The organism is Psychrobacter sp. AOP7-C1-14 (assembly GCF_052376135.1).
Classification (GTDB): domain Bacteria; phylum Pseudomonadota; class Gammaproteobacteria; order Pseudomonadales; family Moraxellaceae; genus Psychrobacter.
Genome location: NZ_JBQSVH010000017.1, coordinates 1 through 57671, shown reverse-complemented (window position 1 = coordinate 57671; position 57671 = coordinate 1). Strand labels below are relative to the sequence as shown.

General features: G+C 43.6%; 47 protein-coding genes (1 of these 47 running past the window's edge). 27 read left to right on the top strand and 20 right to left on the bottom strand.

All coding sequences use genetic code 11. From position 1 onward, the window contains the following. The 3 genes from ACT3QN_RS10965 to ACT3QN_RS10955 all read left to right on the top strand — a co-directional run. Nucleotides 1-1114: the 3' portion of an anhydro-N-acetylmuramic acid kinase gene (locus ACT3QN_RS10965; RefSeq protein WP_444523404.1), read on the top strand. It extends 245 nt beyond the left edge of the window; 1114 of the gene's 1359 nt are visible here — the last part of the coding sequence; its start codon lies off the left edge, out of view; the stop codon is at nucleotides 1112-1114. Between the two features lie 153 nt (nucleotides 1115-1267). Further along, nucleotides 1268-2602, top strand: a complete 1335-nt coding sequence (gene fabF, locus ACT3QN_RS10960) for a beta-ketoacyl-ACP synthase II (RefSeq protein ID WP_444523412.1) — start codon at nucleotides 1268-1270, stop codon at nucleotides 2600-2602. A gap of 127 nt (nucleotides 2603-2729) precedes the next feature. Next, nucleotides 2730-3542, top strand: a complete 813-nt coding sequence (locus ACT3QN_RS10955) for a hypothetical protein (protein ID WP_444523403.1) — start codon at nucleotides 2730-2732, stop codon at nucleotides 3540-3542. 141 nt (nucleotides 3543-3683) lie between these two features. Here ACT3QN_RS10955 and ACT3QN_RS10950 read toward each other — a convergent pair whose 3' ends face one another. The 5 genes from ACT3QN_RS10950 to ACT3QN_RS10930 all read right to left on the bottom strand — a co-directional run bounded on the left by ACT3QN_RS10950 (nucleotide 3684) and on the right by ACT3QN_RS10930 (nucleotide 11158). Continuing rightward, a complete protein-coding gene (locus ACT3QN_RS10950) occupies nucleotides 3684-5501 on the bottom strand; it encodes an aminopeptidase P family protein (RefSeq protein ID WP_444523402.1) in 1818 nt (605 codons plus the stop codon). Between the two features lie 390 nt (nucleotides 5502-5891). Next, nucleotides 5892-7460, bottom strand: a complete 1569-nt coding sequence (locus ACT3QN_RS10945; protein ID WP_444523401.1) for a peptide MFS transporter — start codon at nucleotides 7458-7460, stop codon at nucleotides 5892-5894. A 300-nt stretch (nucleotides 7461-7760) separates the two neighbouring features. Then, a complete protein-coding gene (locus tag ACT3QN_RS10940; RefSeq protein WP_444523400.1) occupies nucleotides 7761-8201 on the bottom strand; it encodes a hypothetical protein in 441 nt (146 codons plus the stop codon). Between the two features lie 192 nt (nucleotides 8202-8393). After that, nucleotides 8394-9968 (bottom strand): apolipoprotein N-acyltransferase, encoded by a 1575-nt coding sequence (lnt, locus tag ACT3QN_RS10935; RefSeq protein WP_444523399.1) that lies wholly within the window; start codon nucleotides 9966-9968, stop codon nucleotides 8394-8396. Nucleotides 9969-10258: 290 nt separating this feature from the next. Continuing rightward, nucleotides 10259-11158: a CBS domain-containing protein gene (locus ACT3QN_RS10930; protein ID WP_444521560.1), complete on the bottom strand. Its 900-nt coding sequence runs from the start codon at nucleotides 11156-11158 to the stop codon at nucleotides 10259-10261. Nucleotides 11159-11444: 286 nt separating this feature from the next. Between ACT3QN_RS10930 and ACT3QN_RS10925 the strand changes: the two genes are divergently transcribed. Beyond that, entirely contained in the window at nucleotides 11445-12779 is a 1335-nt protein-coding gene (locus ACT3QN_RS10925) for an Lnb N-terminal periplasmic domain-containing protein (protein ID WP_444529211.1), read from the top strand. 51 nt (nucleotides 12780-12830) lie between these two features. Here the strand turns inward: ACT3QN_RS10925 and ACT3QN_RS10920 are convergent, their stop codons facing one another. Next, nucleotides 12831-13352: a YcgN family cysteine cluster protein gene (locus tag ACT3QN_RS10920; protein WP_444523411.1), complete on the bottom strand. Its 522-nt coding sequence runs from the start codon at nucleotides 13350-13352 to the stop codon at nucleotides 12831-12833. Between the two features lie 235 nt (nucleotides 13353-13587). Between ACT3QN_RS10920 and ACT3QN_RS10915 the strand changes: the two genes are divergently transcribed. The 5 genes from ACT3QN_RS10915 to mutY all read left to right on the top strand — a co-directional run bounded on the left by ACT3QN_RS10915 (nucleotide 13588) and on the right by mutY (nucleotide 21186). Then, nucleotides 13588-14325, top strand: a complete 738-nt coding sequence (locus ACT3QN_RS10915; protein WP_444523397.1) for a dienelactone hydrolase family protein — start codon at nucleotides 13588-13590, stop codon at nucleotides 14323-14325. A 266-nt stretch (nucleotides 14326-14591) separates the two neighbouring features. Then, entirely contained in the window at nucleotides 14592-17744 is a 3153-nt protein-coding gene (locus ACT3QN_RS10910) for a DUF2339 domain-containing protein (protein WP_444523396.1), read from the top strand. 125 nt (nucleotides 17745-17869) lie between these two features. Then, entirely contained in the window at nucleotides 17870-18826 is a 957-nt protein-coding gene (ylqF, locus tag ACT3QN_RS10905; protein ID WP_444523395.1) for a ribosome biogenesis GTPase YlqF, read from the top strand. Nucleotides 18827-18849: 23 nt separating this feature from the next. Next, nucleotides 18850-19788, top strand: a complete 939-nt coding sequence (locus tag ACT3QN_RS10900) for a GIY-YIG nuclease family protein (RefSeq protein WP_444523394.1) — start codon at nucleotides 18850-18852, stop codon at nucleotides 19786-19788. Nucleotides 19789-19935: 147 nt separating this feature from the next. Continuing rightward, nucleotides 19936-21186 carry an A/G-specific adenine glycosylase gene (mutY, locus tag ACT3QN_RS10895; protein WP_444523393.1) on the top strand — a complete coding sequence of 417 codons (1251 nt, stop codon included), beginning with the start codon at nucleotides 19936-19938 and terminating at the stop codon, nucleotides 21184-21186. A 75-nt stretch (nucleotides 21187-21261) separates the two neighbouring features. Here the strand turns inward: mutY and ACT3QN_RS10890 are convergent, their stop codons facing one another. Together ACT3QN_RS10890 and rapA are read right to left on the bottom strand one after the other, a co-directional pair. Beyond that, a complete protein-coding gene (locus tag ACT3QN_RS10890) occupies nucleotides 21262-22164 on the bottom strand; it encodes an acyl-CoA thioesterase (RefSeq protein WP_444521569.1) in 903 nt (300 codons plus the stop codon). Between the two features lie 371 nt (nucleotides 22165-22535). Continuing rightward, entirely contained in the window at nucleotides 22536-25424 is a 2889-nt protein-coding gene (gene rapA / locus ACT3QN_RS10885; protein ID WP_444523392.1) for an RNA polymerase-associated protein RapA, read from the bottom strand. 438 nt (nucleotides 25425-25862) lie between these two features. Here rapA and ACT3QN_RS10880 point away from each other — a divergent pair, with 438 nt between their 5' ends. Next, complete coding sequence (locus tag ACT3QN_RS10880) at nucleotides 25863-26810, top strand: D-2-hydroxyacid dehydrogenase (protein WP_444523391.1); 948 nt, start codon at nucleotides 25863-25865, stop codon at nucleotides 26808-26810. Between the two features lie 8 nt (nucleotides 26811-26818). On the opposite strand, the gene ACT3QN_RS10875 is transcribed toward ACT3QN_RS10880, so the two are convergent. Continuing rightward, the gene (locus ACT3QN_RS10875) at nucleotides 26819-28444 is read right to left on the bottom strand and encodes a flavin-containing monooxygenase (protein WP_444523390.1); all 1626 of its coding nucleotides are present in this window, start codon (nucleotides 28442-28444) and stop codon (nucleotides 26819-26821) included. Between the two features lie 94 nt (nucleotides 28445-28538). Further along, nucleotides 28539-29252 (bottom strand): RluA family pseudouridine synthase, encoded by a 714-nt coding sequence (locus ACT3QN_RS10870; RefSeq protein ID WP_444523389.1) that lies wholly within the window; start codon nucleotides 29250-29252, stop codon nucleotides 28539-28541. Nucleotides 29253-29692: 440 nt separating this feature from the next. On the opposite strand from ACT3QN_RS10870, the gene trxA reads away from it, so the two are divergent. From trxA to ACT3QN_RS10855, 3 genes are all read left to right on the top strand, one after another. Then, on the top strand, nucleotides 29693-30019 hold the full coding sequence (gene trxA, locus ACT3QN_RS10865) for a thioredoxin (RefSeq protein WP_025651527.1): 327 nt from the start codon (nucleotides 29693-29695) through the stop codon (nucleotides 30017-30019). A gap of 525 nt (nucleotides 30020-30544) precedes the next feature. Beyond that, entirely contained in the window at nucleotides 30545-31813 is a 1269-nt protein-coding gene (rho, locus tag ACT3QN_RS10860) for a transcription termination factor Rho (protein WP_444521574.1), read from the top strand. Between the two features lie 319 nt (nucleotides 31814-32132). Continuing rightward, on the top strand, nucleotides 32133-32360 hold the full coding sequence (locus ACT3QN_RS10855) for a hypothetical protein (protein WP_444523388.1): 228 nt from the start codon (nucleotides 32133-32135) through the stop codon (nucleotides 32358-32360). A 164-nt stretch (nucleotides 32361-32524) separates the two neighbouring features. Here ACT3QN_RS10855 and ypfJ read toward each other — a convergent pair whose 3' ends face one another. Then, nucleotides 32525-33412 carry a KPN_02809 family neutral zinc metallopeptidase gene (ypfJ, locus tag ACT3QN_RS10850; protein WP_444523387.1) on the bottom strand — a complete coding sequence of 296 codons (888 nt, stop codon included), beginning with the start codon at nucleotides 33410-33412 and terminating at the stop codon, nucleotides 32525-32527. Between the two features lie 527 nt (nucleotides 33413-33939). Between ypfJ and ACT3QN_RS10845 the strand changes: the two genes are divergently transcribed. After that, the gene (locus ACT3QN_RS10845) at nucleotides 33940-34299 is read left to right on the top strand and encodes a hypothetical protein (protein WP_444523386.1); all 360 of its coding nucleotides are present in this window, start codon (nucleotides 33940-33942) and stop codon (nucleotides 34297-34299) included. A gap of 246 nt (nucleotides 34300-34545) precedes the next feature. Here the strand turns inward: ACT3QN_RS10845 and ACT3QN_RS10840 are convergent, their stop codons facing one another. The 5 genes from ACT3QN_RS10840 to rpmI form a co-directional block, all read right to left on the bottom strand. Next, entirely contained in the window at nucleotides 34546-34845 is a 300-nt protein-coding gene (locus ACT3QN_RS10840) for an integration host factor subunit alpha (protein ID WP_444521578.1), read from the bottom strand. 215 nt (nucleotides 34846-35060) lie between these two features. Beyond that, nucleotides 35061-37460: a phenylalanine--tRNA ligase subunit beta gene (pheT, locus tag ACT3QN_RS10835; protein ID WP_444523385.1), complete on the bottom strand. Its 2400-nt coding sequence runs from the start codon at nucleotides 37458-37460 to the stop codon at nucleotides 35061-35063. Nucleotides 37461-37564: 104 nt separating this feature from the next. Continuing rightward, entirely contained in the window at nucleotides 37565-38620 is a 1056-nt protein-coding gene (gene pheS, locus ACT3QN_RS10830; RefSeq protein WP_444529210.1) for a phenylalanine--tRNA ligase subunit alpha, read from the bottom strand. A 328-nt stretch (nucleotides 38621-38948) separates the two neighbouring features. Then, entirely contained in the window at nucleotides 38949-39305 is a 357-nt protein-coding gene (gene rplT / locus ACT3QN_RS10825) for a 50S ribosomal protein L20 (protein WP_011281252.1), read from the bottom strand. Between the two features lie 116 nt (nucleotides 39306-39421). Next, the gene (gene rpmI, locus ACT3QN_RS10820; protein WP_444521581.1) at nucleotides 39422-39619 is read right to left on the bottom strand and encodes a 50S ribosomal protein L35; all 198 of its coding nucleotides are present in this window, start codon (nucleotides 39617-39619) and stop codon (nucleotides 39422-39424) included. 435 nt (nucleotides 39620-40054) lie between these two features. Here rpmI and ACT3QN_RS10815 point away from each other — a divergent pair, with 435 nt between their 5' ends. The 7 genes from ACT3QN_RS10815 (at nucleotide 40055) to ACT3QN_RS10785 (ending at nucleotide 46452) form a co-directional block, all read left to right on the top strand. After that, entirely contained in the window at nucleotides 40055-40498 is a 444-nt protein-coding gene (locus tag ACT3QN_RS10815; protein WP_444521582.1) for an acyl-CoA thioesterase, read from the top strand. Between the two features lie 213 nt (nucleotides 40499-40711). After that, nucleotides 40712-41569, top strand: coding sequence for a phosphoribosyl-AMP cyclohydrolase (gene hisI, locus ACT3QN_RS10810; protein ID WP_444523383.1), 858 nt, complete (start codon nucleotides 40712-40714; stop codon nucleotides 41567-41569). Between the two features lie 205 nt (nucleotides 41570-41774). Beyond that, complete coding sequence (gene tatA, locus ACT3QN_RS10805) at nucleotides 41775-42017, top strand: Sec-independent protein translocase subunit TatA (protein ID WP_444523382.1); 243 nt, start codon at nucleotides 41775-41777, stop codon at nucleotides 42015-42017. A 26-nt stretch (nucleotides 42018-42043) separates the two neighbouring features. Continuing rightward, nucleotides 42044-42739, top strand: a complete 696-nt coding sequence (gene tatB / locus ACT3QN_RS10800) for a Sec-independent protein translocase protein TatB (RefSeq protein ID WP_444523381.1) — start codon at nucleotides 42044-42046, stop codon at nucleotides 42737-42739. A gap of 149 nt (nucleotides 42740-42888) precedes the next feature. Then, entirely contained in the window at nucleotides 42889-43626 is a 738-nt protein-coding gene (tatC, locus tag ACT3QN_RS10795; RefSeq protein WP_444523410.1) for a twin-arginine translocase subunit TatC, read from the top strand. 216 nt (nucleotides 43627-43842) lie between these two features. Continuing rightward, complete coding sequence (locus ACT3QN_RS10790; protein WP_057761950.1) at nucleotides 43843-45342, top strand: UvrD-helicase domain-containing protein; 1500 nt, start codon at nucleotides 43843-43845, stop codon at nucleotides 45340-45342. Nucleotides 45343-45417: 75 nt separating this feature from the next. Beyond that, on the top strand, nucleotides 45418-46452 hold the full coding sequence (locus tag ACT3QN_RS10785; RefSeq protein ID WP_444523380.1) for a tRNA dihydrouridine synthase: 1035 nt from the start codon (nucleotides 45418-45420) through the stop codon (nucleotides 46450-46452). A gap of 45 nt (nucleotides 46453-46497) precedes the next feature. Here ACT3QN_RS10785 and ACT3QN_RS10780 read toward each other — a convergent pair whose 3' ends face one another. Both ACT3QN_RS10780 and ACT3QN_RS10775 read right to left on the bottom strand, forming a co-directional pair. Next, complete coding sequence (locus ACT3QN_RS10780) at nucleotides 46498-46926, bottom strand: MAPEG family protein (protein ID WP_444523379.1); 429 nt, start codon at nucleotides 46924-46926, stop codon at nucleotides 46498-46500. A gap of 11 nt (nucleotides 46927-46937) precedes the next feature. Continuing rightward, nucleotides 46938-47351, bottom strand: coding sequence for an OsmC family protein (locus ACT3QN_RS10775; RefSeq protein ID WP_444523378.1), 414 nt, complete (start codon nucleotides 47349-47351; stop codon nucleotides 46938-46940). A gap of 475 nt (nucleotides 47352-47826) precedes the next feature. On the opposite strand from ACT3QN_RS10775, the gene ACT3QN_RS10770 reads away from it, so the two are divergent. Then, on the top strand, nucleotides 47827-48345 hold the full coding sequence (locus tag ACT3QN_RS10770; protein ID WP_444521590.1) for an RNA pyrophosphohydrolase: 519 nt from the start codon (nucleotides 47827-47829) through the stop codon (nucleotides 48343-48345). A gap of 97 nt (nucleotides 48346-48442) precedes the next feature. On the opposite strand, the gene ACT3QN_RS10765 is transcribed toward ACT3QN_RS10770, so the two are convergent. Continuing rightward, on the bottom strand, nucleotides 48443-49264 hold the full coding sequence (locus tag ACT3QN_RS10765; protein ID WP_444523377.1) for an NRDE family protein: 822 nt from the start codon (nucleotides 49262-49264) through the stop codon (nucleotides 48443-48445). 108 nt (nucleotides 49265-49372) lie between these two features. After that, on the bottom strand, nucleotides 49373-51025 hold the full coding sequence (locus ACT3QN_RS10760; protein ID WP_444523376.1) for a DUF4139 domain-containing protein: 1653 nt from the start codon (nucleotides 51023-51025) through the stop codon (nucleotides 49373-49375). A gap of 411 nt (nucleotides 51026-51436) precedes the next feature. On the opposite strand from ACT3QN_RS10760, the gene urtA reads away from it, so the two are divergent. The 5 genes from urtA to urtE all read left to right on the top strand — a co-directional run bounded on the left by urtA (nucleotide 51437) and on the right by urtE (nucleotide 57576). After that, entirely contained in the window at nucleotides 51437-52789 is a 1353-nt protein-coding gene (gene urtA / locus ACT3QN_RS10755) for an urea ABC transporter substrate-binding protein (RefSeq protein ID WP_444523375.1), read from the top strand. A 227-nt stretch (nucleotides 52790-53016) separates the two neighbouring features. Next, the gene (gene urtB, locus ACT3QN_RS10750) at nucleotides 53017-54840 is read left to right on the top strand and encodes an urea ABC transporter permease subunit UrtB (protein WP_444523374.1); all 1824 of its coding nucleotides are present in this window, start codon (nucleotides 53017-53019) and stop codon (nucleotides 54838-54840) included. Nucleotides 54841-54850: 10 nt separating this feature from the next. Further along, on the top strand, nucleotides 54851-55921 hold the full coding sequence (urtC, locus tag ACT3QN_RS10745) for an urea ABC transporter permease subunit UrtC (protein ID WP_444523373.1): 1071 nt from the start codon (nucleotides 54851-54853) through the stop codon (nucleotides 55919-55921). After that, entirely contained in the window at nucleotides 55921-56766 is an 846-nt protein-coding gene (gene urtD / locus ACT3QN_RS10740) for an urea ABC transporter ATP-binding protein UrtD (protein ID WP_444523372.1), read from the top strand. Before urtC ends, urtD begins: the two co-directional genes overlap by 1 nt. Nucleotides 56767-56877: 111 nt before the next feature. Beyond that, nucleotides 56878-57576, top strand: coding sequence for an urea ABC transporter ATP-binding subunit UrtE (gene urtE, locus ACT3QN_RS10735; protein WP_444523371.1), 699 nt, complete (start codon nucleotides 56878-56880; stop codon nucleotides 57574-57576). The last annotated feature ends 95 nt before the right edge of the window (nucleotides 57577-57671 follow it).

The window sequence follows — 57671 nt, the reverse complement described above, 5'->3', positions numbered from 1 at the left end:
TGAGATAAGTAACGAAGACAACACCCAACCACCAATGCGACTGCTTACGACTTATAGCCAAGACTTTCCGCTACGTCTGCGCGAAGTACTATTAGCATTATGCCAACCTAATGGTGTGAATCAACTTGTACCAGAGGCCGATGAACCAAACAGTGAATTAGATTGGTTCGGCTGGGCAAGCCGTGCGTACGCTGAATTCACGAGCGAAGTGGTCAATACTTTATTGCAGCAATCAAATACCGATCCTGAGTCAGTACTAGCGATTGGCTGTCATGGACAAACCGTACGCCATCGTCCGCAGATGGGTTTTAGCTTGCAACTGGTCGATGCTAATATCATTGCTGAGCGCACAGGCATCAGCGTGGTCAGTGATTTCCGTCGTCGTGACATGGCAGTTGGCGGTCAAGGTGCGCCTTTAGTACCTGCGTTTCATCAGGCATTGTTTACCAACCCTGATAGCACGCGTGTGCTATTAAACTTAGGCGGTATTGCTAATATAACCGTCTTGCCAGCTAATGAGGAAGATCAAGTTGTTGGCTACGATACTGGACCTGCCAACTTATTATTGGATGCGTGGACCTCGTTGCATACTGACAATGCTTATGACGCAGGTGGCGCTTGGGCGCAGTCTGGAACCATCATTGAACCATTATTACAGCAACTTTTGACACATCCATTTTTTGCTCAGTCTCACCCAAAAAGTACAGGCCGTGAAGACTTTAACTTAATTTGGTTGCAAGGTGAGCTACAAGCTTTTGAGCAGGCCAATGCTAACATCAGTTATTCAGCAGCCGATGTGCAAGCAACCTTGACGGAGTTAACGGCCATCAGTGCCAGTACGCAAATCAATATGTTTATCAGTGATTCCAAAAACAGCTCGGTCTATGTTTGCGGTGGCGGCGCATTGAATGACTATTTAATGAAACGTCTGCAAGCACACTTACCTCATTACACCGTACAAACCACTGAACATTTGGGGCTTGCGCCAACGTGGGTAGAAGCTGTTGCATTTGCATGGTTAGCCAGACAAACACTAATGGGTGAAACTGGCAATTTACCCGCTGTCACAGGGGCAAATAAAGGTGTGGTATTGGGTCAAGTATGTTTCGCCTGACCAGTTAAATTTTAGTTTACATACGTGCACCTATGTGTTTTATAATGACTTTTGAAACGCCATTCTCTTAGGACCTGTAAGTATAGGATATATCGCATGAGCCAGAATAGTAGTTCACCTGTCGACCAAGCCACCACTGATGACAAAAATAATATGACTGCAGCACCTGTACACAAATCGCGTCAAAAACCACCTCACTATGAGCGCTCTGATGATACTCGCGTCGTAGTTACTGGCATGGGTGCTATTACGCCGCTCGGTTTAGACGTCGATAGCTCATGGGCCAAATTGCTCAATGGCGAGAGTGGTATCTCACCAATTACGCATTTCGACGCCACAGGCTATCGTGCACAAATCGCAGGCGTGATCAAGGATTTTGATGCCAAGCAATATATGAATGCCAAAGATGCGCGTCGCTATGATGAGTTTATGCATTATGGGGTCGCCGCTTCTGCCATGGCACTGAAGCAAGCTGGTTTCATCGATGAAGTTAGTGCTGCTGATGCACCTGTACAAGGCGTTGACCAAGATCGCTTTGGCATTATCTTAGGTTCAGGTATTGGCGGTATCCAAACGATTGAAAACAGCCGTGATACCCTACACGAAAAAGGTGCAAGCAAAGTCTCACCTTTTATTATCCCAGGCTCTATCGTCAATATGGCAGCAGGACTGATAGCGATTAAGCATAAGCTAAAGGGCCCAAACCTTGCGACATCAACTGCTTGTACCACGGCGACTCACGCTATGGGTCTTGCCGCTCGTTTGATCGCTTATGGTGATGCTGATGTTATGTTGGCTGGTGGTAGTGAAAAAGGCTCTAGCCCACTTGGTATAGCAGGCTTCAGTGCGATGCACGCACTCTCTACCCGCAACGATGAACCCACCAAAGCCTCACGTCCATTTGATAAAGGTCGTGACGGGTTTGTCCTTGGTGATGGTGCTGGTGTCGTGGTACTAGAAAGCCTTGCCCATGCCAAAGCACGCGGTGCAACGATATTAGCAGAGCTAGTCGGTTTTGGTATGAGCGATGATGCTGGCCATATTACTGCACCACCAGAAGACGGTAGCGGTGCAGCAAAAGCGATGAAAAATGCACTAAACGATGCTGGTATCGAATCATCAAGCGTAGGTTATGTCAATGCGCATGGCACTAGCACCCCTGCTGGTGACGTGGCTGAGTCTATTGCGATCGAAACTGTGTTCTCACCTGTGAAAGACAGTATTTTAGTCAGCTCAACTAAATCAATGACGGGACATTTACTTGGTGCCGCTGGCGGGGTTGAAGCCATCTTCACCGTACTCGCTCTACAGAACCAGCATGTGCCACCGACGATTAATCTAGACGATGTCGAAGACAACTGTAACCTCGATTATGTGGCTAATAAATCACGCAAAGTCGATAACTTACAGTATGCAGTGTCTAACAGCTTTGGCTTTGGTGGTACTAATGGTTCCTTGGTATTTGCTCGCTGGCCTGTCAATAAATAGCCATCTATCTACATCTCAGCGCATAGTAATGAATGCGTTGTAACGTTGGTGTCAGATTTGCTACGTTTGTCCACTTGCAGCCCCTTATCGTACTTGCGTATGATAAGGGGTAAATTTTGGAACATTTATGGAAGATACCATGTCAAGCTACTCATTTTCCCATCAGTTTTATCAACGCTGGACGTGTGCACCTGAGCCAGTACGTGCAGCTATTACCCAAGAACTAAAAGACATCACTACTCTGCTGCAATCTGACACCTCATTTGAAGACTTTACTTTTAACACCCATGATTTAGATACTCATGTAAACGAGCTATATGATAACTACAATGCAGAGCAAGCCATTGCTAAAGCGATCACGGATAAACAAGAACAAGAAGAAGCCGCTGCAAAACAAAAACTAGAAGAAGAGCAAAAGAAAAAAGAGGCAGAAGAAGCCACACGTAAAGCAGAAAAAGCTCAAGAAGAACAAGAAAAGAATGAGCAGGCAGCGTTAGAGAAAGACAACGATAAAGAGCTGCCTGCTAATGATGTAGAGAAATCAAACACAGATAAAGTCGTGACAGATAGCGCTGTTGCTGACGCATCTAGTGCAAAGACTGAAAAGTTAGCATCAGAAACAACTAATACTAAGGACAACGCTAGCGATAATAAAACTATTAGTGAACAAACACAGGCGCTTAGTGATAATCACATTAAAGATATCAACAACAAAGCCAGTGCAGCGATTAACTTGGCATTAAAAGACGCGAAGCTAGATGCGACACATCAACAGCTAATCCGTGAGCTGGAAACACAGATTGATGACTATTTAAGTGAACAAATGATGCTAATGTCTGAAAATCTAAAGTCTTGGCTACGTGCTGAGGTCAACCAACACTTTAGCGAACAGAATGACTCAACTGCTAACAACAAAGCTGCTAAGAAAAGCATTCACTAACAACAGTGTATATTTTTCAATATTAGACTTACCGTTAGAAATAACCGCTCAGTAGTAAGTATTAGACAACAAACAATAAAAAGCCCCGTAAATCATTTACGGGGCTTTTTATTGCTTTTGTTTAATGTTTTGAGCTTGGTATTAGATGGCTTTGGTACGTTCAGTCAACCACTCAAGCGCTGCGCCTTCAACACGATCTTTTAGCTCTGCGAAGACTTGGCTATGATAGTCATTTAACCAATCTATCTCAGTTTGATCCAACAACGACGGCTCAATCAGACGCGTATCGATTGGGCAGTAAGTGATGGTCTCAAAGTTTAAAAAATCACCAAACTCGGTCTCAGTAGGTTTAGTAACTGGCGTATTCACTACCAAGTTCTCGATACGGATACCCCATTTGCCTTCGCGGTATAGACCTGGTTCATTACTAGAAATCATACCGACTTTCATCGCGCGCTCTTTTGGTGTGCTAGCGCTATAAGCGATGACTTGCGGGCCTTCGTGTACGTTTAAGAAATAGCCAACGCCGTGACCCGTACCATGACCATAATCCATCTGTGCTTGCCACAACGGCGCACGGCAAATGGCATCGATCAACGGTGAGGCAATACCATCAGGAAAATGCGCTTTCGCCAAGGCAATATGGGCCTTCAAGACAGTAGTAAAATCGCGTTTATGCTCAGAGCTTACTTGCCCGATACCAACTACGCGGGTGATATCTGTTGTACCATTTTGATATTGTGCGCCTGAGTCAATCAGTAGTAATCCGCCTTCGCCCTCGGCCACATCAAGGTAGCTAAAGTTTTCTGGCGTAGCGCGGTAATGTGGCAATGCACCGTTTTCATTGAAACCTGCGATAGTCGGGAAACTTGGTGAGACATAATGTGGCTGTTGACTACGTACATCTATTAGCATGCTATCCACATCTAGCTCACTTAAACGCTCACCGTCTGCTAGACGCTGTTCAAATGTAGCAAAAAACTCAGCCAAAGCAGCACCATCTTGACGCATAGCTTCACGCACATGATCAATATCTGCATCTGACTTCACAGATTTAAGCAATGTACTAGGCGCCATTTGCTCGATAAAACCAACATCATCCGCCATTTTTGAGAGTGTACCTACTGCAACTTTGCTCGGATCTAACAATAGTAAGTCGTCTGGCGTTAATGCACTCAATGCATCCTGTACAGCGGAATAGCCTGCCAGTGTGATACCACTGTCTTTTAGACTCTGTGCGATATCTTCGCTCACTTTATCGTTATCAACGAACAGCGTTGCATTGTCTGCGTCAATCAACATATGTGACAAGAATACCGGATTATAATCAACATCAGCGCCGCGCAAGTTCGTCAACCAAGCAATATCGTCTAGACTTGAAAGTAAATGATGGGTCGCACCTGCTTCTGCCATACCTTCGCGTACTGCAGCAAGTTTCGAGGTAGCCGACTGAGCAAGGAACTGCTCATCATGGGCATATAACTTGGCCGCTGGTAGTGCTGGGCGATCTGTCCAAATCTCTGTCAGCACATCACGCTCAGTGATCAAAGTAATATCATTGGCATCAAAAGCATTTAACAGGCGATCTTGCTCAGCGATAGACAGCACATTACCATCCACTGCCACACTATCTCCTTCTTGCAAATGCTCGGCTAACCAATCGATATGATTTGGCTGACCTGGCGCAAGCTTTTCTAAGGTAATACCTGTACCTTCTAACTGATCAGCAGCATGTACCCAATAACGGCTATCCGTCCATAAACCTGCAAAGTCAGCAGTCACGACTAGCGTACCGACAGAACCGGTAAAGCCTGACAGCCATAAGCGTGCTTGCCAGTACTCTGGTAGGTATTCAGATAAATGTGGATCAGCAGAGGGTACGATGATTGCGGTGAGATCTTGCGCTGCTAAGGTGCTACGTAAATTAGCAATACGTTCGTGAATGGCTTGTTTATTCATTAAATGTGTCCTTATAGATGTTATGAAATATGATGATGACGCGATTGCTGATAATCGTCTTGTTCTAATAGTTGTCTTGTTTGAGTTATTGATACTGCTTTAGTTTTAATAAGACATTTGTTATCGATAGTAATTACTTATCTACCTATATCTATTTGAATAATTTTTTAAATATTGAGAATAGAAAACTAATTTAATATAGCCTTATAAGAGACTGTACTGATGCTTGTAGTGAGCTATTATTAGATGTTTGGGCGGATAGTAAGCTTTCAATAGCTTGTGCCAAATATATCACTAACTAAAACAATAAAACGTGCTACCAGTCATGGTAACACGTCTCGTCATGCGTCATTTGTGCTGTTGTTATTCACAAATGTACATCAGACTATCTTATTGCTTGGCCAGTTGTTTCTCACGCTCACTTTCTTTGAGCATTTTATTGATAGGTTTTGCTAGTATCAATAATATTACAGCGGTAACTACCAAGAAGACGGTCATGGTGGTAAATAGGCCTGGAAGCCCTTCGATTTTGTCAGCAGATACATGTCCACCGAAGAATGCGGCGACCAAGTTACCCATAGCAATAGAGGCAAAGAACAGCCCCATCATTTGCCCTTGCATACCCTCTGGTGCCAGCTTTGTCATGGCAGATAAACCAACTGGGCTCAATGCTAGCTCACCTAGCGTCAATAATAATAAACTACCAACCAACCATAATGGCGATGCCAAGCCAGCACCAGGCGCTAAAATACTTTTTGAAGCAAAAATCATCAAAGCAAAACCTGCGGCTGCAAGTAGCATACCGAGTGCAAACTTAGCCATACTGCTGGGCTCAAGACCTCGGTTGCCAAGCTTGACCCAAATAATACTGACGATAGGCGCCAACATTAGAATAAATAGCGGGTTCAATGACTGAAACCAAATACTTGGTATCTCAAATCCTAAAACATTTAGATCGGTATAACGATCGGCAAATAAGTTAAAAGACGTTGGCTGCTGTTCAAAACTTGACCAAAACAGCGTCGAACCGATGATTAAGACAAAGCAAATCAACAAGCGTAGTTTGTCAGTCTTATCCAATCGCGGGGAGATAAACATAATAGCAAAATACAAGATGACCACCGCAGCAATGATATACGTCATATACTCTGCAACCATCTCAGGGTTGAACGATATCATACCGGTAGACACTAGTAGCACTGCAGCTACTAGCAACGCGACGAAGCCACCAACCCAGCGACCGATGTTTTTGTAATGGTCATTGGACTTTTCCCATTCGGCAGAGATGCCTTTGGCGCGTGCATAACGCGTTAAGTTCTTTTGTGCCACAAAACGATAGATCAATAATGAAACCAGCATACCCAAACCACCAACGCCAAAGCCGACATGCCACATGCCTTTTTCTTTGAATACACCAACGATAAGTGCCGCCAGTAACGCACCGATGTTAATACCCATATAAAACAAGGTAAAACCGCCATCACGGCGAGAGTCGCCCTTAGGATACAAGGCGCCAACCATCACTGAGATACAAGTCTTAAATAACCCTGAACCTAAGACAATACAGATTAAACCAACAAAGAACAGCGTCATACCAAACATCGCTGAAAGCGCGATACACAAGTGACCAAGGGCAATAATGATACTACCCCACCACAATGCACGCTCTTGACCTAGCCAGTTATCTGCTAGCCAACCACCTGGTACTGCTGCTAAGTATAACGAACCCGCAAAAATACCATAAATAGCAGAAGCGGTGACTTCACTGAAGCCAAAACCGCCACTGCTCACTGTTGCCACCATAAATAAAACTAATAGTGGACGAATACTATAATAGGAGAATCGCTCCCACATTTCGGTAAAAAACAATGAGCGTAAGGGCGCAGGATGTCCCATAAAGCCATTGTCTAGTGCTTCTAGCTCTGCTGCACTAGCCCCCGATTTTGTTTCTGTGCCCATAACTTTATTCCTTTAAAGATCATATTTGTAATGACCAAAACCCTGACTATTCAGGTGGACGGTCATATAGGCGGAACATTGTTTCACTTGGTTATAGGCAAGTAAAGAAAAAGTTGGTTAAAAATTACACAAATACTCATAAAAAAGAACCCGCTCTCAATGGTTGAGAACGGGATCTTTTTCTGACCATATAGGCCAGTAATATTATACTTACAGCACTGTTGATATAGACTTCATAATACAGCTTATTTTATCATTGAGTAGTACTACTTTGAATCAGTGACATACTTATAATATAGACTACTGTGCTGCGTTCTCTTCAGTAGCTTCGCCAGTATCCCCAGCCTCTAAGTCACCGTCCGCTTGCTCAGCTGTCAACTCAGCATCGGCAACAGCGGCTTGGCTCACAGTGCCAGAGGCAGTTGCTGTGCCAGCTTCTGCAGTAACAACTGCACTGTCTGCATCTGTCGCTGGTGTCACGGTTGCATCTGCTGCAGTATCAGGTGCTGCAGCATCTGACGGTTCTTCTGTTGTTGCAGCTGCTGGAGCCGCTTCTTCTTCGGTAGCAGTGGCTTCTGCCGCAGCTGACGCTTCAGTTGTCTCAGCAGTGATATGCTCGCCTGCTGGACGCAAAAATGCAGAAATACCAATAAGTAAGACAATACCTAAGAACATGGCAATGCCACCTAAAGCGAATAACAGCTCTTTTTTTGGATTGTTATTGACGATACCTTCTGACATACCTTATCCACCTTGCACAAAATATTTGAAATATTGACCTATTATATCGCAATTTATACTGATTTGTGAAAACCCTTAAGTATTTAAAGGGTTTATTATTCACAATTCTAACATTCGTTTTTGGCACTTGTGACAGCCAACTGCTTAACAAGCTGTCCATCACTCGAAACCCATACTTCTCACATCACAATATTACTTAGCCAAACGTACTGGAGTCTTTGGTCTTTTACCCAAATAGCTAAGTATCAGCAACAGTGCCATGATAAACAAAATAGGATACTGACCAAAGCGCATGAATGGCGTGTTGCCAACTCGTGCCTGAATATCACCGCGCAAGACAGTACGTTCAAACTGCGGTGCACGCTCTACGATACGACCTTTATGGTCAATAATAGCCGTTACCCCTGTATTGGTCGCACGCATAAACCAGCGGCCATTTTCTAACGCACGCATCTGTACCATCTGTAGATGCTGTAATGGGCCTGCTGACGTACCAAACCAAGCATCGTTTGAGATGGTTAATAAGAAGTCTGTGCCAATCGCGTTTTTGCGCGTGGTATCTGGATACGCCACTTCGTAACAAATAGCTGCACCTAAATTATGCCCTCGCACACGTAGCGGTGACTGCTGATCACTACCGCGACTATAGCTCATGATATCTTGGCTACCTGCTAGATTAGGCAAAATATCAAGCACGCCTTCAAATGGGATGTATTCACCAAATGGGACTAGGCGCTGCTTTTTATACAAACCCTCCGCCTCTGCCCCTAGCGCGACCACACTATTATAAAATGGCGGATATTTATCTGTACTGGCATCAAATGCTGCTTCATCCTTATATGGAATACCTGTCACCCATGTTGTGTCAGTCTCTTTGGCCATTTCTACCATTTCACTGATAAAACCAACGGCTTCTGTCTGAAACATAGGAATCGAAGACTCAGGCCACAGCACAATGTCACGCCCCCACTCGTCACGAGTCAATGTTGCATAGATTTTTAGCGTCTCAATCTGATATTCGGTAAGCCATTTTAGGTCTTGCGGGATATTACCCTGAATCAAAGACACTGATAAATCAGGGGTACCTTTTGGTTTGGTCCACTGCGGATTGATCAGCCATAGCGCGCTACTAATGATTAACAATGCTATCGATGGAATCATATAACCAGCGCGTCGACGTAGTAGCTCAACGATACTAGCAGCCAATAGTACCGCTACAAAGGAAACCGCAAAGACGCCAGCCACAGGTGCTAGCGAGGACAGCCAGTACTGTTCAGTAAATGCATAACCGACAAACAGCCATGGAAAACCTGTAAATAGCCAAGTTTTCATCCACTCTTGAAGTATCCAAAGGGCAGCAAAAGATAATGGCTGCTTGCCAACCACGCGATTAAATATTAGCGCCAAAAATCCATGGAACAAGCCCATACCCAGACCCATAAGCGCAATCATAATCAGCGCAAGCCATGCGGGTGTATCACCATAGACATGAATAGATGTGTACAACCAAAACGCACCAACACACCACAGCCCCGTACCGTAGGCGTGACCAATTAGAAAGGCGCGGCGACCCGTCATCGCTGGCACCAATAACGCATATAAAATAGCAGGTGATACCAAAGCAACTGGCCAAATACCATAAGGCGCGAGCGCGAATATAAAAGCTGCCCCTGCCAGCCAAGCTATTAGTACCGTCAATCCCATATGTAAACCTTTTGGTTTATCGGGGTTCAGACGTTTTTGCAAATCAACAGTAGACAGACGCATAGCAGTTATCCAAAACCATATTTTCTAAAATTTCTCAGCTAAGCTGTGAGATAAAACTCACGCAAAACCTGACTGCATAATGCTTTATGCAGAGCCACAAATAAAACCCACCCATGATACCAGTCAAAATCTACAAGTGGGTAAATTTGCGTAGCTAAAACCTCATTCTAAAAAGTAAAAGGCGGAAAGCAAAAAACACGATTTTTCATCGTGTTTTTTATTGAATTTGCTAGAAACGAGATGGTCAGGAACTGTATTCATTGGTCATTTGCTATAACCAGATGAGCACATTAGTGGCTACCTATCAATATCTGTTGCTCGTCATTGATTTTAGTCAGTTCTAAATTTTGGATAAATCGCCCTTCTACATCAGTAATGGTAATTTGCCAGTCATCTATCATGACGCTTTCACCTTCTAAATCACCCACGAAGCCAAGCGCTTGCATGACCAAACCACCCATCGTATCGACATCGGTATCGTCAAAACGGCTACCAAGCTCATCGTTACAGTCTTCAATCACTGTAGACGCTTGGACGCGCCATGTATTTGGCTTTTCTGGATCAGGAACGATATTATTAATATCGCTGTCTTCATCAAAGTCATCATGCTCATCGACGATGTCACCGACGATCTCTTCTAACAAATCTTCCATGGTGACGACACCACCAAAGTTACCAAACTCATCAACGACAATCGCCATATGCACTTGGGTGCGCTGCAATGAGCGTAGCAAAGTATCAGAGCGCGCCGTTTCACTGATGTACAATGGTTGGCGCACCAAATCTCTAAGACGCTTACTGTCAATTTTGTCTTCTTGGTTGCGGACCATATGTACCAGAATCGGAATCAAGTCTTTTGCCAATAAGATGCCGATAACTGCATCATCATCTTGACTGTCAAAAACGGGGTAGCGCGAGTGAGTGGTATCAAGAATGATGTCCATCACTTCGGCAAGACTGGTGCTCTCATGCAGGCCAACCACTTGTGGTCGCGGTGTCATGATTTCGCGAACTTGTGTCGCAGGCAAATCTAGCACGCCTTCTAACATATCGACCGTATCAGGCTCTAAAAACTGGCGCGAGTCTTGTACCAGACGAATCAATTCATCACGGGTTTCGGGGGCGGTCGATAGCCAGCGTTTTAAGCCGCGCATCGACCAACTACTCGGGCTGGGAGTGTCGTCAGACATGATGGTGTGATTTAACCTCTTTAGTTAATAAAAATTGGAGTTATATTCGATAAAAAACGAACAATACTCAATAAAAAACAAGTAGAGCCTAGATGGGGATAAAAGTAATAAATAAAATAGCTGGTTTATTATTAATTAATGGATAAATAATAAATTTGCTAATACAAATTAGCTTCACTTTATCTCAAGGCTCACCGACATTCAACGACAAATTCACTCAAATTATATTGTCAGCGTGTTATAAACTTTGCTATGGTCAAAGCCTTTATTTATCAAAACAAACCTTATGTCGCTACGTTCCGTTTTTTCTCGCTTGCTTTCGTCGCGTTCACGCAGTCGACTTATAGACAGTCGCGACTCAGAGAGCCAAAAATTAGAAAGTAAAATATCAGGAAGCCACACACCAGAAAGTAGGCAGCCAAAGTCTAAATGGCGACAGCATCTTGTGACTTTTTTGATTACCGTTACGTTGTTGTTATCAGCAATTTGGTTGCTATTAGCGATTTGGTATCAGTACGGCATCAGCTCAGTATTAACTTGGCTTGCGACAATAGCGATTGCAAGTATATTAGCCGCATTGTTGAGCACACGTTATTGGGAGGCTGTCACAAGAGTATTGCAAAATAACTCATGGTCTAATAAAAAATCAATTAGCAAAGGCGCAGCAACCAAGGTACTTATCGGAATATATAGCGCTGTTTGGCTGGTGGGTCTAGGTTGGTTTTTTTCTATCGAGCCTAAACAAGATCGAGAATGGATGGCTGAGGTCGACCGGCAAGTTTCCTATGAGCGCGATGCGACCAATCCTGATTTGATTACTTTAACCAATGTACGTAACTTTGATTGGCAGACCAAAGCAAACGCTAATGAGCATTGGGATACCCGTACGATTGATTTGTCTAAACTCTCAGGTGTCGATGTGACCAACTCTTACTGGATGGGGCCGCTAATTGCTCATACCTTGGTTAGCTTTCGATTTGAAGATGATAGACCGCTTGCCTTCTCATTTGAAATTCGTAAAGAAGACGGCGAGTCTTTTTCGGCGCTAGCTGGGTTTTTTCGACGCTATGAGCTGAGCCTAATTGCCGCAGAAGAGCGTGATATTATCTATACCCGCAGCAATGCGCGCGGTGAGCAGGTTTATATGTTTCCTATCAGTAATTTGCAACAGCATGAAGTGAGGTCTCTGTTTGAGCCTTACCTAACGGCGGCTGATGATTTGAATGCCGAACCTGCTTGGTACAATACATTGGTCAGTAACTGTACCAATATTATCTTTTATATGGCGCGTATCGTGAGTGGCGATCGCTTGCCATGGGATTATCGTATTTGGGTGTCTGGTTGGCTACCAAACTATCTATACGATGTGGGCATGTTGGATGCAGCCCCCGAAAAAGACAACCAGCCTTGGTCAATGAACACATGGTACGAACGTACTCATATCAATCCAAAAGCAAGGGGCTTTGATAATCAAGCTGACTCACAGTCTAGCGCTGGTAGAGATAAAAATAGTAGCGAATTTTCGCAACAGATTCGTCAAGATATACCGATACCATCATTGGCAAACTCACAAACCAGTGCTGAAGCAAAAGCCAAATCTACGGCTCAAGCATCTGACTAACACTGGTAGAAATGCTTTCTTGTAATTAAATCAACTTGAGACAACGCTGAACTAAGGGTTAACCCAATTAATTACTCGCGTTTCCATCTCTTCATCAGACATGCCGATTTCAGTGACACAGCGACCAGCGACACCTACGTTGGCCGCTCGCATTTGCTGCTGTGTCACTACTGCATCCCCGGTCAATAACAAATGCCAACTTGGTAACCCCTGCCCCTTATACAGGCGCTTATAAGCACAGTGTGACGGTAGCCACATCATATTTGGCAAGTTTTCCATAGTCAGCTGAATACAATCGGGTACGTACTCTTGACGCGTTGCATAGTGACTGCAATATCCGGTTGAGCAGTCCATCAGTTGGCACGTGACATCGGTGTATTCAACCAATTCTTCATCGGCATCATTATCGATGTATTTGATCAAGCAGCAACTGCCGCAACCATCACACAATGCTTCCCACTCGCTATGATTTAACTCGTTTAACGCAAATCGCGACCAAAACTGCGGGCGTAGTGGCTCAGACCTAGAATCAGAATCAGCACTAGAATCGACATCAGCACTATCAGGAGACAAACTTACCGATTGCACAGGCGTGACTGCTGAATCGAGACCTGAGTTCAAGTCTAATTGGTCATGATTTTTGTTTAATAAGCTTATAGTCATAAAGTCGCAGTAGCATTTTGATAAAGAGCGTTACAGTATTATAGCTGTTTTTGCTAGACATGGGCGTTAAGGTAGTACGAGTTAGGAAAACGAACCATCACAATGACAAATAATTAAAACTCACAACATAAAAAAGGACAATAATATGTCAATTAAGACTTTCGAATTAATCAGTACTACCGAGAATGGCGTTGAACTTATCAGCTATGCGGCACTACCAGAGGACGCATCAGATGAAAAACCAGCAGCAGGCATCTTAGTTGCACCAGAATGGTGGGGCGTAGTCGACCATCCAAAATCAGTGGTTGAGCGTTTGGCAGAAGCAGGCTATGCGGCTGTGGCAATGGACGTATACGGCGAAGGTAAATTAACCACTGATGCGGCAATGGCAAATATGTGGATGGAGCAAGTACTTGCCGATCAAGACATGCTAATGTCTCGCTGCCGCTTAATCCTCAATGACTTCAGTGACCAGCTATCAGTCGACGGTGACAATTTGGGTGCAATTGGTTACTGCTTCGGCGGTAAAGTAGTACTAGACATGGCCCGTGAAGGTATGCCACTAAAAGCAGTCGCAACTTTCCACGGTAACCCATCGGCAAAACAGCCAGCGGACAAAAACTTTGCCGCAAAAGTGTTAGTCGCTCATGGTCGTGATGATTCAATGGTATCAATGGATGCTATCGAAGGTCTAAAATCAGAGCTAGATGCAGCTGATGTTGATTACACTATTGATGTCTATGACAATGCTAAGCATGGCTTTACCAATCCGCAAGCCGATGAGCGTGCTGCCAAAAACGAAGTAGATCTTGGCTATAATGAAGCGGCTGCTAAACAAAGCTGGGAAAACATGCTTGAGTTTATGAAAGCCAACTTGGCATAAGAATCATCGTTTATAAGATTTTGTTTTAAACAACAAGCCATTTGACGAGCCTATTAAAAGTCTTTTTTTAAAATAGATTTATACGACAAGTAAGAAAATAGTCATTACCAAAAGGGTAGCTTAATTATTAAGCTGCCCTTTTATTGTGAGTGTCATTCAGCACTTGTCTTTTAGCCCAGTAATCAGAGTAGTCTTGTGCTTCTTATCAAATCACGTCATTATCACTTTACTATAAACTGGATTGAGCGACGAGGATGTTATATCTAATGGTGACCCAGTTAGGTTGGCTGGCTTTTACGATTTTATTGATCGTGGTGGTCGCGTTATATACTAGGATAGCTCGAAAAATCGAGCATCTACGCCGTGATGTGACGACGCTGCAAGCTGAGCTTGAGCAGCAAAGATATCGTAGTATGACGCTTCCGTCTGCACCTTCGGCCGATGAAAGCGATTATGTACGCACAACTGCTAATGACGACTATGACGTTAAAGACAATGATGCTAAAGCTACAGCTTTTGACTCACAAAAACTTTCTCCAGATAATCGTCCGCTTGTATCGCCACCACCGCTTCCTACCGTTACTTCAGACTCGACCATACACGCAGCATCAAACATTTATGATGATAAATCTACAGACAATCATGCTTCTATAAATACGAAAAATCCAACGTCTACCCCACCTATTGAGCCTGACGAACGCTCATTACCTATCGTTACCTCACTAATTCACTCAATAAAAAACTGGTTCTTCGGCGGTAATTTAGTTGTGCGGGTCGGCGTACTGGTACTGCTGGTAGGTGTGGTGCTCCTGCTTCGCTTATTAAGCGAATATATCGAGATTTCGATTGCAACAAAGCTGATAGCAGTTGGTGTTACAGGGTTGGCATTGGCAGCACTTGGATTAAAGTTAACCGCAAAACGTTTTTCTTACGGTATCACGTTACAAGGCGCAGGCTTAGCAATTACGTATCTAAGCACCTTTTTTGCTTATAGTGTTTATGAAATCTTTCCTAGTATCCCAAGCTTTATCGGGCTTGGGTTATTATCTGCTATTACCGTTGCCCTCGCCGTACGTCAAAATGCCTTCCCATTAGCATTATTGGCGTTATCTGGTGGGTTTTTTGCACCGATTTTGACAAGTGAGGATACTGGTAGCTTGACCACGTTATTCAGCTACTACCTATTATTAAACGTCACGATTACCATTATTGCTCATTATCGACCGTGGAAAATACTCAATATATTTGGTGTGACGGTGACATTTGGTTTGGCATACTATTGGGGAATAAGCGAGAACCTGAGCGCCGTCATTGAAACGCAGCGCTGGTCATTGGTAGCATTGGTTACCTTACACTGGCTGCTGTACTTATTCGTCGTCATTCGTTATGCGCAGCAAATCATCACCTATAATGCGCTAAATGAAAAAGACCTCAGTCATGCTGTTAATACGAAGCACTTGAACAAGGCCTATGTCGGCAGCCCCTACGTATTCCCTATTGATACTGGCTTATTGTTTTCAGTACCACTACTGGCTTTTGGTTTGTTTTCTGCCTTGCTAAACGACATCTCCAACGCTCTAACGGTTACCAGTGCCATCTTGGCGGTAGTTTATCTTGGGATAGGCTGGTTGTTCATCCAGCGCAGTAGACGCTATGCTTTAATCACCGAAGGGATGCTGGCGTTAGGATTAGTATTTTTTGCACTCGTTATTCCGCTAGCGCTAAATGCTGAATGGATTGCTTTCGGTTGGTCTGTACAAGGATTGGCGCTAGTATGGTTTGGACGACGCTCTCTGCGATCATGGTCTGTGTTATTTGGCTTACTATTACAGCTAGTCAGTATTGGTATGCTAGTGACAACAGCGACATTCTCTAGCAAAGACTACCCCGTTTTAGCCTTTAGTATTTCAGCGCTCAGTTATCTAGCATCCATCTTTATCTTACGTGCTAGTAACTCTCCTACTGCGCTGATTAGTACGTTAGACGGCAGTAATAACACTTATAACAACAACTCTATAACATCCTCAGTCATACAAACACAAAAACTGAACGTCACATCAGATGCATTAACCAGCTATGCCCGTGCGCTAGGTGTCAGTACGCAAGCTGCACAGCAATGGCTGACTTCTATCAATAGTCAGAGCCGCATATTCAAATTCGTTTGGCACAGCCCTAGATTCATCAAACTTTTAACATTGACGGCAATGGCTTGGATGCTACAAGTATTGATGCTTGATTTGCATCATTGGTTTGATATCTGGCAATCAAGCACGACGGTAATTGCACTGGCAGCACTCATCAGTTTAATCGCTTATTGGGTCATCAACCGCTATCGTTCGTGGACGGAGATTAGACAGCTTAATCATGGCTTATTAGCTCTATTTTACTTTATGCTAATACTGCAACTGCCACAAAAGTTTGAGCAGAATTTGACGTGGGTAACGGCGGAATGGTTGGTGTTCATAGGGTTAGTAATTGGCTGGTTAGTTATGGGTCAGCTATGGCTAAAAACATGGTCTGATACATGGTCTGAGAATAACAACACCTCACGCTATACTGCTGCAAGCTGGCTAGGGAAGGGTATCTTACTGATTGCTGCCGCTGCACATTATGGACTGCCAGACTCTGATGGCGTGATGGCCTTCTTGTTTTCAGCAGCTCTCATATTATTTGGGTTATGGTTCAATCATCGTTATATTGGTCAAAATAAAGAAAATACATCAACTAATAAAACATCAAAACAAGGTCTGCTGTATTGGTTTGATTGGCAACAGGCACTATTAGGATGTGCTGCCACCTTTGCTCCCATTGCCTTACTATGGGTCGTTCTCACCAATTGGTCTTACGATGGTGTAATTTGGGGAATATCTTATTTTCCGTTATTCAACCTATATGACATCACATCTTGGCTGACGCTATCGGTTGGTTTTAGTCTGTATTACATCAGACAACGCCGTCACTATGAAACTCTTATCAAGCCAAGTGGAGCTGCCAAAACTAAGCGCGTATTCACCGCTGAGAATTTGCTAATTATATTGGGACTGATCAGTTTTTGGTTAATCTCTAGTATGTTGGTTCGAACACTACACGCCTTTATCAGCACGCCACTTTGGAATGACTATCAAGGCGGCGCATGGCAAAGCGAGCAAGTACAAACAGGACTGACGATTTTATGGACGCTCTTGGCATTGGTCGCCACCATCATGGCGAGTCGCTATTGGCAGCGCGCGCTTTGGTTTATGGGTATTGGATTATTAGGTATTGTCGTACTTAAGCTGGTCTTGGTAGATTTATCACAGACCGAAGCAATTTGGCGAGTGATATCATTCCTTGGCGCAGGCAGTTTAATACTTTTGATTGGTTACCTTGCCCCATTACCACCCGCGCACAAGCACACAGAAAGCCAAAATCATAAGTAATGACAAGTCGGGTTAGGTGAAATTATGGCGTGAGCACTGTGGTTCTGTAGTAAACTGGGCACCATTAGAAAGTAAACGTTGATTGTTTTACTTTTAGCATTTTTTATAAAAGGTTATGAAAGCAGATGGATAAGAGAGCAAGCATTCAGTGGTTCCCTGGGCATATGAACAAAGCTCGTAATGAAATCAAAGAAACCATGCCGCAGATGGATGTGGTCATCGAAGTCATCGATGCGCGTATCCCTTATAGTAGTGAAAACCCAATGGTTGCGGCACTACGCGGCGAAAAACCTGTTATCAAAATCCTCAATAAAGCCGACCTTGCCGATCCTGAATTGACCCAAATATGGATGGATTATCTCGAGCAACAAAGCGGTGTGAAAGCCATCGCTTGCGATACTGAGAAAGCCAATGATGTCAAACGCATCATCGCGATATGTAAGCATCTCGTGCCTAATAAAGTCGGTACAGGTCGCCAGATTAAAGCCATGATTATGGGTATTCCAAACGTTGGTAAATCAACGCTGATTAATACCTTAGCAGGGCGTGCGGTAGCAAGAACCGGTGATGAGCCTGCCGTGACCAAATCGCAGCAGCTGATTAAGCTAGATGATGACATCATGCTCTATGACACGCCTGGTATGCTATGGCCAAAGGTTGAAAACGAAAACTCGGGTTATCGTTTGGCAGCGACGGGCGGTATCCGTGATACAGCTTTTGACTTCGCTGATGTGGCAAGTTACACCGCTGAGTACCTAATGCAAGCTTATCCTGAGCTGCTAAAAACTCGTTATAAAATTGCAGAGCTGCCAAAGACCGATTGGGAGTTTTTTGAAGTCGCTGGACGTAATCGCGGCTGTGTACGTGCGGGCAATCAAGTCGATACCTACCGTATGTCTGAGATTCTCATCAATGAGCTTCGTAGCGCGAAGATTGGTCGTATTACCCTTGAGACACCAGCAATGACTGAAGCTGAAGAAATCGTAGTTGCTGAACAACGACTCGCTGCTGAAGAAAAGAAAAAAGCCCGTGAGGAAGAAAAACGCCTACGTCGTCTAAAAACGCGGAAGAATCGTAAGTAGATTCACCAATAATATAAGCGACTATGAATCCATTAATACCATCAGCTAAAACCATTCAAATTTATCTGCCAAAAGGTAACCCTCGTGGGTTGCGTTTGGCAGAGATGACTACGCGCACAGTAAGATTGATTGAGATCCCACGTATCCACATTGAAGACTTTTTTGCGATGCCCGATGCAAATCAAGTTGGTTTATATTTTTTGATTGGTGACACCGATAGTGTAGAGAAGCCGTTACTCTATGTGGGACAAACTGGCGATCTTAAAAGACGTCTTAACCAACATGATGACAAAGACTTTTGGACACGAGCTTTTGTCATGCTCTCTACCAACAACTCTATGACGCAAACCCATGCGCTATATATGGAACATAAGGCTATCGCAACTGCTATTGAGGTAGGTCGTTACGAACTAAAAAATGGAAATAATGGTAATAAACCGTATACCCCTGACCCGTTGAAAGCTGATTGCGAGGAATTATTCCACACCCTTGACGTTTTACTATCCACCCTAGGACAGCCTATTTTCGAGTCCTTAGCGATTCATGATAGCCTTTATAGTAACGAGACTCATAGAAATAAACCGACTGGCTCGACCATTGCTAAAATCGCACAGATAATCGATGAAACACCAACGAAACCTATTCTAGCCTTATTTTACTACAAGGTAAAAGATGGTGATGCTAAAGGATACTATGACGATGATGGCTTTGTAATATTAGCAGGTTCTCTAATTAGACAAACACAAACGTCATCAGCTCCGCCATTTGTGACTAAACTAAAAGATAGCTTGCTTAGTAGTGGAAAACTCATAGCCATAAACGATAAAAGCTATAAACTTACTGAAAACCATTTATTCAAGACACCCAGTGGAGCCAGTGCTTTAGTATCAGGACGTTCAACCAACGGATGGATCGAATGGAAAAATGAGTCGGGCGAAACTTTAGACAATATTTATCGATAAGCCTTTACTTCTCTATAGCGACCCTATCTATCCCCTTTATTTATAAACAATTAAGCCTCATATACTGGTAAATAGTTTTATCTATTTACCTTCTCGCTTGTCAGCTATAAATCTAAATCCTATATATCCCTGTTCAATTTACAAGGAATGCTTTTGCCTACTCAATTTTCTCAATCATCTACTGCACTGAACGCCTTCGCCCCACGCCTACTCGATTGGTTTGCCGAAAATGGTCGCCATGACTTACCTTGGCAACAACATAAGACCGATACGCCCAATCCTTATATCGTTTGGTTATCAGAAGTCATGCTCCAGCAAACACAAGTGACCACTGTACTACCCTATTTTGCGCGTTTTATGGAGACGTTTCCAACCGTACAAGATTTAGCCGCTGCTGACTGGGATTTGGTCGCCGAGCATTGGGCGGGGCTGGGCTATTATGCACGCGCGCGTAATTTGCATAAAGGTGCTAAGCAGTTGGTTGCGGTAATTAATGAGACAGGCGAGTTTCCGCAGACACTAGCAGGATGGGAGGCTATTTCAGGCGTTGGGCCATCAACGGCTGGTGCGATTATGGCGATGGGCTTGCACCATTATGGCGTCATCTGTGATGGCAATGTCAAACGAGTCATCACACGTTGGGCAGCTATCGATGGCGATATTACCAAGTCTGCTACGAATAAAGAACTATGGGCACTGGCAGAGCGCTTAACACCTACAGCAAACTCAGGATTATTCGCGCAAGCGATGATGGATATGGGCGCGACATTATGTACCCGTAGCAAACCTGCCTGCCTCTTATGTCCACTCAAAAAAGACTGCCTAGCCCATGCACAAGGGCGCGAGACTGACTATCCCGTCAAAGCAAAGAAACAACCCAAACCCAGTAAATTCAGTGATGCACTGCTAATCGAGAGTGCAGACGGTGAGATATTGTGGCTACAACGCCCTGACAATGGAATCTGGGGGGGATTATGGAGTTTGCCCTTAAAGTTCGTAGAAAAAATTGATGGTAAAACGAATAGTAAGGCTACTGTTAAACAGCCGCTAGCTGATGATGATAAGTCATCAAACGTAGCAAATGATGTACGCAGTAATGAAAAAGTATACGAAGCAGAGTTTACCACTGCTGAGCAAATCATTAATGAGTGGCTCATAAAAAACAAACTGGTCGCCAAATCAGTTAGTAAGTCATTGCTAGATGATGCTCCTATTAAGCATTCTCTGACGCACTTTCACTGGTATTTGACCCCACGCAAATTGACAGTCGATACGACGCAGGTAACTGAGCTAAATAAGAAATTAATAGCGGCTGAGATTGACTTCAAGTGGTTAACCAAACAAAAAGCGCAAGATAGTCTAGGGCTACCCCGTGCGATGGTTAAGATATTAGAATAAAAAAAGCGACTCACTATTAATAATGAGTCGCTTTTTTTATGATGACAATATAAAGATAGCGGAGTCTACAGCACCCTAAGACTTTGGCACACGTAAGCGCATGAGTCCTTCTTGTTGCACAGTAGCGACCAGTTTGCCATCTTGCCAAAACTGGCCATGGTTTAACCCTTTCGCATTAGATGTAGTATCACTCCACATGTCATAAAGCATCCATTTATTCAAATCAAAGTCACGATGAAAATGCATTGAATGATCAATACTGGCAGCTTGTAATCCACTGGTCATAAAACTAACACCGTGTGACATCAGCCCTGTGCCAACCAAATAAAAATCAGACGAGAACGCTAATAGTGCCTGCTGAACAGCCGTTGGCTGACTGCCCAACTCACGAATACGTAGCCAGTTTGCTTGTTTAGGTTTCATAGGTTCTGGGCTAATCGGGTTACGCGGCTTAACTGGCTTAATCTCGACATGACGGCGGCGCATAAATCTCGCTTTCAGTGCTTCTGGCACTTTTCCGACATTCTCTTCTTTTAACTCTTGTTCTGTTAGTAAGTCTTCTGGCGGTGGATAGGCAGGCATGTCTTCTTGATACTCAAGCCCTTCTTCCATCGGTGAAAACGAAGCGATCATTGAAAATATTACTTGCTCAACAGGCGGCTTACCACGTACTTCTTTGTACTGAATAGCGGTGACTTCACGTGCAGATAAGCTGCGACCATCACGCAATCGACGTACTTGGTATATCACGGGTTGATTGATATCACCACCACGCAAAAAATACCCATGCAGCGAGTGACAAGGTTTGTCTTTATCTAATGTATGCGCTGCTGCCATAATCGCTTGGGCGAGTACTTGCCCACCAAATATACGACTGCCCACATAGTCATGGCTTTTACCCTCAAACACATCAGGGGTAACTTCAATAAGTGCGATAGTAGCTAGCAGCTCATCGATCAGTTGTAGATTATGGGACATGACGACATGTTTCCTTATTTTTATCAAAAACGCTCAGCATCTAAAAATCAACACCTGACAATATCGATGCTATATAGCCGCTGCGCTTGAATTTAAAATAATATGGGATCACTTGCTAAAATAAGCAAAGAGACTTTAGAACAAAAATACAGTTGTAGCTATGTTCGCTAACGCTACACATTTATTTTCAATAGAAAAGGTAAACATCTTACCCAATATTGATGGTTTTGACTAGTTACTGTCGACTTACTCGTAAGTATTGCTTGTCCGTGCTTGCCAGACGAATCGTAACTAATTAGTGGATCAGGCAGTCTGAACCATAAAAAACGAGATGTATAACAACACCCCGTCTTTTATAAATACGTCGATGTTTATGGCTTAACTGCTACGAGTACGCGAATAGAATCCGGCACTAGCGATAAGTTACCAAGCGCTTGTTCGCCTTGAGCTTTGAGCTGCTCTAAACGCTCAATCTCTTCAGGACGTACGTTCGGATTGATCGTCTGTAGATGTTTTAGACGCTTGATTTCGCGTGACCACTGGTGGCTAAAGCGGCTACTTGCTTGCTCGCCAATCTCAGCTATCTGCTGACGAGCAATATCTTCGGCTTCGTAATAACGCTGCTCAATCACATCGCCACGCACTTTGATGACTTGGCGGGCACGATTTTTATCCAAGCGTTCAATATGAGGCATAATCATCTCAGCACTGATACGAGCCGATAAATCACTACCCTGCTCACTGATAAAGACACGGATATTTTGCGTGGACAAAGTCGCTGGTAGATTAAGCACTTTTGGCGCAATCGCTTCAACACGGAAATTCACTTCTAGCAGTACCATACCTTGAGGAACAGCAGCACTTTTAAGCATGGCAACTGTGGTATTACCAAAGGTGCTTGTACTAGCTAACTCGTAGATAGCACGCATCAATGGATGCTCATGTGTGACAAAGTCGATCTCTTCACGCTGCAGTGCTTGCTCGCGCTCAAAGGTCAACGTCATACCATCTTCATCACCAAGTGGTAAGCCATCAATATAGTCGCTAATCTCGGTACTATCGATAGGTGCGATGACCCACGAGCCATCACGTTGAATACTATGGTCAATGTTAGCAGACGCAAAGAAACGCTCAATAAAATGCGGTAGCAAGTTATTGCCATCAAAATCACGCATGGCATCAGCGATACGACCTGCGACACGCGGACGGCATGAGTTGTACTCTAGCAGGCGATCGCGACCAGCCTGTAGCTGTGCCTCAAGTCCCATTCGGGTCTGTGACGCTTCTGAAATGACCTCTTGTAGAGTCACATTGTTTTCAGCGGTATCAGCACCCTCAAGCACTGGTTTGAGCTCTTGGATATACTGCTCTTGTACGCTTTGAGCGGTTGGCGATATCTGATTGAACATGTTCAACGCATCGTTATACCACTGATACAGACGCTCTTGTGCAGTACCCTGCACATAAGGCACATGCAGCATGATTTGCTGAGTCTGACCGATACGATCTAGACGACCGATACGCTGCTCTAAGGTATCTGGATTAGCAGGTAAATCCCATAGTATTAACTGGCTTGCAAACTGGAAGTTACGACCTTCTGAGCCAATCTCTGAACATAACAATATCTGTGCGCCTTCGCTATCTGCAAAGAAAGCAGCCGCTTGGTCACGTTCAAGTAGTGTCATTTGCTCAGTAAAGATAGCCGTCTTGATACCAGCATGCAGACGCAATACTGCTTCTAGACTCTCTACCGTCGCGCCACTACGAGCGATTAATAGCACTTTTTGATGCTTGAGCTCACCGCGTAAGATATCAATCAACCAAGAAACGCGTGGGTCATCTTCTAGCCAGCCACCGTCTGGTTGGTTTTCTTCGCCCCATAGCTGCTCACGCAACTTGCCATTGGTTTGATAGCTGTCTTTCCATGCCTCAGGAAGTGGCAATGGATATGGTTGGCTACTACGACCATAAAAGCCTTTAACACTCTCACGGGTATTACGGAACAAAATACGGCCGGTACCATGACGATCTAATAGTTCATTTAGCGCATGTGTCCGCAGTTTTTCATCTTCATTGATTGAGGATAGCTCATCAATACTAATGTCTAGTAAGCTACTCAAAGCAGCGATTTGACCTTCATTTAATGGCTTTTCTTCTATCAAAACGCCAGCAACTGCTGCTGTCTCTGCAAAAGCCTCTTGACCATCAATAAATTCATCTAAATCATCAAAGCGATCTGGATCAAGCAGACGCAGACGAGCAAAGTGACTTTGCGCACCAAGCTGCTCTGGCGTTGCTGTCAATAGCATTACACCTGGCGTTTCTTCAGCGAAATCTGCAATCAAGTCATACTTATCGTTGCCGCCTTGCGCTTCATCCCAATGCAAATGATGCGCTTCATCGACAACCAATAAATCAAAGCCTGCATCCATCGCTTGGTCATATAAGTCTGGGTGGTCGAGCAACAGATCCATACCACCAATAATACATTGTTCAGTAGCAAAGACGTTTTGCTCAGGATCATGTTCTTTAATAGCCGCTGTACGTACCAAATCAAACAAAGCAAAGTTTAGGTTAAAGCGGCGACGCAGCTCAATCATCCACTGATACTGCAGACTATCTGGCACTAAAATCAATACACGTTCAGCTTTACCCGTTAGCAATTGCTGATGAATAATCATGCCCGCCTCGATGGTTTTACCAAGGCCAACCTCATCAGCCAGCAGTACACGTGGCGCGATACGTTTGCCAACTTCATGCGCGATATACAGCTGATGCTCGATGATATCGACACGTGCACCCATCAAGCCTTTTAGTGGATGACCTGCCAGTGCTGACTGCATGCGTAAGATGTCTTGACGCAGCTCATACCAATCACCGCGCTCAATACGTCCAGCAAGCAAGCGTTCAAGCGGTTTGGCCAATGTGATATTGGCAGCAAGACGAGTTTCCATGATACCGCGCTCATGCTCATCGACGCCATATTTGAGTACACCCATGACTTCATCGACAGCATTGACTGTATAGCTTTTGCCATCTTGATCGTAGATGCTATCACCGACCTTAAACACCACGCGCGACAATGGTGCAGAGTTTTTTGCATAGACGCGTGTCTCTTCACTTTGCGGGAATAAAATATGCACACATCGGTCGTCAACATCGATGACCACACCTAAGCCAAGCTCAGATTCCGTATCAGATAAATAACGTTGACCAACGGCGAATTCAGTACTGTGCAATGAAGCAATAGAGATAGTCATAAGGCGATGTCTTTTGTACTCAGGTAGTAAGAAATTAGATAGATAACAATGGTGACTGGCGATAGCGAGAGAATGACAAGGCGCAAACCGTAACAAACCTACCAACGCAGCATCGTAACCTCAACAAAGCCAGCATCCAAGTTGCACCATTATATAACGTTAGCGTGTAGATGAGTGCGTTAAGTTACATTTTCAAGAGCCATCTGATGTTACTTTTCTATTTATAAAGCCTATGACCAACACTGTATCAGGGCCATATTTAGGACAATGTATTTTGCGAGTTATTGACGTGCTGCATTGTGAGGTTGTCAGAAGGCCACTCTAGTCATTTTATTTTTAATTAATAATGACAACGTGCTACATTAAACCGATAAGTATTCATGCGATAGCCAGTTATTCGCCAACTATCTATAAGACAACAATAAATAAGGACTCGACATGCAAGCCGTTTTTTTAGATAAAGGTACATTTTCTGAAGGTATTGACTTGCCTGCACCCGTAAGTGTGAGCGACTACATCACTTACAACGATACGCCAAAAGATACAGATGTCATCGTTGAGCGTTGTAAAGATGCTGATATTATTATCACCAACAAAGTCCAGATTAGTGCTGAAGTGATAGAGCAACTACCAAAGCTTAAGCTTATCCAACTCACCGCGACGGGTATGAATAACGTCGATCAAGAGGCTTGCGATAAGCATGGCGTGACACTTTATAACGTTGCAGGCTATGCCGTAAAAAGCGTCCCCGAGCATACCTTTATGTTAATGCTGACCGCAATGCGCGCTGGTATTCACTACCATCAAAAAGTCGCTGATGGCACGTGGCAAGCAAAGGGGGATTTTTGTCTGCTTGATATTCCATTGATAGATTTGGAAGATAAGACGCTCGGCATCATCGGTATTGGTACCATCGGAAAGCGCGTGACTGAGATTGCTCGTGCCTTTGGTATGACCGTATTGTGGGCGGAGCATCAAGGACGCGAACCGCGCAGCGACGACTATACCGCGTTTGAAGACGTACTCGCACAATCTGACGTGATTAGCCTACATTGTCCACTAACTGAACAAACCAAGCATCTTATCAATACAGATACCTTGGAAAAAATGGCCAAACAACCGCTCATCGTTAACGTCGCGCGTGGTGGTATTGTCGATAGCCAAGCATTGACTGACGCGATTAATAATGAGCAAATCATCGGTTATGCGAGCGATGTGTTTGAACAAGAACCTATCGCTGATAATGACCCATTGCTCAGTCTCAGCGACCATCCGCGTGTTATCTTTAGTCCGCACAACGCATGGGGCAGCAAAAGCGCCCAAGAAAAGTTATGGCAAATATTAAGCACACAAGTCACTGACTTCATCGATAACCACCATCAATAATCAAGATGCTAACGACCAAACCGTAACCAGTCGTCTTTTATTTTGCGATACTTAAGCATGATTCGGTCGCTTAGATAGTTATTGGTTACGTACCAAGGATAGCGATCGCCCTGCTTAGGTAGCTTGTCTTTGCCACGTCTGACATACCCAGACGATAGCGAACCCATCACAGTATCTGCCTGAACATATGCTTGCGCCTGTTCAGTTTTTGCATAGGGTGTTACCACTTGGTAGCGCCGTTTATGCATATAACCCAGCAGTCGCATCACATATTGACAGGCCAAATCGATTTTTAGCGTCCATGAGGCATTGGTGTAACCAAACAATACTGCCATATTGGGCACACCCTCAACCATGACCGCTTTATAGGTCATACGCGTGCCGATATCGACAGATTGACCGTCGATATATACCACTGCCCCGCCCAACATCTGCAGCTTTAAACCGGTCGCAGTAACGATGATATCAGCATCGAGATGTTGGCCAGATTGCAGCATAATTCCTGTTTCGGTAAAGTGACTGATTTGATCGGTCACCACTGTTGCACGTTTATCCTGTAGGGCTTTGAATAAATCACCGTCAGGTACCGCACACACTCGTTGATCCCACGGATTATAATCAGGCATGAAATGATTGCTATCAACACCGCTGCCTTTTAGCTCTTTTTTCACCCCACTTTTCAAGACTGCTTTCATCACCTTGGGCACGTGAGTCGCAACTTTATATAGACCTTGCTGTCTCAACACATTGCGCGCACGTAGTACCGTATAAGCTTGCTCTTTTGATAATGGTGAAAACTTGCCTGATAGCCAGTCAATCGCATAGTCATCACCCGGCACACTTGCCACATAGGTTGGTGTACGCTGTAGCATTGTGACATGACGCGCACATTGCTCGCCATCATCATCTACTAGCGCAGGTAGCAATGTCACCGCTGTGGCACCGCTACCAATGACGATGACTTTTTTATCATCGTAGTTTAGATTATTCCAGTGCTGCGGATGAACAATACGACCGCAGAAATCCTCCTCTCCATCAAAATGAGGGCGATAACCTTGCTCATAATCATAATAACCAGTAGCACCTACGATAAATTTAGCAGTCGTAACGAAAATCTCACCACTAGCGTGGTTCTTAACGGTTACTGACCACTGTTGATCGTCACTAGACCATGAGATCTGCTGAACTTCGTGCTGATAATGGATATGTTCGGTCATCCCAAATTCGCGTGCCGTGTCGGCAATATAGCGTTTGATATCACTGCCTGCTGCCAACATTCTATAATCAAGCCACGGCCTAAAGTTATAACCAAAGGTCAAGGCGTCAGAATCAGAGCGAATCCCTGGATAAGTAAATAAATCCCATGTACCGCCTAAATCAGCACGCTTTTCGAAGATAGCAAAACGCTGTGAAATTTTGTTTTTCTTATTTAGCTTTGCCTGCTTTTGCTTCTTTGGGGCTTTATGACCGAACAGGCCTTTATACTGCTGTTGCTGTAAACGGCAAGCCATACCAACGCCTGCGATACCCGCACCAATAATTAATACCTCATAGTCAGCTACCTTAGCCGTCTTTGATTTTCTACCTTTAAGACGGTTTTTGATGGCCTGTTTGGTAGTAGTGATATCAAGCATACTTTCATCCTTGTATTTGCATGACTGGCATTTTATATGCTGGCGTTAGAGTCATTTATCGCATCTATTAACAACAAGCGGCAAAGCATCACGCTTAAAACGGGCAGGGACTTTCCCAGTCCATCCAAGCACCCAAAACTGGATGCTTTAAACGCAGCTGCTGCGCATGCAAGTTCAACCTCGGGGCTATCTCTAACGCGGTACCTTCAGCATAAATTGGATCGCCAATCATCACATGGTCGACATGAACCATGTGTACACGCAGCTGATGGCTGCGACCTGTAACCGGCTTTAACATCACTCGTGTGACTGGTTCACCATTGCAAGTTTCATGAGCCACGACTTCATATAGCGTGAGCGCGTGTTTTGACCAGTCATGATCGACGATATGACGCGGTTTGGTGCTTGGCTCATAGCGTACTGGCACTGATATCTCGCCGGTTGCACCGACCTGCTCCCACTCGCCAAAGACACGTGCTTGGTATTTTTTTTGCGGTAGACGTTCGATAAATTGCTTACTGACATTGGTTTGCGCTGCCGCGTTTTTTGCAAAAATCAGTAATCCCGAGGTATCCATATCTAAACGATGAATCAACTTGACAGCTGGGTTAGCACGCTCAAGACGAGCAAGCAGACTGACTTTAAGTGTTTTACCATCGACACTTAACAGCCCTGCAGGTTTATCAACCACCCAAATATCATCATCTTCATAAACTGTAATTTCTTGCGCAAAGTTTTTAAAAAACTCAAGCGAATAAGCGCTTTCTTGGATATTGAGAGCGTTGACTTCTTCATCAGTAAAAGGCATAAATTTAACTACTTCTGTAAATTGGTTTTGAGATAAGAATTTTTGATGGTTACTCTTTTGAACGTGATAGCCATGTTGGGAACGATAGCCACTTTTCAAACGACAGCGAAATCTGGCTAAGTTTTAAACTTATCAATATTGCTATCTGCTATACATAAAATGCGACTTTTATCTTATTGAGATACGTACTTTGACAAAGATAACCGTACTGAATAGCAGACTGAACTCTCTTGTGTTGCACCGTTTCGATTTATTGTGCTAATACTAGTTGTTAAACAATTTAACCAGCCTGTATCTAACAAGTTAGGGCAAACATGTTAATATAATGGCACATTTTCACCGCTTCTAAACAATTCTTTGACCACCAACTGATTTATTATTAAACCAATATATACGTTGATGAGTGGTGATAGAAGTAATAAAACAAGAGAGATAAAATTATGTCAGACCTTATTGTACATACTACCGATACAGATTTTGATCAAGACGTTCTACAATCAGACGTACCTGTACTAGTAGACTTTTGGGCGCCATGGTGTGGTCCTTGTAAAGCCATCGCTCCTATTTTAGAAGATCTAGCGACTGAGTACCAAGGTAAAGTTAAAATCGTTAAAGTAGACGTGGATAGCAACCCACAAGCAGCTAGCCGTTTCGGTATTCGCAACATTCCAACGCTATTTGTATTTAAAGACGGCGAAAAAGTTGATTCAGTCATGGGCCTACAGCCAAAAGCTGAATTGGCTAAAGTACTAGACAAGCATTTATAAGTTAAACTTGCTCGCTTTGGACTGTCTTAAGCGGGCAAAATAGAATGACCGAGAAAGCCATTATCTGACTAAGATAGTGGCTTTTTTGCTTGTTTTTTGTGCAAAAAACTCGATAATCCGCCTTTTTTAACAAAATTTATTGACAACGCTATTGTGAAGACCGTATAGTCTGCTGACAAGAGAAAACTAACTGTTTTCCTAAGTATCTTGTCGCTATTCTCCTCGTGTTTATCAACAAAAACACAATCGTCATTATAAACACCATTGCTGAACAAAATGACTAAACGCAATTACTGATATTGAGTTTTTGACGCAGACTCCTATGTAGCCTTTTTTATCCTTATTTCTTATTACCTTGCACCCCATAACGGCAATGCGTACATAAGCAGACATACAAAGCCAAAACTACATAAACTATAGCGCTGTGCACATACCTATATCATCATATTATCGTTATTCTAATCACTGTCGTGACTTGTGCTGCTAATGGCATCTCTCATCTGATCAATTGCTAATGACCTATCTATGAATCTTACTGAATTAAAGAAAAAATCAATCTCTGAGCTATTGGCTATTGCTAAAGAAATGGGTCTTGATAATATGGCGCGTAGCCGTAAACAGGACATTATCTTTGCTATCCTAAAAACCCATGCGCGTAACGGTGAAGCCATTTATGGTGACGGCGTACTTGAGGTTCTTCCTGATGGTTTTGGATTTTTACGCTCATCAGAAGGCTCATATTTAGCCGGTCCTGATGATATCTATGTTAGCCCTAGCCAAATTCGCCGTTTCAGTCTAAAGACTGGTGACAGTATCGCTGGTACGATTCGTCCGCCGAAAGATTCTGAGCGTTATTTTGCGTTACTAAAAGTTGGCGAAATCAACTTTGATACACCAGACCGCTCACGTCACAAGCTTATTTTTGAGAATCTGACGCCCCTATTCCCAACTGAGCATTTAAAACTTGAGCTTGGTAATGGAACTACTGAAGATTTGACTGGACGTATCATCGATCTTATCGCTCCGATTGGTAAAGGTCAGCGCTCTATCATCGTCGCCCCGCCAAAAGCGGGTAAAACGATGTTGCTACAGACCATCGCTCAATCAATTACCCGTAATAATCCTGAATGTTATCTCATCGTACTATTGATTGATGAGCGTCCAGAAGAAGTGACTGAGATGGTACGTACGGTACGCGGTGAAGTCGTTGCCTCTACCTTTGATGAGCCGCCACAGCGTCATGTACAAGTTGCTGAAATGGTCATCGAAAAAGCAAAACGTTTGGTTGAACATAAGCAAGACGTAGTGATTTTACTTGATTCAATTACTCGTCTAGCGCGTGCTTATAATACGGTTATACCTTCATCTGGCAAAGTGTTAACAGGTGGTCTGGATGCCAATGCCCTAGAGCGCCCAAAACGCTTCTTCGGTGCTGCTCGTAACGTTGAAGAAGGTGGTAGCTTGTCTATTATTGCCAGTGCCCTTATTGATACTGGTAGTAAAATGGACAGTGTTATTTTTGAAGAATTTAAGGGAACTGGTAACCAAGAAATTACGCTTGAGCGTGACTTGGCTGAAAAACGTGTTTTCCCTGCGATTAATATTAAAAAATCTGGCACACGCCGCGAAGAGCGTCTATTGGGCGAAGACAAGCTGCGCAAGATATGGATTTTACGCAAATTACTTCAACCAATGGATGGTGTACAAGCCACTGAATTCCTGTTGGATCGCCTGAAAGAAGCGAAAACTAATGACGAATTCTTTGAACAAATGAAACGTAAATCACAAAACTAATGTTGGATTGGTTTACTAGATACATTCGGCTTTGATTCAATATTAAGACTACCTGTAGGTGGTCTTTTTTAATGACAGTGTCTAAATATTAATATTTAGAATGGTTAGAATTCACCCTTCATCATCGTTCACAGACATTGCCAATGATACAGTACGGCAACATCGCTTACATCTCGTTTGCAAAGTTTAGCTTTTTTACTACGTCTATATTATCGGCAACCGACTATTATGATAGACAGTAGGAATATACTTGAAAATATCATGGACATAGTATTTTGAAGGTATTGATTTTAAACTTGATGACTTAATAGGTGATAATATGAAATTTGCTAAAACGTTCGCAATGACCGCAATTACTAGCTCAGCACTAATCATGACTGGTTGTAACTCTTATAGCGGCATGAGCAACACAGCTAAAGGTGCTACTGCTGGTGCAGCAGCTGGTGCTCTTATTAAGAGTAAAGGCGACAGCAAAGATATTGCTCGGGGTGCATTAGCTGGTGCGGCGATTGGCGGTGCTGGTGGTTATGTTCTTGATAACAACTAAATCCTTCTACTCTAATATTATTCGACAACTGGTTGAGTCATATTAAAGAAAAATGATAAAAAAGCCTGCAATTCGTTGCAGGCTTTTTTATGTCTTAATTTTGATTATTAATTGGTAAGCGCTAAACCTTCATTAAAAAATATCATAATTGAAATATACGCTTATTAAAGTGCACCGCTAAAAGTATCACAAGATTGTACACTGCCGCTTTCTAGACCACGAGTGAACCATTCGACACGTTGCTGACTGGTGCCATGGGTAAAGTTATCAGGTACTACTGCACCACCACTTGCCTTTGCTAAACGATCATCACCGATCTGACCAGCAGCGTTCACTGCTTCATCAATGTCACCAGCTTCCAAAAACTGTACGCGCTCTTGATTGCGTTGCGCCCATACACCCGCAAAACAATCCGCTTGTAACTCTTGCAATACCGATAACTTATTAGACTGTGCTTGAGTCACTTGCTGACGGGCTTCATTTACCTGCTGACTAATACCTAGTAACGTCTGTACATGATGACCTACCTCATGTGCTATTACATAAGCCTGCGCAAAATCGCCAGCTTTGCCCTGATTATCTTGACTACCAGACCCTTGCTGATCCCCTGAGATACCAAGGTTTTGACGCATTTCTACGAAAAACGACGTATCCAGATAAATAGTCTGGTCTCCTGGACAGTAAAACGGACCGGTTGCAGAGCTCGCACTACCACATGCCGAGCTGACCTGACCATTAAACAAAATCAATGATGGCTCTTGGTAAGTACTACCAGCTTCGTTAAAGACCTGACGCCAGACTTCTTCTGTATCTGCCAATACAACTTTTACAAATTGCGTGTCTCGGTCTGTACTAGTTGCAACTTCAGTAGATGACTCACTACTACCATCTGTGACTGCTTGACCTGTCTGTAAGGCAGTCATTGGGTTTACCCCAAATACCAACCATAAAATGCCAGCGATAATAATACCACCGATACCCCCGCCAATCATCTTGCCGCCACCTGTGCTAGAGCGCACATTCGAGCTACCTCGTCTACCTCGCCATTTCATAATTCCATTCCTCAAATATAGATTGATTTACTATTTCTATTCATCATTACTGCTATTGATCATTAGCTTTGTTATATATTATTTAGCCAACTAACTCACGTCATGAGCTCGTCTATTATCTTAAAAATAAATAGAAATATATAAAATTACTACCTTAAATATGGTTGGTATCATTCAGCACAATATTCGGTTTACTCGACTTCTTTTTTACCCAAAAAGCAAAGCCAACAGCGACAAATTATGATGAAAAATAAGAACCAAAAAATCTTTTAACCCCTCGGATGTCATTGATTATACTTTGATTAGTTTGGCTTCTTGTATTAAAAATTATATTGAACAGCTAGAGTAAAATATCATTGTAAGTTTTATTGTTACTTAATTGTACAGACTATTTCTATTTACTTAGAAAACCTATAGAATGCGTGGAAGCTGAGTAGCTGTGACTAAGACTAATTGAACTCTGAGAAATCTCGGTTTTCAACCTTCGTTGCTGCTACTGCTCATTTCATTTTTCCGGAGAAAACCATATGAAACTTAAATTACTTGCTCTAGCTGGTATCATGACTGCAACTATGGGCCTTACTGCCTGTGACAGCAGCACAGAAAACGCTGCCGAAGATTTATCTGACGCGCAAGAAGAAGTGCAAGACGCTACTGAAGAGCTAAACGAAGCTGATGCTGAAGGCGAAATGACTGCTGATGCTGACGCTGCTGTTGCTGACGCTGAAGCTGACATCGCTGATGCTCAAGAAGCAACTGCTACTGACGAAATGGACGCTGAAGTTCCTGTAGACGGCGAAGAAACTACTAGCATGGACGTAGCTAGCGAAACTGATACTGCTGCTGTTGACGCTTCTGACGAAGTAGTAGTTGAAGAAGCTCAGTAATTTATTGTTCATACAATAGAAAAGCTGTAGTAAAAAAAAGAGAGCCTATGCTCTCTTTTTTTATGTCTATCGTTTATGATACTAGTAAGGTTTTACTTTATATATAATCGTCGTGTCCGATGCAGACTGCAACACCTAAAGACGTAGGTGTACGTAAAAATAACTCAGTGCAAATACGCACTAGTATTCTTATCAACTCACGATAAAACAGGCACGCAATCGTTTAAGACAGTGCGAAGCTAGGTATTAGCTATCAAACAAACGCTCATCAACCTTCTGACGAAATTTTTGTCCTGTTTTAAAAGTAACCACACGGCGTGCAGATACTGCCACAGGCTCTCCTGTTTTTGGGTTACGGCCTGGACGGCTATTTTTATCTTTAAGCTCAAAGTTGCCAAAGCCTGAAAGCTTGACCTCTTTGCCATCAATCAAGCTCTCTGATAGTTCATCAAAAAAGTTCTCTACCAGACAGCGACCTTCTTGGCGTGTTAGGTTCATGTGACTCATCAAATGCTCAATCATGTCAGATTTGGTTAAGGTGCTCACAGTACGACTCCTATGCTATGTCGTGATGTCGAATATCATGGTTTAGCGGTATGAGGGTTAAGGCTAGCTATTATAAAGGTTTTTTGACTATTTTTTAACAAAGTCTTCATTAAAATCCTTTATTAATAACTACTTAACTTATTCTATGAATAGCAATGCTCCGTAGCCTCAAGATAAAAAGGCTACAGAGCATTGGGTATAATACATACTAAATGTTAGCTATCGCGCAGCTGTACTGAATGCTGATCAGTTAGCGCTTGTACCACTTTATCTGTGGCAGTTTTGACGGCTTCATCAGACAATGTTTGCGTACTGTCTTGCCATATTAATGCAAATGCTAATGAGCGTTGCCCTGCTGGTACTTTATCACCTTGGTAAACATCAAATAACCAAAGGTCAGTCAGCATATCACCTGCCGCGGCTCGCACGGTTGTCTCTAACGTCTGCAAACTGATGTCGCTATCTACCAAGATAGCAATATCACGGCGTACTTGCGGGAACTTACTTGGTGTCGTGATGGCTTGCTGCTCACGTGCGACTGTCAATAGCGGTGCAAGTGACAATTGAGCGACCCAGGTAGCAGGTAGATCTAATTGCTTAGCAGTAGTTGGATGCAACTGGCCCAACCAACCAACATATATATCATCGATATATAATTCAGCACTTTGTCCTGGATGTAAGAAGCTTAGCGTACTACGCTCGTAGCGGATACGCGCACTATCGATTTGAGCTGGTAATAGCTGCTCAATGTCATGCTTTAGGTCATAAAAATCTAGAGCACGGTTTTGATAAGCTTGCTCGCTCCATATATCACCAACTGCGACGAAGGCAATACTTGGCGTTTGTACTAAGTCACTGATACTTTGTCCAACAAAACTAAGGCCTGTCTCAAAGAAACGTACACGTGGCTGCTGACGATTTAAGTTATATTGCACGCAAGGCAGTAGGCTCGATAGCAAGGTACGACGCATGACGGCCAAATCACTAGAAATAGGGTTTGCGAGTGCCAATACCTCCCCTAGCGCTTCGTCATCAAGTAATGATTCTAGTTTTGCATCACTAAAGCTAAAGCTAATCGCTTCCATATAGCCGTTGTCGACCAATGCTAGCTTCATCTCATGAGTCAAATCTGCGGTATCATCATAATCCATGCTTACTTGCAAATGTGGCAAGACGCTTGGAATATTGTCATAGCCATAAATACGAGCAATTTCTTCGATTAAGTCTTCCTTGATACTCATATCAAAACGATAAGATGGCGGTTTACAAACCAGTGAATCGCTCTGCTGCTCTACGTCAAAACCCAATTGGGTTAAGATACGTATCATCTCAGATGGATCAATATCAATCCCAATGACATCATGAACTTTCGCGATTGGCAATGTAATCGGTGTGCGTGCTGGTAAATGCTCAAGGTTTTCAACCGTGGTTATCTTTCCAGCTTCCCCGCCAGTGATGCTGGTGATCAAATCACAAGCTCGTGCCAACGCCAATGCTGGCAATTCAAAGTCGACCCCACGCTCAAAGCGCTGAGATGCGTCCGTATGTAGCCCAAAACGGCGTGCACGTGCAGCAATAGCGAGTTGATCAAAGAAAGCACTTTCTACTATGATATTGGTAGTGCTGTCAGTGACACTGCTACGCTGACCACCCATGATACCAGCTAAAGCCAAGGCACTTTTATCATCAGCAATGACAAGCTCATCACCCGTCAAGGTAACGGTTTGCTCATTCAGCAAAGTAATAGTCTCGTCAGGCTGTGCCAAACGTACAACAATATCACCTTCGATCGTGTCTGCGTCAAAAGCATGTAACGGTTGACCCAACTCCATCAACACATAGTTAGTCACATCGACCAAGAAATTGTGTGAACGTAGTCCTGACTGTACCAGTGCATCTTGCATCCATTTTGGCGTATCGATGCTACGATCGATATTACTAATTGATTGTAACAGATAGCGAGGACACGCTTTCTTTGCATCAACTGACACAGCTGGCGTTGCGGCAGTTCCATCAATATTGACGGAAACTTTTGGCATTTGTACAGGTAAGTCGTTGATGACTGATATTTCACGAGCAATACCACGTACACTAAAGCAATCACCACGGTTTGGCGTGATAGAGATGTCCAGTATTTGGTTATCCAGACCTAAGTATTCACGGATGTCTGTACCAACTGGTGCATCTCCTGGCAACTCAAGCAAACCATCTATATTATCGACTAGGTCAATTTCAGAAGCGCCGCACAGCATACCGTTCGAGGCCACACCGCGTAGCTTGCTTTCTTTGATCTTAAAACCTTTGCTATCATCACTTGGTAATACCGCACCAACGGTAGCAACAGGCGCTTTCATACCGACGGTCACATTAGGAGCACCGCAGACAATTTGTAATGGCTCAGCATCACCGACATTTACCTGAGTAACACGTAATTTATCTGCATCAGGATGCTGTTCAACGCTGATGACTTCACCGACGACCACACCGCTAAAAGCACGGGCAACCGCATAACGATCGTCAATTTCAAGCCCTGCCATGGTCAACTGTTCGGCTAACTGCTCGCTAGTGTTTGTAGGATTTACCCACTGACGTAGCCACTGTTCGCTAATTTTCATAAATATCTCGGATCAGAATTTTATAATAAAGATGTTGGAGTAAAGCTTGGCGAATTCACTTGTTATATTAGCAAGGAGCACTTTTTATATTTAAAAAGCGAACTCTAGCCAAATTGCTTTAAGAAGCGTACGTCATTTTGGAAAAACAAACGCAAGTCATCGATACCGTAATACAGCATCGCAAAGCGCTCGATACCCATACCAAAAGCAAAGCCAGTATATTTATCGCTATCAATACCGCAGTTGATCAATACTTGTGGATGCACCATGCCGCAGCCCATCACTTCAAGCCACTTACCATTATCATCTAAGATATCCACTTCTGCAGAAGGCTCAGTGAATGGGAAAAACGAAGGACGGAAACGTACGGTCAACTCTTTGGCAAAGAATGCTTCTAGAAACTCACTAATCAAACCTTTTAGCTCAGCAAAAGTGCTCGACTCTGTGACCATAAGACCTTCTAACTGATGAAACATCGGCGAATGAGTTTGGTCTGAGTCATTACGATAAACACGGCCTGGACAAATGATGCGAATCGGTGGCTCATTTTTTTCCATAGTACGAATCTGTACAGGACTAGTATGCGTACGTAATAGATAATGCGCATCAAAATAAAAAGTGTCATGCATGGCACGTGCAGGATGGTGCGACGGAATATTCAATGCTTCAAAATTATAGTAGTCGCTCTCGACTTCAGGCCCGGTTGCGACGTTGAAACCCGCTTGAATGAAGTACTGCTGCATACGCTGAGTAATCATCGTGACTGGATGCAGATGACCTTTTTGACTACCACGCGCAGGCAAAGTGATATCAATACTTTCGGCCTCTAATTTGGCATTGAGCGCTGCTACTTCTAGTTGCTGCTGCTGATCTGTTAATGCTTGCTGAATGCGACTACGCACTTGATGCAACCAGCCGCCATAGGTCTTTTTATCATCAGCATCGAGCTTGCCCATCTGCTTTGACCAGCCTGTTAACGGGCTCTTTTTACCAGTCAATTGCACACGCAAATCTTGCAGTGTACGCGCATCAGTTACTTGTAGGATTAAAGCCTCAGCAGCACTTGCAAATTCGGTAAGCTGAGCTTCGGTAAGCTCATTGAGCTCTGAAGACAAGGTCGGTAGCGCCGACAAGTCGTTGGTGGCAGCAGGGTTAGTCATAAGACACATTATTCCTGATTTGAACGGACTATTAATTGTAGGGATTTGACCAAATATTGCAAACCATTTATCCAGCTATGTTTATATAAAAAATTGATATAAAGGCTGGTTATAAGAATGGCTTGAATATTTAGACGATGATAAGCGTATTTTAAATAAACAAAGTTTTAGTAAAGAGCGCACTTAGAATAATTCAATATAAAAAAAGCCACCGACCAGCGGTAGCTTTTATTAATATCATACTATTAATCAATATTAGTCCTATCCATTTAGACAATTGCTTATAAATAATTATTTAAAAGCATCATACCTAAAGGACGGTTAATATTTAGGCCAATTCCGCTTTTGCTTTTTCGACCAATGCTGTGAAAGTCGCTGCATCATGCATAGCGATGTCTGCTAGAACGCGACGATCGATTGCGATGTTTGCTTTTTTCATACCATTGATGAAGCGGCTATAGCTTAAGCCGTTTAAGCGTGCACCAGCATTGATACGTGCGATCCAAAGACGACGGAAAGTACGTTTTTTGTTGCGACGGTCACGATAAGCATATTGACCAGCTTTGGTCACTGCCTGTACCGCTACGCGGTAAACACGTGAACGGGCACCGTAGTAGCCTTTTGCGCGCTTTAAGATTTTTTTGTGACGGCGATTTGCCTGTACACCACGTTTTACACGGGCCATAATTTACTCCAAGATTTTTTAATCACTGTTAAGCGAGTGATGATGTTAAATAACAAACATCATTGTCAGATTGCAAAGTCAAATATTTTTAATCAAAGATAAATGACGATAGGCTATTAAATGTATGGGCACATACGACGAACTGCTGCTTCGTCAGATTTGTGCACTAACTTAAGACCACGCAACTGGCGAATACGCTTAGATGATTTCTTGGTCAAAATATGGCTTTTGAATGCTTGCTTACGCTTGAAGCCATTCGCTGTTTTTTTGAAGCGTTTAGCTGCGCCGCTTCTGGTTTTCATCTTAACTTTCATGATGAGCTGCCTCTTTTTCTGTTTTAGAACCTGGTCGTCAAATAGTCACACTGAATAATCGTTATATAAATAACAACTAAACCTCTATTTGCCTCGAGGTGGGAGGCGCTATTTTAGCAGATAGCGCGTTGTTTTGCCAAGTAAAGTTTTGGCGAGCTTTTAGTAGACAATAAAGACAAATAACCAGCATTAAATAAGCGATAGCTCTCCTCTCAAAAGCCCTAATAAAATGGCTGATTTTTCTCCAAATAGATTGAATGTCAGCGTAAGCTGTGCTTAAGTAGAGACTGAGCCATATCTTCATATAAACGCTATTAAAATTATCATATTCACCATGAGTGTTTAGGCTGGAATGTATCATCATAATGACAATAAAGCTGCTAACTTAGGGCATGATAATTAAAATAATCTTTGGTCATCACTCTAGGAGATAGTGTGTCAAAACAAGAGTTAGTATTCGACGACGACTTGTTTGTTTTTGAGACAGTGATGCGCGTGCGTTATACGGAAGTCGATGCAGGACAACATATAACTGTAGAATCCCTGACGGCTTTATTGTCCGAAGCACGGTTAAGGTTTCTACACGCTAAAAGTGTCAAAGAAATCAACGCAGACCATCAAGGCTTGATTATTGATAAATTGCAGCTAGATATTGTTAAACGTATCCGCATAAGGGAAGAGCTGCTGTTTGAAGTTGGTATCGAGCCAATATATGATAATGGCGGTAATATAATCATGAAAGTCACACGGATGCACACGGGCGAAACAGTAGCAAAAGCACGACAGCATTTTAGAGGTTATGACTTTAACCTCAATAAAGTGACTAAGCTTGATAATATGATCAAAGAAGCGCTATATCCGCATTTATTTAGACTGTAAAATCGCTTGTTATAAACAGTATGCTTTAATTTAGTATAATTGCACTCTATAGCGCATTTAATTAACATCATATTGCGAGCTGTCAGTATACGACAGAGTATTTCAGATAACCTCCCCGCTTTAATCATAAGATAACCTCCCCGCTTTAATCATAAGTAGTATAATTGCTTATCACTCTTTTTCACTTTCTACCTATAAGACGACAAATACATTATGACTTTACCTGCTTGGCTGACTGCCGTAACTTTTAATGATGATGGTTTAATTCCTGCAATTGCTCAAGATCATCAGACAGGTCGTATTTTGATGATGGCGTGGATGAATGCAGAAGCATTACAGCTCACTGCACAAACACAAACAGCGGTGTATTTTTCGCGCTCGCGTGCCAAACTCTGGCACAAGGGAGAGACGTCAGGTCATACGCAAGTTGTGCATGACATTCGTCTAGACTGTGATGCAGACGTAATTGTGCTTGAGGTTACCCAAAAAGGTGGTATCGCTTGCCATACTGGTCGCGAGTCTTGTTTCTATCAGCGTTTGGATCTATCAGGCCAAACACCTGAGTGGCAAACCGTCGATAAAGTATTAAAAGACCCTGCGGATATTTATCATTCTCAGGAGTCTACTAGCGACACTCATGAAACTGAAAGCACTGGCGCGAATGCTGACTCTGATAACATCCAAACACAATCTGATAGCGCTCAAATACAAGTCGATAAAGCCTCTGTATTACAGCAACTTGATAGCGTATTAGCAGAGCGCAAACAAGCCGATGCCGACAGCTCTTATGTAGCCAGTCTATATGCTAAAGGATTAAATAAGATACTAGAAAAAGTCGGTGAAGAGAGTACAGAAAGTATCATCGCTGCCAAAGATTTTGCTAACTGCGACGAAAGTACAGACAAAGCAAACTATGATGAAGCCCGTCATGAGCTGATCTATGAAGTAGCAGACGTCTGGTTCCATACCTTGGTTGGACTGGCATGGTTTGATATAGAGTCGGATGCTGTGTTAAATGAGTTAGGTAGACGTTTTGGGTTGTCCGGCATCGATGAAAAAGCCGCTAGATAAGCCCAAATAAAAAATAAACGTCTATTTTATTGGATTATTGTTGCTTTCACCTATTTGTAATAAGTGCAGGTTATAATATAGCTCTGTTTTATCTCGCATTATATGTCGATGCTTTTTGTTTGCTAGATAGACCTTTCTACAAACTAAAAGCAGCCATATAAAGACTGAAAACTAGGTCACAAAACCAGGTCACAAGGATACCATTATGGGTAGTTTTTCTATTACACATTGGCTGATACTATTGGTCGTTGTCGTTGTCGTGTTTGGCACCTCAAAACTCAGAAATGCTGGTAAAGATTTGGGCGGTGCTGTCAAAGGTTTTAAAGAAGCGGTCAAAGACGAAAATACAGAACATGCCAAAAAACACGCGGTTCTTGACCACGATGCGGCGGCACACACTGAAGAGCGCTCAACAACCACCAAGGTTGATGATAAGCATAACGTATAGCATCTAAACAGTGACATCGGACCATTATGTTTGATATCGGGTTTTCTGAATTACTCCTCTTTGGCGTTATCGCCCTAATCGTACTGGGCCCAGAAAAACTGCCACAGGCAGCGCGTACGGCTGGGCAATGGTACGCCAAAATTCGCCGTACAGTCTCAACATTGCAGTCTGAAATAGAGGCTGAGCTTGACTTAGCTGAGACACGCCAGCAAATGCAAAAAGAGCTTGCCAAAATTCGCCAGACCGAAACTGAGATGAGGCGTGAAATGGCTGAGATGCGCGGTAATATGAAAGCTTTTGAAAGCTCACATAGTCCTTCTTCTATAGCGTCTGAAACGACTATGAATGCTGAAAATAGCAAGGGCGACGAAGCTCATGAAAATAGCCGCACACAAAAGCAGCAAGCAGCCACGCCAAAAGCATTCGACTATGCTTATGCCACTGACGAGCAGTCAAATACCTTAGAAAATGGTCAATTATCGAAGCGCGATCATAGCGATGACGATGTAGATGGTGTAAATGTAGGCGATAATACCAAGACAGCACCAGTTGTTCAGACCATCACTACCCGACCGTGGGAAAACATGTGGTTTCGACTTGGCGCTTACGACAAAGCACGTCGACTCCCAATGCCGCCATATGTGCCAAACTATAAAGCTGACGCCCTACTCAACAGTCCTGCCAACACGCAGACTTCTGACCATAAGCAGGAGACTGATTGATGCAATTATTCAAGCGCAAAAAAAGTCGCCAAGAAAAAGTCGCGGTTTCAGCTACTACAGAATCAAATACTACTCATCAAAACCCTGAAGCGACGTCAGATACTCATCAGAAAAAAGAGCCAGATGATGTTTTGAGCCCTTTGGCTGATATGCCCATTACTGAGCATTTGATTGAGTTGCGTCGGCACTTGATCAAAATATGTGTGGCGGTACTGATCATATTTTTAGGTTTAGTCGGCTATTCGCGCGAGCTATATAACTTGTTATCTGATCCATTGGTTGCACAGTTACCCGCCAATTCGACCATGATTGCCACTGATATCACGTCAAATTTTATGGCACCGATACGTCTGACCGTATTCGTAGCCGCATTTTTGGCGATGCCTTATATCCTTTATCAAATTTGGTCATTTGTAGCGCCCGGTCTGTATAAAAAAGAAAAGAAAATCGCTATTCCAGTGCTGCTATCTTCTATATTTTTGTTTTATGCTGGTGTGGCTTTTTCTTACTTTATTGTACTTAAAGGGGTATTGAAATTCTTTATCGTGTTTGCCCCGCAAAACGTACTGCCAATGACGGATATCGACAGCTATCTCAGCTTTGCCTTGAAATTATTCATGGTATTTGGCCTAACGTTTGAGATTCCAGTCGTGACTTTGCTATTGATATTGGCAGGTATTGTCTCCATTCAGAGCCTAGAAGAGAAACGTCGCTATATCATTGTGGGCTGTTTTGCTGTGGCTGCCGTTGTCACACCGCCCGATGGCGTATCGATGCTCATGCTAGCGATTCCGATGTGGTTATTGTTTGAGCTTGGTTTGTTTTTGGCGAAAATTCTAATCAAAGAAGAGCCTGGCCCTACTCTCGTGTCGACAGACAAAGAATAAAACACTTATCAGTCTAATCTAGATCAAAATAAAGTTATTGATTACATATAGCTATGCGTTAAACTACCATTACACCGTTTTATTCTTGCCTCATTAGTAAGCTGATTGCTTATTATCACGTTTTAGCATCACCATCATCTATAAGCCATTGTTTACCCAGTGGCTTTTTTTGCCCCTTTTATTTTTAATCACTTTTTGTATTTAGGTAGCTTTATTATGTCCGCATCTATGCCAGCTTATATGAGCGATCCCACTGACGAACAGCTGAGCGCGCTGAATATGGCGATGGATCACAAGTCGTTTAAAGTGGTTGCTTATGCGGGCGCCGGTAAGACAACGACGCTCAAGCTAATCGGTGAGCGCTTACGTGGACGCGGATTATATCTAGCTTTTAACAAAGCGATTGCCAATGATGCTCGCTCAAAGTTTCCGCCGCATGTAGAGTGCCGTACTTTTCATTCATTAGCTTATCGTCATGTTGCTCGTGATATTACCGCCAAGCTATCATTACCGCGTTTTTCACCTAAGCGCCTCGGTGATGATTTGGGACTACAGCCTGTGCAAGTGCGTCGGCAGATGGATGGGGTTAATAAATACATCACACTGACACCTGCACGATTGTCTCGGTTCGTCAGCGATGCGGTTAGTAACTTTTGTAGTACGCATGCCAGCTATCCTGCGCCAAGGCACATACTGTTCCCAAGTTGGCTCGATGACTCAGATGCAGAGCAATTACGTGAGATGCTCTACCCTGCTGTCGAGCAGCGCTGGCTACAGTCGATTGATGCGCGTCATCCTGCTGGTATTGGCCATGATATTTATCTCAAGCTTTGGGCGTTGTCTAAACCAAGCATTCCAGCGGACTTTATCTTATTTGATGAAGCACAGGATGCTGATCCTTTAATGATGGGTATCTTGACGCAGCAGTCGAGACAAGTCATCTATGTGGGCGATGCACACCAGCAGATTTACGAATGGCGTGGCGCGGTCAATGCCATGAAAAAGCTACCATTGCCGCAAACGTTATTGACGCAGTCTTTCAGGTTCGGTGAGCCGATTGCAGAAGTGGCCAATACTCTACTAAAAGCACTACAAGAAGACGTACCGCTAAAAGGCAATCCAAACAAACAATCTTCTACCGATAAGGGCATGGTACATAGTAAAAAAGATGCTATTTTGTGCCGTACCAATGCGGCTGCCATGTCGCAACTGTTGACAGGATTAAAGCACGGCCATCGCGTGGCGCTACAAGCAGATACTGACCGTATGCTCAAATTCTGCCAAGCAGCAGAAAACTTGAAAAATGGTAAATCGGCTTATGGTGTGCCTGAGCTGGCGTATTTTTATAACTGGGGTGATGTGCAAGAGTACGCCGAAACCAATGAGGGCAGCGACCTAAAAACACTGGTCAAACTGGTCGATGACCATGGGACCAACGTCTTGAGCCAAGCAGTCAATAGTCTGACCAGTATCGAAAACGCTGACTATGTCATCTCCACCGCTCATAAAGCAAAAGGGCTCGAGTGGGGAAAAGTACAGTTAGATGATGACTTTTATTATGATGTGACCACCAACGCCGTCAAGATAAGTCCAGAGGAGCTGCGCTTGCTCTATGTCGCCTGTACGCGGGCGCAAAGCAATTTGGATATTCATAATATTAAAGACTTGATATCAGGATTACAGACGGGCAAAAAAGTGATTTTTGGCAATACTTAACTACCTTTCATTTCTGTCAGTCTCAAGCTTTACTCTATCTTTCTTATAATGGCCCTTTAGCAGTGAATCACCAGCATGAATAATAGCCAGCAACTTCAAGAACGTCAAAACACTATTAACCAACTATTTGCGGCTCCTGTGCGTTTGCTCGCACCCATGGAGGGCTTGACCGATCCATTAATGCGCCAAATCTTAACCCAAATTGCGTCTGACCTGGGTCGACCTTATGATTGGTCAGTGAGTGAGTTTATTCGTATCACTCAGCATGTACTACCTGCGCATGTGTTTTACAAATATGTGCCTGAGCTACATCACGATGCCAAAACGGCCTCTGGTACACCGATTCATGTACAGATTTTGGGTAGCGAAGCACAGCTTATGGCAGAAAACGCCGCGTATGCTTGTAAGCTTGGCGCGCCTGCTATCGACATCAATTTCGGATGTCCGGCGAAAACAGTAAATAGCCATCGCGGTGGTTCCGTATTGTTAGATGAACCTGAAACCATGTATCAAATTATCAGTGCCGTACGTCAAGCCGTTCCCGCCCATATACCAGTATCAGCTAAGATTCGTCTGGGCTATACCGATACTAGCCGAATGGATGATATTCGCGGCGCAATTAACGATAGCGGCGCCGATTGGCTAACCATTCATGCACGCACTAAGACTCAGGGCTATAAGCCGCCTGCCTATTGGGACAAAATCCAAAGTTTTAATGCGCTCGATATTCCAGTCATTGCCAACGGTGAGATATGGAATGTAGAGCACGCACAGAACTGTATGACGCAAGCAGGTACGCAGCATTTAATGTTAGGTCGCGGCGCAGTGACTCGCCCTGATTTAGTGGCACAAGTTGGCAACCGCATTGAAAGCAATGCTGACAATGTAGAGAATACGGCTACATTGCTATGGAAGGATTTGATTGCGCATCAGATTAAATTTTTAGAAGGTGTGGCAAAGAATGATGTGGTGTTAGTCGGCCGCTATAAGCAATGGCTAGGTATGCTCACCAAAGGCTATGTTGAGGCGCAAACCGTGTGGGAAAGTATCAAACGAGAGAAAAATAAAGCGGTGATTATGAGCGCATTACAAGCAAGCGTACGAGATTAGTCACCTGCTTGTATTTGAACATTTTGGTAGTTACAGGTATTTTTACTAGACGCTGACTCGTATTGCTAAATAAAATAGCATCAGACAACAAGCCATTGACAATCCCCATAAGATAGAGCGGAAAATTGCCAAATTAGTAATATACGCCACACAAAAACCAATGCGTATCATCACATACAGCCACGCCAATACGTTGATAATCGATTGCGGTACAAAGAGCAGCATAGCAACTATTACTGCTGCCAAAAACACTGGCAAAGTTTCATAACTGTTCTGCTGTGCAGCATTAGCACGTGCCGCCATTCCTGTCGCATTTTGAAAAAATTCGCGAGGATGTGCATTATTTCTGATTTTAAAGCCACCAGATACTTTTGCAACGATTGACACCATCCATGGCAGTAGACTTGCTACCACCATGGCTAAAATGGCAGATGCCACTTTATCAGTTACCAACTCAAAGAATGCACTTATCATTATATAAGTCCCTACCCTGCAACCACTTCAAAATCATGGGTGATATTGACCCCACCTGCTACTAACATACGGCTGGCAGAACAGTATTTCTCTGCTGATAAATGGATGGCTTTTTCAACTTGTTTTTCTTTGACTTCTTGACCAGTCACAATGAAATGCATATGGATATCGGTATAGACCGCTGGTACGGTTTCAGCACGCTGGGCGGTTAGCTCACAACGTACATCTGTCACTGCTTGGCGTGATTTTTGTAAAATCTCTACGACATCATAACTGGCGCAACCACCTAACCCTAGCAAAATCAGCTCCATTGGGCTTGAGCCTTTTTCTTTATCAGCATCGATTTGTACATTATGTCCTGATGGTGACACACCCATAAAGGCTTTGTTCTCTTGCCATACGACGCTTGCTTTTGATTCCGACATTGTAGATGTTCCTCGTTTTAAATGGCGTATTGCCTATTATTATTGTGTGAATGATATATTGCCCAGCTAGTGTAGCATAAGCCAAAGCAAGATTTTATAGGCGCATTGTTTTGCTGCTCGCTTACCGATGACGAGTATGTTTTAACTATTTACCACATAACGAGAGATTGCACTCCGATAGTTTACTAAGTAACCGTATATTCATATGCCTGTCCCTATCCATCTATACGTGCATAAAAACCCCAATTAAAAACCTACAAAAGTTCGTTTGTAAATAGTTGATTTTAAAAGGTAAAACTCGTGAAACATTTTATAGCAAAATACTGTTACACATTTTGCTTGTTTCTTGGTTTAATAACGGTAATGAATCTTGTTTTGAACAGATATCGATAACAATCACCTTATAATAACTACGATTGCTGTCACGGTTTCAAATCAGAACAAGCTATTTTAGACAAATTAAAAAGGTTTAGTCATGATAGATGCAGACGGCTTTCGCGCCAATGTCGGCATCATCTTGGCAAATACACAAGGGCAGGTTCTGTGGGCAAAACGTATTGGTCACAACGCTTGGCAATTTCCGCAGGGTGGTATCGACCGCGGGGAGACGCCAATGGATGCGATGTATCGCGAGCTCTGGGAAGAGGTCGGCTTACATCCGCGTCACGTAGACTTACTGGCAGTCACGCAAGACTGGTTGCGCTATCGTTTGCCAAAACGTTATGTACGTCATGGCCAGCACCCCTTATGTATTGGGCAAAAACAAAAATGGTTTTTGCTACGCTTAGATGAGCCAAATACTCAACATATTCGCTTCGATGAAGGGAAACCTGAATTTGACCATTGGCAGTGGGTCAGCTACTGGTATCCACTTGGACAAGTGATTCACTTTAAACGAGGGGTCTATCGTCGCGCTTTACAAGAATTAGTACGCGAACTTCCCCTAAAGCAAGAGCTGATCCTTCCTGAGCAAGATAACCATTTGCTTATGTAATGAGTCACTCAATAGCACAATGCAAAACACCCATGATAATAGCTAGAATGTTAGCAATTACCGTGGGTGTTTTTTTATGGTTTACTAATGGTCATTTTCAGTGATTATTGAACTCACGGCTAATAATACTAGCGGCACAACTTGCACCCGTACCTTTCTCTTTGCGCAATGTCAAAATACTTTGAGTGCGGGTACCATAAGTAGGTTTGCTGGTTTCAGTAACGCCAAAAGCGACGGGTTCAATATAAACAGATGACAGCATTTGCTCTACCTCAACTGCTACGCCAGTCATAGGCAGCTTATCCTCTGGTGCTTTGGTATTATCTAACAAGACGTTAAAAGCCGCCTCTTGCCAGTACGCAGGGGAACTATCCTCCGCAATCAGTGGGAGCACTTCTTGGCGTAGTCGTCCGCGTAAACGCTCTGTCTTAAACCAGCTGTCCTCTGGTTGTCCATTAGAAATAACATGCAGACCTGTATATAGTGGCGTGGGTGCATGACCACGATTATTGACGATCACAGCTTGCGCAGCGTCACCAATGATCAGATTAAAACCCGCATAACCTTGCAAATCAATCTGCCGTGCGAAATCCATCGGGCTTAAATCCCCTGTTAAAAACTCGGTGACCAGTGCTCCACGTGAGCGCTCGTCACTACTTGCCTGCACACCATCACGAAAATTTAATACCGAAGCCCAACGGCCATTTTGGTGATGATACTCTAGCTCCTGAGCTGGTGAGGATTGCTGATGAATACCTAACCACGTGCCACCACTTTGTTTATCACGTCCAGCATAAATAGGTTGATCAGCCCATTGATGTAACGGCTCAGTTGGGCGCTGCAAAAACTCATCACGGTTCGACAGTAGCACCAGTGGTAGATCATCAAATAATTGCCAAGCAATAGCAACAATACACATAGCTTTCCTTTTATAATCATTTTCGTTATGCGGGTCATTCTTAATAGAGGCAAGGATATTACTTCTGACTTCTCTTTTTAATAAGATAGTACTAACGGGCAGTACCTATTAATTGCCAGTTAATAACTTATTGGCAGGGTAACTGATTTGGGAAGTCGAACGTATTACTTGTGACTGTTTACTTGGTAAGTCAAACTCCCATGCCACCATACCTTGATTGTCATTCCAATCTTGCTCAGTCACAGGCGGCGTATGCGTTATCGCCACTTTTAGACTGTCATCACGGCTGATAGGCTCACTGCCTAGCACTTGTAAGCTTACGCTACGATTGTGCTGATTGGTAAATTGATAGGACTTGGTGGCTGTCAGTGTTTGCATGCGGTTTATTACACCTTTTTCACCTTGCTTATCTTCATTGGTCAGCTCTTTTACGAGCATATTTGAATCACGACCAAATCCAATCCCTTGTTCTTTTAGTACTTGATAATTGTAACGCGACTGACCCACATAATTATCATCACGGTACAGCTGTAGCGAACCATCAACCCAGTCTGGTGTCAAAAACGGCGCTGATGCATACCAATAGGCGGCTGTCTCGACACTCGGTGTACTGCGAATCCATAACTTACTGTTACCAGATTGCTCTCCAATCACTGTGCGTACCCGTCTCCCGTCACTCGGAATACTAACCAACTGCGGTAAGCTATATTCAATGATGCCATTTTTGTTTTGGCTACTGACCGTGAAATTGGGTAGCGGTGCCATAGGTGCCCCTGCACCTTTACTGTAAGCAGGCTCCGCCATCACAACAGGAGACTCATCCATCATAGATAATTCACGTCTCACTTGAGCATCTTCGCGCTCCTCATATAATGATAGACGCTGTACATACGGCAGCTGCCCAGTCGTCCTTTGATTGGGATTAACAGTACTAAGTGTCAGTGGTACGTTTGTCCAGTTCTCGCCAGTTTGCTGAGCAATAATCACAGAAGCGGTAATATTTAACTGGTCACTGTTTGTGTTTAGGCGAGCTTGATATGCAGGCTCCCAACCTGCGCCTTGCACTTGATAATGCAATTTAACGCTACTCGGTGAGCGGCTTGCTGTACGTACACTCACCTGTGTCACTTTGTTAAAAGTCGATGTCGCGCTGCCTGCCATCAGTTGATTAAGGGCGTCTTGGGCACGCGCTTGGCGCTGTTGAATCTCTAAAATTCTTTGATTAATACTGGTTGCTTGCGTTTCTATGTCGCGTGCACTATTGGCAATTGTGCTATCTGTATTGACTTGCGTGGCTTTAGTCAAATTCTGTAAATAGGCTTTTGCTAACCGTGCTGCTTCTAGCTCAGCATTGATATTGGCTAAGGTATTTTGCTGCGTCTGTACCTTAGCATCACCTTGATACTGACACTGGGCTGCCTGCTCACCTGTCAGCTCTTCGATACTGACTTCCCCAATATTGACATTATCCGTCGCCTGTACGCTTAGACTTTCTTTATCCATATAAGGTGACAAGCACGAAAACACTACCGTTTGCTCACCGCTACCTGTGATAGGCAATGAACGTGTTACGCTCGCCAGCCCCTGATAAATCGTCACTTGCTCGACATTACTGGTCGCCGCTTGTGCCGAAGACAGTCCCAAGACGACACTGCTACCAAGTACAAGTGGCAAGATAGTCAATCCTGTCATTTGGTTAAGTGGCGATAATGCGCGGCCACAGCCTGTTGAGACAGACAAATCCGTTAATTGTGCATTCATATATCATTCCTTAGCAGTAAAATCCATCATGGCAGCCACGCGTTGGCTTAACGCGCAAAATATTAACTATCTTAGAGATATTACCGTAGCTGTTTTACAAGTCTTTGGCAATAAATGCTTTTAGCAGAAAGCACTTTTGATAAGAAACACTTTTAACGATAAACCTCTTCATATGGTAGCTATTCAGTTTCAACAATTTGGTTTTTAACATTGCACCATTTTTTGTTCACCTCCCCTTTATGGTGCAATTTATTGGTGATACTGCACTAAATTAATGAATATATTAATCAAAATTTAATTATTGCTTGATTATTACCCGATTATTGGCTTTTTTAACTTGGCACGGAACTTGAACTCTTAATAAGTGTTTAGGAACAGTATTTTACCTTTTGTATTTATTAGGAGATGTCCATGTTTTCGTTACCAATTTTAGCCAATACTCAAGTAGTAGACCCTCAATCACACGGAAAAATAAAATCACGTTTTTCAGTACTAGCAGTGGCCGTCGTTGGCAGCTTGAGCCTTATTGGGTGTCAAAAACCTGCCGAAACTGCGGCATCGACAGAGACAACCACTGAAGCAAGTACAGAAACAACCACCGAGCCTGCTGCTGATGGCGACACCATCAAAGTCGGCATTCTACATTCGCTGTCTGGCACCATGGCCATCTCTGAAACATCTTTGAAAGATACCGCATTGATGACGATTGATGAAATCAACGCCAATGGTGGCGTGCTCGGCAAGCAGCTAGAACCAGTCGTCGTCGATCCCGCTTCTGATTGGCCATTATTTGCTGAAAAAGCCCGTCAGCTACTGACTCAAGATCAAGTGGATGTCATTTTTGGTGGTTGGACCTCAGTATCACGTAAGTCAGTATTACCAGTAGTCGAAGAGTTAAATGGGCTCATGTTCTATCCAGTGCAGTACGAAGGACAAGAACAGTCAGAAAATATCTTTTACACTGGAGCAGCACCCAACCAGCAAGCTATTCCAGCGGTCGAATACTTGATGAGCGAAGAAGGCGGCAGTGCTGAACGCTTTGTGTTATTAGGTACTGATTACGTCTATCCACGTACGACTAATCAGATTTTAAAAGCATTTTTAAAATCGAAAGGCGTGGCTGATGAAGACATCATGGAAGAGTACACCCCATTTGGCTTTAGTAACTATCAAACCATCGTCTCCAACGTCAAAAAATTCTCAACGGGCAAAAAGACAGCGGTAATATCGACCATCAATGGCGACTCAAACGTTCCGTTCTATCGTGAGCTTGCCAACCAAGGTATTAACGCCTCAGACATTCCAGTGATGGCATTCTCAGTCGGTGAAGAAGAACTACGCGGTATCGATACCAGCTTGTTGCAAGGTCATTTGGCGGCGTGGAACTACTTTATGTCGATCAAAAATCCAACCAATAACGATTTCACTAAACGCTATAAGCAGTATGCGCTAGACCAAAACCTACCCAATGCTGAAAAAGTCGTAACCAATGACCCAATGGAAGCCACTTATGTTGGTATCAATATGTGGAAGCAAGCTGTTGAACAAGCTGGCACTACCGATGTCGACAAAGTGCGTATTAGCATGGCGGGACAGACGTTCGATGCGCCATCAGGCTACACGCTAAAAATGGATGAAGAAAATCATCATCTATGGAAGCCTGTCATGATTGGCCAAATTCGTGCTGATGGACAGTTTGATACGATTTTTAAAACGCCAGAAGTCATCCAAGCACAACCATGGAGCGAGTATATTCCTGAATAAACCGTCCTCTAAGTAAGGTGATACTGAAAAATACATGGATAGTAAGTGGGTAGTAGGCGGATGGATAAGCGACACCAATAAAAACCAAGCGCCTACTTTCCACATTTATTTTCAACACTTACTCTCAATTTTTAAATACCTCCAAACCTTATAAATACTTCTGTCATTTATTCTATTAATCAGTGGAGACTAAGGGTTTGTTGTCTGTGAAAAACAGGGAGCCGCACATGCAGCACTATATTTTACGCCCGTTTGTAGGGCAAACATCGTCTAAAAATGGTAATAGCCCACAAGCATCAGTCAGTGCAATCATACAGTATACGGCCCGTTTTTCAGTTTGTGCACCTCTACGATTACTTGCATTGATGGCATTATGCATAACGACTTTCACCACTACAGCATATGCCGATCATGATGGTCAAATACATGATCACGATACGGATATCGCACATAGTGAGCAATCGTTGGTCTCACCTGAGAGCATCACTGCTTCTACTCAAACCATCACAGATACCTCAACAGCAACTATCAACTCAGGCGATTCAATCACGCAGTTTGTGGCAGGTGATTTTAGTAAGCGTCAAGCCATGCTAAGTGAGTGGCCAGGATCAGTTGAGAGTTTAGATAGTTTGGTGGAGTTCATTGCCAATGATGAGCTGTATCAAGGCAACGGTGGCCAAGCTTACTTACTCAATGCAGATGATCAATTATTTACTTATCCTGACGAGAAGGAAACTTCAGACTGGCCAAGTGATTTATCACAAGTCACACTGACCAATGCATTACGCTCAGCACTCATTTTTGGTCAAGCCAAGGTAAAGCTAGCCTCTGACAAGCCAGCACAGCGTTTACAAGCTGTGAAGATTTTGGCTAACAACATCGATCAAGTCGACCCAGCCATTATCACCACTGCAGCAGCAAATGAAGACAATGCCAATGTGCAAAAGGCATTGACGGCACTACAGGCTCGTATAGATTTTGAAAATGGCGATCTGCCTACTCAGATTGCAGCTGTAAACCTACTCGCAGATAGCGATAGTCCACAAGTATTAGTCGATATTCAGTCCGCCCTTGCCGCGGATAATGTAGATGCCACACTGAAAGCGGCGCTTATCGATGCAGAATCCAGTGTGTCACGCCGTATTGAGGTCAGCACATGGACAGGTCATATTTTCACAGGTATGAGCACCGCCAGTATTTTATTGCTGGCGGCGCTTGGTCTTGCGATTACTTTTGGTTTACTTGGCGTGATTAATATGGCGCACGGTGAGCTAATCATGATTGGTGCTTATACCACCTATATAGTTCAAAACTTATTTCAAGCTTATATGCCAGATATGGCGGGCTGGTATCTACTTGCTGCTATTCCAGCGGCATTTTTAGTCAGCGCCATCATCGGTATGATCATTGAGCGCATTGTCATTCGCCCATTGTATGGGCGTGAGCTAGAGACTTTATTAGCCACCTTTGGTGTGAGCTTAATCCTGATGCAATTGGTACGGATGATTTTTGGTGCTCAGAATGTTGAAGTCAGCAATGTGGCATGGCTCAGCGGCGCATATCAAGTATCATCAAGCCTTGTACTTCCTTACAACCGTATCGCCATTATCGTATTTACGGTCATTGTTGTGGCGCTCTTAGTGTACTTACTCAACAAAACGCGCTTTGGTTTATTTATACGAGCTGTCACCCAAAACCGTCAAATGGCTCGCTCTGTCGGTATTCCCTCTGCACGTATCGATATGATGGCATTTGGTTTGGGCTCTGGGCTCGCTGGTATGGCTGGCTGTGCACTTGCCCAAGTAGGCAATGTAGGTCCTGACCTAGGTCAAACCTATATCATTGATACCTTTTTAGTCGTTGTAGTGGGCGGTGTCGGACAAGTATGGGGTGCTGTACTAGCTGCCTTGGGATTGGGTGTCAGTGGTACGGTGCTTGAGATTGGTATCGGTGCGGTATTGGCAAAGATTGTGTTGTTGGTTCTTGTGATTCTGTTTATTCAGAAACGGCCACAAGGTTTATTTGCACTCAAAGGCCGCTTTGTCGAATAAGGAGACTCCTATGATACTGACCAAATTACTGTCTGATACGCCGCGTAGTGCTGTTTTGATTGGATTGTGTTTTGCCGTACTACTAGTACTACCTTGGCTACATCTTATGCCTGAGACTTCGCCCTTTCACCTCTCAGCCTACTGGATTACTCTCATTGGCAAAATCATGGCACTGGCCATGGTAGCGTTAGCGCTAGATCTCGTCTGGGGCTATGCCGGCATTTTGAGCTTGGGACATGGCCTATACTTTGCCTTGGGCGGCTATGCTTTTGGCATGTACCTCACACGAGAAACAGCAGGCGATGGCTTACCTGACTTTATGCGTTTTTTGAGCTGGACTGAGATGCCATGGTACTGGGCTGGTACGCAGCACTTTTGGTGGGCAGCTGCTCTAGTAGTATTAGTGCCTGGCTTAGTTGCTTTTATTTTTGGTTTCTTTGCCTTTCGTTCCAAAATCAAAGGCGTTTATTTTTCTATTATCACCCAAGCGATGGTCTATGCAGCGGCCTTACTGTTCTTCCGTAATGAGACAGGCTTTGGCGGTAACAACGGTTTCACTGGTTTTACAACGCTTTTAGGCTATGACATTACTGCTGCATCTACCCGTGCGGTGCTATGCTTCGCTACTGCTCTCGCATTATTGGCATCCTATATTGGTTTGCGTTATTTGATGAATAAGCCTTATGGTCGTGTGCTGGGCGCGATTCGTGATAGCGAAAACCGCTTGCAGTATTTAGGTTATCGTACGTTGTGGTACAAGCTATCTGCTTGGGTATTGTCCGCTGTCATTGCTGGTATCGCAGGTGCGCTATACGTGCCGCAAGTAGGGATTATTAATCCAAGTGAAATGAACCCTGTGAACTCAATTGAAATAGCCGTTTGGGTAGCGACTGGTGGTAGAGGAAGTTTGATTGGCGCGATATTAGGTACTGGTGTAGTCAATGCTGTAAAAACTTACTTTACGGTTGCCTATCCTGAATTTTGGCTGTTGATACTGGGCGGATTATTCGTCGTCGTTACGTTATTTTTGCCCAATGGCATTATGGGCTTGTTCGATCGCTTCAAAAAGGAGAAACAGTGATGCTAAGTGATAAACCATCAACGACCGAACAGCTTATCAATGAGTATGGGCGCAATCATGGCGGTACTGGTCGCACCCATCCAAAACCATCAGGCGTAGACTTTAGCCATGGTATTGCATTGTATTTAGAGGACTTAAGTGTTTGGTTCGATTCGTTTCGAGCACTTAATAATTTATCACTGTATATCGAAGAAGGTGAGCTACGCTGTATTATCGGACCAAATGGCGCAGGTAAAACCACGCTAATGGATGTCATCACTGGTAAAACCCGTCCTACTGAAGGCAGCGTATTTTTTGGTCAAACCCATAATCTTGCCAGCTTATCTACTGAACAGATCGCTGAAGCAGGCATCGGGCGTAAATTCCAAAAACCGACTGTCTTTGAAAACTTTACGGTGATGGATAACTTACTACTTGCCGCGCCGAAAGATAAACGTGTGGTCAGAAGCTTGTTTAACAAACTCAATGCCGATACTCGCGACACACTCGATGCTACCCTTGAGCAAATTCGCTTAACGGACAAAATCAACAAGCCCGCTGGACTACTCTCTCACGGTCAAAAACAATGGTTAGAAATTGGCATGCTACTGATGCAAAGTCCAAAACTGATTTTGCTTGATGAGCCTGTGGCAGGTATGACTGACGCGGAAACTGAGCATACTGCCGAGCTGTGTCTACGCCTAAAAAAGAACCATACCTTAGTAGTGGTCGAGCATGATATGACCTTTATTGATGCCATCAGTGAAAAAGTCACAGTATTGGCACAGGGAGCAATATTGGCTGAGGGTACGTTGGCCGAAGTGCAAGCAAACGAGGCCGTGATTGAGTCCTACTTAGGTCGATAATTGTCGTAGTACTGCTATCGATATTCAAGCAATTTATTCAATTAATAATAAAGCCAATGAACGACGACTTCCTTCAATACATTAGAAAAGTTGAGCGTTTAGGAGACAGCCATGTTGCAAGTTAACAATATCAATCAATATTACGGCGGCAGTCATATTTTGCGAGACGTCTCACTTACAGCACCCATCGGCGAATGCAGTGTGGTACTTGGACGTAATGGTGTGGGAAAAACCACCCTACTTAAATGCCTAATGGGTATCCTACCCATCAAATCAGGGCAAATTTTGCTCAATGACAAAGACATCAGTAAAATGTCGCCAGAGCAACGCGTCCGCTCAGGTTTGGCTTATGTACCACAAGGTCGCGATATTTTTTCGACACTGACCGTAGAAGAAAACATCTTAATCGGCATGGCAAAATTCTCACGTAGCAAGTCAAAACAAGTACCTAAGCATTTGTATGAGATTTTTCCGGTACTCGATGAGATGAAACATCGCCGCGGTGGTGACCTATCGGGCGGTCAGCAGCAGCAACTGGCCATCGCGCGCGCGCTAGCATCTGAGCCAACGGTGCTGATTTTGGATGAGCCCACTGAAGGCATCCAGCCATCTATCATTAAAGATATTGGCCGAGTGCTACGAGACTTAGCTGACAAAGGTGACATGGCAATTGTACTGGTTGAGCAGTTTTATGAGTTTGCAGAAGAGCTGGCTGACAATTACACCGTGCTATCACGTGGCAAGGTAGTGTCACAAGGCACAGGCGACACAATGGTCGAAAACAAAGTACAGGATCTAGTCGCCATTTAGTGATATTTGCTCATAACGGCCTTGTAATGATTAGAGCGTGTCTTTATTTTAAAAATGATAATAAAAAAGAGATAACGCTCTATATCTCGGGGAGC

Excerpts from the sequence above, each read along its gene's own strand:
- urtE (WP_444523371.1), top strand. The coding sequence starts at position 56,878 with ATGTTGCAAGTTAACAATATCAATCAATATTACGGCGGCAGTCATATT.
- rplT (WP_011281252.1), bottom strand. The coding sequence starts at position 39,305 with ATGGCCCGTGTAAAACGTGGTGTACAGGCAAATCGCCGTCACAAAAAA.
- ACT3QN_RS10950 (WP_444523402.1), bottom strand. The coding sequence starts at position 5,501 with ATGAATAAACAAGCCATTCACGAACGTATTGCTAATTTACGTAGCACC.
- ACT3QN_RS10845 (WP_444523386.1), top strand. The coding sequence starts at position 33,940 with ATGAAACTTAAATTACTTGCTCTAGCTGGTATCATGACTGCAACTATG.
- ACT3QN_RS10775 (WP_444523378.1), bottom strand. The coding sequence starts at position 47,351 with ATGTCGGAATCAAAAGCAAGCGTCGTATGGCAAGAGAACAAAGCCTTT.
- pheT (WP_444523385.1), bottom strand. The coding sequence starts at position 37,460 with ATGAAAATTAGCGAACAGTGGCTACGTCAGTGGGTAAATCCTACAAAC.
- ACT3QN_RS10880 (WP_444523391.1), top strand. The coding sequence starts at position 25,863 with ATGCAAGCCGTTTTTTTAGATAAAGGTACATTTTCTGAAGGTATTGAC.
- ACT3QN_RS10910 (WP_444523396.1), top strand. The coding sequence starts at position 14,592 with ATGGTGACCCAGTTAGGTTGGCTGGCTTTTACGATTTTATTGATCGTG.
- fabF (WP_444523412.1), top strand. The coding sequence starts at position 1,268 with ATGACTGCAGCACCTGTACACAAATCGCGTCAAAAACCACCTCACTAT.
- hisI (WP_444523383.1), top strand. The coding sequence starts at position 40,712 with ATGACTTTACCTGCTTGGCTGACTGCCGTAACTTTTAATGATGATGGT.
- ACT3QN_RS10770 (WP_444521590.1), top strand. The coding sequence starts at position 47,827 with ATGATAGATGCAGACGGCTTTCGCGCCAATGTCGGCATCATCTTGGCA.
- ACT3QN_RS10940 (WP_444523400.1), bottom strand. The coding sequence starts at position 8,201 with ATGTCAGAAGGTATCGTCAATAACAATCCAAAAAAAGAGCTGTTATTC.
- trxA (WP_025651527.1), top strand. The coding sequence starts at position 29,693 with ATGTCAGACCTTATTGTACATACTACCGATACAGATTTTGATCAAGAC.
- ylqF (WP_444523395.1), top strand. The coding sequence starts at position 17,870 with ATGGATAAGAGAGCAAGCATTCAGTGGTTCCCTGGGCATATGAACAAA.
- pheS (WP_444529210.1), bottom strand. The coding sequence starts at position 38,620 with ATGACTAACCCTGCTGCCACCAACGACTTGTCGGCGCTACCGACCTTG.
- urtB (WP_444523374.1), top strand. The coding sequence starts at position 53,017 with ATGCAGCACTATATTTTACGCCCGTTTGTAGGGCAAACATCGTCTAAA.
- ACT3QN_RS10945 (WP_444523401.1), bottom strand. The coding sequence starts at position 7,460 with ATGGGCACAGAAACAAAATCGGGGGCTAGTGCAGCAGAGCTAGAAGCA.
- ACT3QN_RS10875 (WP_444523390.1), bottom strand. The coding sequence starts at position 28,444 with ATGCTTGATATCACTACTACCAAACAGGCCATCAAAAACCGTCTTAAA.
- ACT3QN_RS10870 (WP_444523389.1), bottom strand. The coding sequence starts at position 29,252 with ATGCCTTTTACTGATGAAGAAGTCAACGCTCTCAATATCCAAGAAAGC.
- tatB (WP_444523381.1), top strand. The coding sequence starts at position 42,044 with ATGTTTGATATCGGGTTTTCTGAATTACTCCTCTTTGGCGTTATCGCC.
- ACT3QN_RS10780 (WP_444523379.1), bottom strand. The coding sequence starts at position 46,926 with ATGATAAGTGCATTCTTTGAGTTGGTAACTGATAAAGTGGCATCTGCC.
- lnt (WP_444523399.1), bottom strand. The coding sequence starts at position 9,968 with ATGCGTCTGTCTACTGTTGATTTGCAAAAACGTCTGAACCCCGATAAA.
- urtD (WP_444523372.1), top strand. The coding sequence starts at position 55,921 with ATGCTAAGTGATAAACCATCAACGACCGAACAGCTTATCAATGAGTAT.
- tatC (WP_444523410.1), top strand. The coding sequence starts at position 42,889 with ATGCCCATTACTGAGCATTTGATTGAGTTGCGTCGGCACTTGATCAAA.
- ACT3QN_RS10855 (WP_444523388.1), top strand. The coding sequence starts at position 32,133 with ATGAAATTTGCTAAAACGTTCGCAATGACCGCAATTACTAGCTCAGCA.
- ACT3QN_RS10785 (WP_444523380.1), top strand. The coding sequence starts at position 45,418 with ATGAATAATAGCCAGCAACTTCAAGAACGTCAAAACACTATTAACCAA.
- urtA (WP_444523375.1), top strand. The coding sequence starts at position 51,437 with ATGTTTTCGTTACCAATTTTAGCCAATACTCAAGTAGTAGACCCTCAA.
- ACT3QN_RS10930 (WP_444521560.1), bottom strand. The coding sequence starts at position 11,158 with ATGTCTGACGACACTCCCAGCCCGAGTAGTTGGTCGATGCGCGGCTTA.
- rho (WP_444521574.1), top strand. The coding sequence starts at position 30,545 with ATGAATCTTACTGAATTAAAGAAAAAATCAATCTCTGAGCTATTGGCT.
- rapA (WP_444523392.1), bottom strand. The coding sequence starts at position 25,424 with ATGACTATCTCTATTGCTTCATTGCACAGTACTGAATTCGCCGTTGGT.
- ACT3QN_RS10900 (WP_444523394.1), top strand. The coding sequence starts at position 18,850 with ATGAATCCATTAATACCATCAGCTAAAACCATTCAAATTTATCTGCCA.
- ACT3QN_RS10760 (WP_444523376.1), bottom strand. The coding sequence starts at position 51,025 with ATGAATGCACAATTAACGGATTTGTCTGTCTCAACAGGCTGTGGCCGC.
- ypfJ (WP_444523387.1), bottom strand. The coding sequence starts at position 33,412 with ATGAAATGGCGAGGTAGACGAGGTAGCTCGAATGTGCGCTCTAGCACA.
- ACT3QN_RS10890 (WP_444521569.1), bottom strand. The coding sequence starts at position 22,164 with ATGTCCCATAATCTACAACTGATCGATGAGCTGCTAGCTACTATCGCA.
- rpmI (WP_444521581.1), bottom strand. The coding sequence starts at position 39,619 with ATGAAAGTTAAGATGAAAACCAGAAGCGGCGCAGCTAAACGCTTCAAA.
- ACT3QN_RS10915 (WP_444523397.1), top strand. The coding sequence starts at position 13,588 with ATGTCAATTAAGACTTTCGAATTAATCAGTACTACCGAGAATGGCGTT.
- ACT3QN_RS10925 (WP_444529211.1), top strand. The coding sequence starts at position 11,445 with ATGTCGCTACGTTCCGTTTTTTCTCGCTTGCTTTCGTCGCGTTCACGC.
- ACT3QN_RS10790 (WP_057761950.1), top strand. The coding sequence starts at position 43,843 with ATGTCCGCATCTATGCCAGCTTATATGAGCGATCCCACTGACGAACAG.
- tatA (WP_444523382.1), top strand. The coding sequence starts at position 41,775 with ATGGGTAGTTTTTCTATTACACATTGGCTGATACTATTGGTCGTTGTC.
- ACT3QN_RS10765 (WP_444523377.1), bottom strand. The coding sequence starts at position 49,264 with ATGTGTATTGTTGCTATTGCTTGGCAATTATTTGATGATCTACCACTG.
- mutY (WP_444523393.1), top strand. The coding sequence starts at position 19,936 with ATGCTTTTGCCTACTCAATTTTCTCAATCATCTACTGCACTGAACGCC.
- urtC (WP_444523373.1), top strand. The coding sequence starts at position 54,851 with ATGATACTGACCAAATTACTGTCTGATACGCCGCGTAGTGCTGTTTTG.
- ACT3QN_RS10955 (WP_444523403.1), top strand. The coding sequence starts at position 2,730 with ATGGAAGATACCATGTCAAGCTACTCATTTTCCCATCAGTTTTATCAA.